At 64.2% G+C, this 57,071-nt stretch carries 52 protein-coding genes and 1 tRNA gene (2 of these 53 only partly in view); 30 read left to right on the plus strand and 23 right to left on the minus strand.

Annotation, left to right across the window (positions count from 1 at the left end):
- On the plus strand, positions 1–304 hold the 3' portion of the coding sequence (locus tag QFZ88_RS01515; RefSeq protein WP_024922225.1) for a DUF924 family protein. 245 nt of this gene lie to the left of the window's left edge; the window shows 304 of its 549 coding nt (coding positions 246–549); its start codon lies off the left edge, out of view; it ends in the stop codon at positions 302–304.
- Between the two features lie 10 nt (positions 305–314).
- Here the strand turns inward: QFZ88_RS01515 and QFZ88_RS01520 are convergent, their stop codons facing one another.
- The 4 genes from QFZ88_RS01520 to folP are packed head-to-tail and all read right to left on the minus strand — an operon-like array spanning position 315 to position 2,231.
- On the minus strand, positions 315–482 hold the full coding sequence (locus tag QFZ88_RS01520; protein ID WP_137900735.1) for a low temperature requirement protein A: 168 nt from the start codon (positions 480–482) through the stop codon (positions 315–317).
- Positions 483–524: 42 nt separating this feature from the next.
- On the minus strand, positions 525–1,037 hold the full coding sequence (gene folK, locus QFZ88_RS01525) for a 2-amino-4-hydroxy-6-hydroxymethyldihydropteridine diphosphokinase (RefSeq protein WP_024922224.1): 513 nt from the start codon (positions 1,035–1,037) through the stop codon (positions 525–527).
- Positions 1,021–1,380 (minus strand): dihydroneopterin aldolase, encoded by a 360-nt coding sequence (gene folB / locus QFZ88_RS01530; protein WP_024922223.1) that lies wholly within the window; start codon positions 1,378–1,380, stop codon positions 1,021–1,023. Before folB ends, folK begins: the two co-directional genes overlap by 17 nt.
- Before the next feature lie 2 nt (positions 1,381–1,382).
- The gene (gene folP / locus QFZ88_RS01535; protein ID WP_024922222.1) at positions 1,383–2,231 is read right to left on the minus strand and encodes a dihydropteroate synthase; all 849 of its coding nucleotides are present in this window, start codon (positions 2,229–2,231) and stop codon (positions 1,383–1,385) included.
- An 85-nt stretch (positions 2,232–2,316) separates the two neighbouring features.
- On the opposite strand from folP, the gene QFZ88_RS01540 reads away from it, so the two are divergent.
- Positions 2,317–2,931 (plus strand): DUF922 domain-containing Zn-dependent protease, encoded by a 615-nt coding sequence (locus QFZ88_RS01540; RefSeq protein WP_024922221.1) that lies wholly within the window; start codon positions 2,317–2,319, stop codon positions 2,929–2,931.
- Positions 2,932–3,227: 296 nt separating this feature from the next.
- Entirely contained in the window at positions 3,228–4,709 is a 1,482-nt protein-coding gene (locus tag QFZ88_RS01545) for an MDR family MFS transporter (RefSeq protein WP_024922220.1), read from the plus strand.
- Between the two features lie 44 nt (positions 4,710–4,753).
- Here QFZ88_RS01545 and QFZ88_RS01550 read toward each other — a convergent pair whose 3' ends face one another.
- A complete protein-coding gene (locus tag QFZ88_RS01550; protein ID WP_024922219.1) occupies positions 4,754–5,074 on the minus strand; it encodes a 2Fe-2S iron-sulfur cluster-binding protein in 321 nt (106 codons plus the stop codon).
- Between the two features lie 150 nt (positions 5,075–5,224).
- Positions 5,225–5,593: an Hpt domain-containing protein gene (locus QFZ88_RS01555; RefSeq protein ID WP_024922218.1), complete on the minus strand. Its 369-nt coding sequence runs from the start codon at positions 5,591–5,593 to the stop codon at positions 5,225–5,227.
- Between the two features lie 282 nt (positions 5,594–5,875).
- Between QFZ88_RS01555 and QFZ88_RS01560 the strand changes: the two genes are divergently transcribed.
- Together QFZ88_RS01560 and QFZ88_RS01565 are read left to right on the plus strand one after the other, a co-directional pair.
- A complete protein-coding gene (locus QFZ88_RS01560; protein WP_024922217.1) occupies positions 5,876–12,616 on the plus strand; it encodes a kinesin in 6,741 nt (2,246 codons plus the stop codon).
- Positions 12,617–12,739: 123 nt separating this feature from the next.
- Positions 12,740–13,150, plus strand: a complete 411-nt coding sequence (locus tag QFZ88_RS01565; protein WP_024922216.1) for a GNAT family N-acetyltransferase — start codon at positions 12,740–12,742, stop codon at positions 13,148–13,150.
- Positions 13,151–13,184: 34 nt separating this feature from the next.
- On the opposite strand, the gene QFZ88_RS01570 is transcribed toward QFZ88_RS01565, so the two are convergent.
- From QFZ88_RS01570 to QFZ88_RS01585, 4 genes are all read right to left on the minus strand, one after another.
- Complete coding sequence (locus tag QFZ88_RS01570) at positions 13,185–13,781, minus strand: ABC-type transport auxiliary lipoprotein family protein (protein WP_024922215.1); 597 nt, start codon at positions 13,779–13,781, stop codon at positions 13,185–13,187.
- A 73-nt stretch (positions 13,782–13,854) separates the two neighbouring features.
- Positions 13,855–15,228 carry an MlaD family protein gene (locus QFZ88_RS01575; RefSeq protein WP_024922214.1) on the minus strand — a complete coding sequence of 458 codons (1,374 nt, stop codon included), beginning with the start codon at positions 15,226–15,228 and terminating at the stop codon, positions 13,855–13,857.
- An 8-nt stretch (positions 15,229–15,236) separates the two neighbouring features.
- The gene (locus QFZ88_RS01580) at positions 15,237–16,097 is read right to left on the minus strand and encodes an ABC transporter ATP-binding protein (RefSeq protein ID WP_139116480.1); all 861 of its coding nucleotides are present in this window, start codon (positions 16,095–16,097) and stop codon (positions 15,237–15,239) included.
- Positions 16,057–17,241, minus strand: coding sequence for an ABC transporter permease (locus QFZ88_RS01585; protein WP_024922212.1), 1,185 nt, complete (start codon positions 17,239–17,241; stop codon positions 16,057–16,059). The genes QFZ88_RS01580 and QFZ88_RS01585 overlap by 41 nt, the downstream gene beginning before the upstream one ends.
- A gap of 78 nt (positions 17,242–17,319) precedes the next feature.
- Between QFZ88_RS01585 and dgcA the strand changes: the two genes are divergently transcribed.
- Entirely contained in the window at positions 17,320–18,300 is a 981-nt protein-coding gene (gene dgcA, locus QFZ88_RS01590; RefSeq protein WP_024922211.1) for an N-acetyl-D-Glu racemase DgcA, read from the plus strand.
- Here the strand turns inward: dgcA and QFZ88_RS01595 are convergent.
- Complete coding sequence (locus QFZ88_RS01595; protein ID WP_024922210.1) at positions 18,271–19,485, minus strand: MFS transporter; 1,215 nt, start codon at positions 19,483–19,485, stop codon at positions 18,271–18,273. The genes dgcA and QFZ88_RS01595 overlap by 30 nt on opposite strands.
- A gap of 141 nt (positions 19,486–19,626) precedes the next feature.
- On the minus strand, positions 19,627–20,463 hold the full coding sequence (locus tag QFZ88_RS01600; protein WP_024922209.1) for a UDP-2,3-diacylglucosamine diphosphatase: 837 nt from the start codon (positions 20,461–20,463) through the stop codon (positions 19,627–19,629).
- A 113-nt stretch (positions 20,464–20,576) separates the two neighbouring features.
- On the opposite strand from QFZ88_RS01600, the gene QFZ88_RS01605 reads away from it, so the two are divergent.
- The 3 genes from QFZ88_RS01605 to QFZ88_RS01615 all read left to right on the plus strand — a co-directional run bounded on the left by QFZ88_RS01605 (position 20,577) and on the right by QFZ88_RS01615 (position 25,038).
- A complete protein-coding gene (locus QFZ88_RS01605) occupies positions 20,577–21,356 on the plus strand; it encodes an SDR family oxidoreductase (RefSeq protein ID WP_024922208.1) in 780 nt (259 codons plus the stop codon).
- Positions 21,357–21,516: 160 nt separating this feature from the next.
- On the plus strand, positions 21,517–23,847 hold the full coding sequence (locus QFZ88_RS01610; protein WP_024922207.1) for an NADP-dependent malic enzyme: 2,331 nt from the start codon (positions 21,517–21,519) through the stop codon (positions 23,845–23,847).
- Between the two features lie 105 nt (positions 23,848–23,952).
- Positions 23,953–25,038, plus strand: coding sequence for a DUF2865 domain-containing protein (locus tag QFZ88_RS01615; protein WP_024922206.1), 1,086 nt, complete (start codon positions 23,953–23,955; stop codon positions 25,036–25,038).
- Here QFZ88_RS01615 and gltX read toward each other — a convergent pair.
- The 5 genes from gltX to QFZ88_RS01640 all read right to left on the minus strand — a co-directional run bounded on the left by gltX (position 24,956) and on the right by QFZ88_RS01640 (position 31,655).
- Complete coding sequence (gltX, locus tag QFZ88_RS01620) at positions 24,956–26,329, minus strand: glutamate--tRNA ligase (protein WP_024922205.1); 1,374 nt, start codon at positions 26,327–26,329, stop codon at positions 24,956–24,958. The two genes, QFZ88_RS01615 and gltX, sit on opposite strands and share 83 nt — an antisense overlap.
- 252 nt (positions 26,330–26,581) lie before the next feature.
- Positions 26,582–28,384, minus strand: coding sequence for an ABC transporter ATP-binding protein (locus QFZ88_RS01625; protein ID WP_024922204.1), 1,803 nt, complete (start codon positions 28,382–28,384; stop codon positions 26,582–26,584).
- 387 nt (positions 28,385–28,771) lie between these two features.
- Positions 28,772–29,173 (minus strand): GNAT family N-acetyltransferase, encoded by a 402-nt coding sequence (locus QFZ88_RS01630; protein WP_024922203.1) that lies wholly within the window; start codon positions 29,171–29,173, stop codon positions 28,772–28,774.
- A gap of 1 nt (position 29,174) precedes the next feature.
- Complete coding sequence (locus QFZ88_RS01635; protein ID WP_024922202.1) at positions 29,175–30,887, minus strand: NAD+ synthase; 1,713 nt, start codon at positions 30,885–30,887, stop codon at positions 29,175–29,177.
- 54 nt (positions 30,888–30,941) lie between these two features.
- On the minus strand, positions 30,942–31,655 hold the full coding sequence (locus QFZ88_RS01640) for a DNA-3-methyladenine glycosylase I (protein ID WP_024922201.1): 714 nt from the start codon (positions 31,653–31,655) through the stop codon (positions 30,942–30,944).
- Between the two features lie 99 nt (positions 31,656–31,754).
- On the opposite strand from QFZ88_RS01640, the gene QFZ88_RS01645 reads away from it, so the two are divergent.
- Together QFZ88_RS01645 and QFZ88_RS01650 are read left to right on the plus strand one after the other, a co-directional pair.
- Positions 31,755–32,333: a DUF1003 domain-containing protein gene (locus tag QFZ88_RS01645; RefSeq protein ID WP_024922200.1), complete on the plus strand. Its 579-nt coding sequence runs from the start codon at positions 31,755–31,757 to the stop codon at positions 32,331–32,333.
- Entirely contained in the window at positions 32,330–32,935 is a 606-nt protein-coding gene (locus tag QFZ88_RS01650) for a DedA family protein (RefSeq protein WP_024922199.1), read from the plus strand. Before QFZ88_RS01645 ends, QFZ88_RS01650 begins: the two co-directional genes overlap by 4 nt.
- Here the strand turns inward: QFZ88_RS01650 and QFZ88_RS01655 are convergent.
- On the minus strand, positions 32,932–33,291 hold the full coding sequence (locus QFZ88_RS01655; RefSeq protein WP_024922198.1) for a diacylglycerol kinase: 360 nt from the start codon (positions 33,289–33,291) through the stop codon (positions 32,932–32,934). The genes QFZ88_RS01650 and QFZ88_RS01655 overlap by 4 nt on opposite strands.
- A gap of 373 nt (positions 33,292–33,664) precedes the next feature.
- Here QFZ88_RS01655 and QFZ88_RS01660 point away from each other — a divergent pair, with 373 nt between their 5' ends.
- The 3 genes from QFZ88_RS01660 (at position 33,665) to QFZ88_RS01670 (ending at position 35,973) form a co-directional block, all read left to right on the plus strand.
- Positions 33,665–34,735, plus strand: coding sequence for a GGDEF domain-containing protein (locus tag QFZ88_RS01660; protein ID WP_024922197.1), 1,071 nt, complete (start codon positions 33,665–33,667; stop codon positions 34,733–34,735).
- A gap of 124 nt (positions 34,736–34,859) precedes the next feature.
- Positions 34,860–35,240, plus strand: a complete 381-nt coding sequence (locus QFZ88_RS01665; RefSeq protein WP_024922196.1) for an MbcA/ParS/Xre antitoxin family protein — start codon at positions 34,860–34,862, stop codon at positions 35,238–35,240.
- Positions 35,200–35,973 carry an RES family NAD+ phosphorylase gene (locus QFZ88_RS01670; RefSeq protein WP_036254732.1) on the plus strand — a complete coding sequence of 258 codons (774 nt, stop codon included), beginning with the start codon at positions 35,200–35,202 and terminating at the stop codon, positions 35,971–35,973. Before QFZ88_RS01665 ends, QFZ88_RS01670 begins: the two co-directional genes overlap by 41 nt.
- Here QFZ88_RS01670 and QFZ88_RS01675 read toward each other — a convergent pair.
- Positions 35,944–36,846: a LysR substrate-binding domain-containing protein gene (locus QFZ88_RS01675; protein WP_036254733.1), complete on the minus strand. Its 903-nt coding sequence runs from the start codon at positions 36,844–36,846 to the stop codon at positions 35,944–35,946. The two genes, QFZ88_RS01670 and QFZ88_RS01675, sit on opposite strands and share 30 nt — an antisense overlap.
- A gap of 108 nt (positions 36,847–36,954) precedes the next feature.
- Here QFZ88_RS01675 and QFZ88_RS01680 point away from each other — a divergent pair, with 108 nt between their 5' ends.
- Entirely contained in the window at positions 36,955–37,251 is a 297-nt protein-coding gene (locus QFZ88_RS01680; RefSeq protein WP_024922193.1) for a hypothetical protein, read from the plus strand.
- A 63-nt stretch (positions 37,252–37,314) separates the two neighbouring features.
- Here QFZ88_RS01680 and QFZ88_RS01685 read toward each other — a convergent pair whose 3' ends face one another.
- On the minus strand, positions 37,315–38,688 hold the full coding sequence (locus tag QFZ88_RS01685; RefSeq protein WP_024922192.1) for a class II 3-deoxy-7-phosphoheptulonate synthase: 1,374 nt from the start codon (positions 38,686–38,688) through the stop codon (positions 37,315–37,317).
- Positions 38,689–39,206: 518 nt separating this feature from the next.
- On the opposite strand from QFZ88_RS01685, the gene QFZ88_RS01690 reads away from it, so the two are divergent.
- The 14 genes from QFZ88_RS01690 to QFZ88_RS01755 all read left to right on the plus strand — a co-directional run bounded on the left by QFZ88_RS01690 (position 39,207) and on the right by QFZ88_RS01755 (position 54,291).
- The gene (locus QFZ88_RS01690; protein WP_024922191.1) at positions 39,207–41,117 is read left to right on the plus strand and encodes an ABC transporter ATP-binding protein/permease; all 1,911 of its coding nucleotides are present in this window, start codon (positions 39,207–39,209) and stop codon (positions 41,115–41,117) included.
- 209 nt (positions 41,118–41,326) lie between these two features.
- Positions 41,327–42,229 carry a hypothetical protein gene (locus QFZ88_RS01695; RefSeq protein WP_051504837.1) on the plus strand — a complete coding sequence of 301 codons (903 nt, stop codon included), beginning with the start codon at positions 41,327–41,329 and terminating at the stop codon, positions 42,227–42,229.
- Between the two features lie 138 nt (positions 42,230–42,367).
- Entirely contained in the window at positions 42,368–43,066 is a 699-nt protein-coding gene (rpiA, locus tag QFZ88_RS01700; RefSeq protein ID WP_024922189.1) for a ribose-5-phosphate isomerase RpiA, read from the plus strand.
- Between the two features lie 20 nt (positions 43,067–43,086).
- The gene (locus tag QFZ88_RS01705) at positions 43,087–43,710 is read left to right on the plus strand and encodes a DUF2059 domain-containing protein (protein ID WP_024922188.1); all 624 of its coding nucleotides are present in this window, start codon (positions 43,087–43,089) and stop codon (positions 43,708–43,710) included.
- 114 nt (positions 43,711–43,824) lie between these two features.
- Positions 43,825–45,216 carry a glutathione-disulfide reductase gene (gor, locus tag QFZ88_RS01710; RefSeq protein ID WP_024922187.1) on the plus strand — a complete coding sequence of 464 codons (1,392 nt, stop codon included), beginning with the start codon at positions 43,825–43,827 and terminating at the stop codon, positions 45,214–45,216.
- A 169-nt stretch (positions 45,217–45,385) separates the two neighbouring features.
- Positions 45,386–46,522: a transporter substrate-binding protein gene (locus QFZ88_RS01715; RefSeq protein ID WP_024922186.1), complete on the plus strand. Its 1,137-nt coding sequence runs from the start codon at positions 45,386–45,388 to the stop codon at positions 46,520–46,522.
- Positions 46,519–47,124 (plus strand): ANTAR domain-containing response regulator, encoded by a 606-nt coding sequence (locus QFZ88_RS01720; RefSeq protein WP_024922185.1) that lies wholly within the window; start codon positions 46,519–46,521, stop codon positions 47,122–47,124. The genes QFZ88_RS01715 and QFZ88_RS01720 overlap by 4 nt, the downstream gene beginning before the upstream one ends.
- Complete coding sequence (locus tag QFZ88_RS01725) at positions 47,102–48,010, plus strand: ABC transporter permease (protein ID WP_024922184.1); 909 nt, start codon at positions 47,102–47,104, stop codon at positions 48,008–48,010. Before QFZ88_RS01720 ends, QFZ88_RS01725 begins: the two co-directional genes overlap by 23 nt.
- Complete coding sequence (locus tag QFZ88_RS01730; RefSeq protein ID WP_024922183.1) at positions 48,007–48,927, plus strand: ABC transporter permease; 921 nt, start codon at positions 48,007–48,009, stop codon at positions 48,925–48,927. Before QFZ88_RS01725 ends, QFZ88_RS01730 begins: the two co-directional genes overlap by 4 nt.
- Positions 48,928–48,964: 37 nt before the next feature.
- Complete coding sequence (locus tag QFZ88_RS01735) at positions 48,965–50,608, plus strand: ABC transporter substrate-binding protein (protein ID WP_024922182.1); 1,644 nt, start codon at positions 48,965–48,967, stop codon at positions 50,606–50,608.
- Complete coding sequence (locus tag QFZ88_RS01740; protein WP_024922181.1) at positions 50,598–51,542, plus strand: acetamidase/formamidase family protein; 945 nt, start codon at positions 50,598–50,600, stop codon at positions 51,540–51,542. The genes QFZ88_RS01735 and QFZ88_RS01740 overlap by 11 nt, the downstream gene beginning before the upstream one ends.
- Positions 51,539–53,347, plus strand: coding sequence for an ABC transporter ATP-binding protein (locus tag QFZ88_RS01745; protein WP_024922180.1), 1,809 nt, complete (start codon positions 51,539–51,541; stop codon positions 53,345–53,347). The genes QFZ88_RS01740 and QFZ88_RS01745 overlap by 4 nt, the downstream gene beginning before the upstream one ends.
- A 77-nt stretch (positions 53,348–53,424) precedes the next feature.
- Positions 53,425–54,105, plus strand: coding sequence for a phosphoglycolate phosphatase (locus tag QFZ88_RS01750; RefSeq protein ID WP_024922179.1), 681 nt, complete (start codon positions 53,425–53,427; stop codon positions 54,103–54,105).
- A gap of 111 nt (positions 54,106–54,216) precedes the next feature.
- A tRNA-Val gene (locus QFZ88_RS01755) sits at positions 54,217–54,291 on the plus strand.
- A 186-nt stretch (positions 54,292–54,477) separates the two neighbouring features.
- On the opposite strand, the gene QFZ88_RS01760 is transcribed toward QFZ88_RS01755, so the two are convergent.
- Positions 54,478–54,870: a thermonuclease family protein gene (locus QFZ88_RS01760; protein ID WP_024922178.1), complete on the minus strand. Its 393-nt coding sequence runs from the start codon at positions 54,868–54,870 to the stop codon at positions 54,478–54,480.
- Positions 54,871–55,131: 261 nt separating this feature from the next.
- Positions 55,132–55,539, minus strand: a complete 408-nt coding sequence (locus QFZ88_RS01765; protein WP_036254738.1) for a hypothetical protein — start codon at positions 55,537–55,539, stop codon at positions 55,132–55,134.
- Between the two features lie 53 nt (positions 55,540–55,592).
- Between QFZ88_RS01765 and QFZ88_RS01770 the strand changes: the two genes are divergently transcribed.
- Positions 55,593–56,969 (plus strand): tyrosine-type recombinase/integrase, encoded by a 1,377-nt coding sequence (locus QFZ88_RS01770; protein WP_024922176.1) that lies wholly within the window; start codon positions 55,593–55,595, stop codon positions 56,967–56,969.
- On the opposite strand, the gene QFZ88_RS01775 is transcribed toward QFZ88_RS01770, so the two are convergent.
- Positions 56,937–57,071 carry the 3' end of an MrcB family domain-containing protein gene (locus QFZ88_RS01775; RefSeq protein ID WP_024922175.1) on the minus strand. 810 nt of this gene lie beyond the right edge of the window, so 135 of the gene's 945 nt are visible here — the last part of the coding sequence; its start codon lies beyond the right edge, outside the window — the gene reads right to left on this strand; the stop codon is at positions 56,937–56,939. The genes QFZ88_RS01770 and QFZ88_RS01775 overlap by 33 nt on opposite strands.

Raw genomic sequence — 57,071 nt, forward strand, 5'->3', positions numbered from 1 at the left:
TGCCACCGACGCGCTTGCCCGCCATTTCGCGTCGAGGGCGATCGCGGTCGGACACGACCTAACGGTCGACAATGACCTGCGCGTCTTCTTCTACCTGCCGTTCGAACACTCCGAGGACCTGGCCGACCAGCACCGCTCCGTCGAACTGACGCAAGCCAACGCCGAGGAATACATCAAATACGCCGTCGAGCACCGCGACATCGTCGAGCGTTTCGGACGCTTTCCGCATCGCAACCCCATGCTTGGGCGCGAGACCACGCCTCAGGAAAAGGCTTATCTCGAGGACGGCGGCTTTTCCGGCTGACAGCTCAGGCTCAATGGCCTTCGGCGCATGGCGATATCTGGGTGACGGCAAAGACGAAGACGAGGTCGAAGAACAATTCGACGAACTCCACCCGCGTCTCGGCGCCGGCGATTCGCTTGCGTTCCAGATTGCGCCGCGCACCGAAGCCAGCGTCGGCCTCAGCCCTCGTTTCCGTCATCGTCAGCCTTGCCCCTCTTACAGCCGCAGGTAGCGGCAGGGGTCAAGCCTGCCACCAATCGCGGCCCGAAGGCAACCGTTCGATGCCCGACACGTCCATGCCGGCCAGGCGTTCCGTCACCGTCTTGTCGGCCAGCACCAGGTCCGGCGCGATTTCGGCCAGCGGCACCATGACGAAAGCGCGTTCCAGCATGCGCGGATGCGGCACGGCAAGCTCGGTTTCGTGGATGGCGCGGGTGCCGAAGACGAGGATGTCGATGTCGATCAGACGCGGTCCCCAGCGCTCCTCGCGCACCCGCTTCAGCCGGCGCTCGATGTCGAGGCAGAATTCCAGCAGCACATGCGGCGACAGCGCGGTCGAAAGCTCGGCCGCGATGTTGAGGAAATCAGGTTGGTCGGTCTTGCCCCAGGGTGGCGTGCGATAGAGCGAGGAGACCGTGACGACCCGGGTTTCGGCATCCTCGTCGAGCAGGTGCAATGCCGCCGCCATCGACTGCACCGGGTCGCCCAGATTGCCGCCCAGGCTGAGGAAAACGCGGCTATTGGGGCCAGACAACGGTGACCTCGACGGTATCGAGCACGCCGGGCACCGGCGCATTGGGCTTGCGCACGGTGATCTCGGCTTCGCGGATCTGCGGGAAACGCGCGGTCAGCGCCTTGGCGACATCGAGCGCCAGTGCCTCGATGAGGAAGCGCCGCTCGCCGGTGATGATCTTCTCGATCACGGTGAAGGCAACGCCATAATCGACCGTGCTGTCGATGGCGTCCTCGTCCAGCCCCTTGGCGGGATCGACGGTCAGCACCGCGTCGACATAAAAGCGCTGTCCCAGCCGCTCTTCCTCGTCATGCACGCCGTGCCTGGCGAAGAAGGCGCAGTTCTTCATACGAATGACGTACATTATCAGGGTTCCTGCCGGATGGGATCGTGCGCCAACATAGCATCCGTCATGGCAAGCGCGTCCACGTTGATTGCGACATCGTGGACGCGAAACAGGTCGGCGCCCTTAAGTCTCAGAATGACGCTGGTGGCGGCGGTGCCAGCCGCGCGCTCGGCCGCTTCGCGGCCGGTGACGGTGCCGATGAAGCGCTTGCGCGAGGTTCCGGCCAGCAATGGAAAGCCGAGCGCGTGCAGTTCGCCGAAGCGCGCCATCAACTCGAGATTTTCCCCGGCCGTCTCCTTGTTGAAGCCGAAGCCGGGGTCGAGCACGATATGGTTGTCGCCGATGCCGGCCCGACGGGCGATTTCCAGCGATTTTTCAAGGAAAAGGCGCTGGTCGGCGATGACGTCGGCGAGCTTTTCGCGGTCGCGTCCGGTGTGCATGATAACCACGCCGGCCCCTGCCCGCGCCGCCACCTCGGCAATCTCCGGCTCGCGCTGCAGGCCCCACACGTCGTTGACGATATGGGCGCCGGCTGCCAGCGCCAGCCGCGCCGTCTCGGCGCGATAGGTATCGATGGAAATCAGCACCCCGCCGCGTTTTGCCAACATCTCGATGATCGGCAGCACCCGCTGCTGTTCCTCGTCGGCGGTGACCGGGGCGGCACCTGGCCGTGTCGATTCCCCGCCAACGTCGATGATGGCCGCACCTTCAGCGACCATGCGCAGCGCTTGTTCCAGCGCGCGATCGGGCGCATCGAACAAGCCGCCATCGGAAAAAGAATTCGGCGTAACGTTGAGAATGCCCATGACGACGGCTTTCTCGCCCAGGTCGAGATGGCGTCCGTGCGCCAATTGCCACCGTCTGTTCATTTTTGCCCGCCAAGCTGCGCTGGCGTCACGGATCTTCGTTGCGCCGGCAAGGGCCGTAACGCAAGGTGGGGCAAGAGGCAATAAAATGAATCGTACCCTGATGACCGCGCTGTTCGTCCTTTTCGCCGCTTCGGCGGCCGACGCAGCCAATCTCGTCAAAACCTACAGCTATTTCTCGATCGGCGGGCGCACGCTCGACCAGATTCAGGCCGAGCTGTCGAAACGCGGCCCGTCGGTGAAATCGACCGGCATGCGCCATCCCGGCGCCACGCGCATGGCCTTCACCAGCCGCATCGGCTACGCCGAGGCTCCGGATTCCTGCCGCATCGTCTCCGCGGCGGTGACGGTCAAGACCGAGGTCATCCTGCCCAAATGGCGTCCGCGCGGCAAAGTGGCGCCCGACGTGCGGCTGTTCTGGAACACGCTGGCCGCCGACATCAAGCGCCACGAAGACCGCCACGTCGAGATCGCCAAGGACTACGGCCGCCGCCTCGAAACGGCGCTGCTGGAAACCCGCAAGGAACCCAATTGCAAGGTGGCCGCCGCCAAGGCCAGGGAAGTCACCGCGCAGGTGCTTGGCCAGCATGACCGGGCACAGGTCGAATTCGACCGTGTCGAAATGATCAATTTCGAAAGCCGCATCATCCGGCTGATGCGCTATCGCATCGAGCAGATCGAGGCCGGCCGGATCCCCGGCTGAGTGTGATCGCCAAGATTTGATTGGCGGTTTCGTCGATCAGGATCGATTGAAGCGGCTCGCTGGTCCTTGAGGCCGGCGGCGAAAGGTGAACGAAGTTCAACAATGGCGAAATGCGCTGATGCGTGCCGCCGGCGGTAACAAATTTCGATCGCCTGTCGAAACCGACGAACTTCGAACGACATAGGTTCGACCGGCGCGGCAGTCCGCCCCGACGGACGAACAGCGCCGCCACACCACAATCCTAGCCGGTTGAAACCGGCTCAGGCAGGTGTGCGGCAAGACAGGTGATGGAATTCATGGACCAGACCGTTTCCAAGCCCGCCACGGCACAAGCCGCCGCGCCACTTTCGGAGGCCGAGAAGAACACCATCATCGCCGGCGTGCTTTTGTCGATGCTGCTGGCCGCCCTCGACCAGACCATCGTCGCGCCGGCCATGCCGACCATCGCCACGGCGCTCGGCCATGCCCAGTACCTGCCCTGGATCGTCACCGCCTACCTTTTGACCGCCACGGCGATGGCGCCGCTCTACGGCAAGATTTCCGACGTCCATGGCCGCCGGCCGACGCTTTATGCGGCAATCCTCATCTTCCTGGCCGGCTCGCTGGTCGCGGCGCTGGCCCCCAACATGCTGATGCTGATCCTCGGCCGCGCTATCCAGGGGATCGGCGGCGGCGGCCTGTTCGCGCTGGCGCAGATCGTCATCGGAGATCTGGTGCCGCCGAAGGAGCGCGCCCGTTATGCGGCGTGGATTTCCGGCACCTGGGCGGTTGCCAGCATCGCCGGCCCCCTGCTCGGCGGCACTTTCGCCGAACATCTGCATTGGTCGCTGATCTTCTGGGTCAACCTGCCGCTAGGCCTGCTGGCCATGGCCATCATCAACAAGCCGCTGAAGAAGCTGCCGATCGCGGCCCACCGCCACAGCATCGACTGGGCAGGTGCTGCACTCCTGGTCACCGCCACCTCGCTGCTGCTTCTGGCGCTGAACTGGGGCGGCGGCACCTATGCCTGGGGCTCGCCGGAAATCCTCGGCCTCGCCGCTGCCTCCACCTTGTTCTGGGCGGTCTTCGCGCTGCGGCTGGCCAAGGCGGCCGAGCCGCTGATCTCGCTCAACGTGCTGCGCAACGCCATCGTGCTTGCCGGCGCGCTGTCGCTTTTCATGTTGCAGGCGGCCAGCATCGGCCTTTCGGTCTATCTGCCGGTCTATCTGCAGACCTATCTCGGCCTGACCGCCTCGGCCTCGGGCATCGCCATGCTCGGCCTGCTGCTCGGCACCGTCGCCGGCGCCGCCACCAGCGGCAAGCTGATACCGCGCTTCGTCCATTACAAGCGCCTGGCGCTCGCCGGTGTGGGCTTCGGCGCCGTTTGCGTGGCGTTGCTCGCTTATGTCGCCGGCAATGCCTCGCTCGCTACGGTGATCATCCTCACCACCTGCGTCGGCATCGGCACGGGCACCACGTTCCCGGTCGCCACGATTTCGGTTCAGAATGCGGTCGAGCACGCCTATCTGGGTGTCGCCACCGGCGTGCTCACCTTCATGCGCTCGCTGGGCGGTGCGCTGGGCGTTGCCCTGCTCGGTGCCGTCGCTGCCGGCTATGGCCTGCCGCTGATCGGCGAAGGCAGCGCCACAAAGGTGCAAATCGCCTCGGCGACGCCGTTCGCGGCGGTGTTCGCGGTCAGCTTCGGCCTGCTTGTCGCCACGCTGGTCGCACTCAGCCTGATGCCGGAAAAGCCGCTGCGCGGACGCATCGAAACCGACGCGCCAGTGCTTGCCGAATAACGGCCCGAAAGCAGAAGGTTATGGGCGGAAGCTGGACCGGGGGATCAGCCCTGGCGCTCGGGAACGCGCACGACCAGGCCGTCCAGTTCGTCGCGCACCTTGATCTGGCAGGACAGTCGCGAATTCGGCTGCACCTCGTAGGCGAAGTCGAGCATATCCTCTTCCATCGCCTCCGGTTCGCCGACCGCGCCGGTCCATGCCTCGTCGACATAGACATGGCAGGTCGCGCAGGCGCAGGCGCCGCCGCATTCGGCTTCGATGCCCGGCACCGAATTGCGGATGGCATTCTCCATGACGGTCGAGCCGTTCTCGGCCTCCACGTCGAAACGGGTGCCGTCATGGGCGATGTAGGTCAATTTTGTCATTCGATCACCTGAGAAGTCACAGCCGAGATAATCACTCGGCGGCACAAGTCAACTGCCGCGCGAAACCGCCCCAAGGTGACGTTTTTTGAAAAGCCGGGCTTCGGCCAGCCCGAACCGATCAGCCATCCACGGATCAGACCACCCGCAGCGCTAGCGATTGACGGCTGCAATGAAGTCGCGCACGTCCTCGATCAGCTTTGCCAATCGGCCTGCCAGGCGCTCGTCTTCGGGACGGCGTTCGAATTCGCTGGCCCAGTCGGCGATCGTGAAGGCGCCCACCCCACGCGCCGAACCCTTGAGGCCGTGTGCCAAAAGGAGACGCCTGCTCTTGTCGGCCGCGGGCAGTTCATCACGCACCGAAAGCGCTTGTTGCACGAACAGCGCCAGCACCTCGCGCTCGAGATCGCGGTCGTCCATCGTCTGCCTGGAGAGGTGCTCCAGATCGACCGGACGGCTGCGCGCCGGGCCGGAGGCATCGCCGCCCGGCATCGAAAAGGCCACGCTGTTTACGCTACGCATCGCACTCAAACTCCATTGCAGCAGCCGTTCCGGGCCCTGCACACTAACGAATTCCGATGGATGCGCGGTTAACAAGGCCTTGTGAAAAAAGTTTGGCGGCGCGCGCTCCGGTCACGCTTGCGTTAACCTTATATTTAAAGTTTTACGTATGCCGCCGAATGCATGTTTTCTTTACCCCCCTGTGTCATTACGATACGAGGGTCCATAATCAGGCCTCAGGCGCGGGGCGATAAAAGACGACAACAACAGCTTCCGCAGCAGCTAGTACAGGGTAGCGTAGGCATGGCGAAGAAAACCACCACCACGAAGAATCTCGATTCCGAGGTTGCCAAGGAGCTCGAAAAGGCTCTCGATCTCGACCTTTCCGGAGGGCCGGGAGATCTCGATATCGCCGCCTCGATGGAGGATCTGGAAGCCCAGATTTCGCAGGCCGCCGACGAGCTGGCACGCGCCGGGCGCGCGGAACGGGCTACCCCTCCCGCAGCCGCCAATCCGGCACCCAGGGCCGCCGCGACCGAACCGAAGCCGGCCGAGCTTCGCCCCATCGAGCCGCGCGGCAACGGCCAGCCCGCTGGTTTTTCGCCCGCCAATGACGATCGCCAGAAAGATTATCGCTCCCTGCTGCACGGCCTGAACCGCCGTGCCTCCAACACCATCTATTGGGTGGTGGCTTTCGTTTCGATCGCCTGGATCGCGGGTGCCGCAGCGCTCGCCAATCTGCTGTTCGGCTCCGATATCTGGAACATCCGCTCGATCGCGCAGATCCTGCAGCGCCCCGAGCTGATGGGTATTGCGGTCGCCGCCATCGTGCCGGTCATCCTGTTCTGGGCCTTCGCGGCGATGATCCGCCGCGCGCAGGACATGCGCATCGCCGCCCAATCGATGACCGAAGTTGCCTTCCGCCTCACCGAGCCGGAGAATATCGCGCAGGACCGCGTGATGATGATCGGCCAGGCGGTGCGCCGCGAGGTTGCCGCGATGGGCGAAGGCATCGAGCGCACGCTGGCGCGTGCCGTCGAGCTCGAAACGCTCGTCCACAGCGAGGTCAGCCAGCTCGAACGCTCCTACTCCGACAATGAGAGCCGTATCCGTTCGCTCGTCGACGGCCTCGGCAGCGAGCGCGAGGCCGTCATCGGCCACGCCGAGCGCGTGCGCGCCTCGATCTCCGGCGCCCATGAGACGCTGCGCGACGAAATCAATTCGGCAAGCGATATCATTCGCGAGAACATCCTTGGCGCCTCGTCCAAGCTGTCGATGACGATCACCTCGTCGGGCGACCAGCTGATCGACCGCATCAACGAAAGCTCGATGTCGATCTTCGATTCCGTCGAGGGCCGTCTGGATACGATCACCGACCGTCTCTCCACGTCCGGCGAAGCCTTCGCCAGCCTGCTCGACACCCGCATCGCCAAGCTGACCGACAGCACCGACGGCCTCACCCGCTCGCTGACCGAACTGCTCGACGACCGCACCCAGGGCATGGTTTCGCTGCTCGGCGGTGCCGCGCGCACGCTGAGCTCGGAATTCGAGGCAAGCCTCACCGGCATCGAACGCACTCTTGCCGAACGCGGTCAGGCACTGATCAGTGAGTTCCAGACCCGCGCCGAGGCGCTCGACACCGGCACGCAGAAGCTCAACGCCGCGCTGGAGGCCCGCGCCCGCCAGATCAACGAAACGCTGGTCGACCGCGCCCGCGACATCGCCAACGCCTTCAACGACGGCAAGGACACGCTGGCCGCCATCATCGACCAGGGCAAGGCGCAGATTGGCGCCGACATGGCCGACATCGTCTCCTCCACCTCGACCATGCTGGAAGCCCGCGCCGGCGACTTTGCCGGCCGCATGGAAGCGGCGCGCCACACCGTGTCGCGTTCCTTCGACGCCGACATTGCCCGCCTGACCGACGCCCGCGCCGGCATCGAGGACGCCGTCGAGAACCACAGCCGCAAGCTGGAGGAAAGCCGCGAGCGCATGGCGCTGGCCATGCAGGCCGATCTGGAGAAGTTCTCCGAGGGCCGTTCCGCCATCGACGACGCGGTCACCTCGCAGGTGCACATGCTGGCCGAAGGCCGCAACCTCATCAGCCGCGCGCTGGAAGAAGACCTGCGCAAGGTCAACGAGTCCCGCGCGGCCATCGACGCTTCGCTCGGCAGCCATCTGGAACGCCTCGAAGAAGGCCGTGCAAGGCTGACACTCGCCTTGAATGAGGACGCCGACAAACTCGTGCAAGCCCGTACGATCATTGACGAAATGGTCTCTGGCCATGTCGGCAAGCTGGCCGAGGGTCGCGGCATCCTGGCCCGCGCGCTCGAAGCCGACATGAACAAACTGAGCGAAAGCCGTTCGGATATTGATAATTTGGTCGCCGGCCAGGTTGCCAAGATCGCCGAGGGCCGCGCCGTTCTGGCCCGTGCGCTCGAAGCCGACGTCGACAGCATCAAGGCCCTGATGGAAAACCATTCGGTGCAGCTCGCCGACGACCGCGACCAGCTCGGCCGTGCCCTCGACGCCGACCTGTCCAGCATCCGCCGCCTCGTCGGCGATCATGCCGGTCAGCTCGCCAATGAGCGCAGCCTGCTGTCGCAGACGCTGGAATCCGATCTTGCCAAGCTGGCCGACAGCCGCGCCTCCATCGACGGTCTCGTCGCCGGCCAGGTCGAGAAGCTGGCCGAGGGCCGCGATATCCTGAAGCGCGCCCTGGAAGCCGACCTCAACACGATAAGCACCGTCATCTCCGATCAGTCGAACAAGCTGACCGGCGACCGCGCCGACTTTGCCCGCGCGCTGGAAGCCGACCTGCAGAGCGTCAGCGCCCTCGTGCGCGGTCACGCCGAGCAGCTGGCGGCCGATCGTTCGCAACTGGCCCGTGCCTTGGAAGACGACCTTGCCAAGCTGGCCGACAGCCGCTCGTCCATCGACGGCCTCGTCGCCGGCCAGGTCGAGAAGCTGTCGGAAGGCCGTGATATCCTCAAGCGCGCCCTTGAGGCCGATCTCAACACGATCAGCGGCGTCATGGCCGACCATTCGCAGAAGCTGGTCGACAACCGGACCCAGTTCTCGAACGCGCTGGATGCCGACTTGCTCAACGTCAACAACCTGGTCGCCGGCCACGGCGAACGCCTTGCCGCCGACCGTTCCCTGCTCGCCAGGGCGCTGGAAGACGACCTCAACAAGCTGGCAGAGAGCCGTTCGTCCATCGACGGCCTCGTCGCCGGCCAGGTGGAGAAGCTGGCCGAAGGCCGCGACATCCTCAAGCGCGCGCTCGAAGCCGACCTCGCCAAGATCGGCGATACCCGTTCGGGCATCGACGAGGCGATCGCCGGCCATGTCGGGCGACTGGCCGAAGGCCGCAGCATGCTGACCCGCGCGCTGGAGGACGACCTCAATAAGCTGGCCGAGAGCCGCTCGTCCATCGACGGCCTTGTCGCCGGTCAGGTCGAGAAGCTGTCGGAAGGCCGCGATATCCTCAAGCGTGCCCTCGAAGCCGATCTCAACACCATCACCGGCGTCATGGCCGACCATTCGCAGCGTCTGGTCGACAACCGCGCCCAATTCTCGCAGGCGCTGGACGCCGACCTGCTCAACGTCAACAATCTCGTTGCCGGGCACAGCGAACGCCTGGTCGCCGACCGTTCCCTGCTCGCCAGGGCATTGGAAGACGATCTCGCCAAGCTGGCCGAAAGCCGCGCTTCCATCGACGGCCTGGTGGCCGCCCAGGTGGAGAAGCTGTCCGAAGGCCGCGACGTGCTCAAGCGCGCGCTGGAAGCCGACCTCTCCTCCATTGGCGGCGTCATGGCCGGCCAGTCGCAGCAGTTGGTCGAGGCCCGCGCCGAGTTCCAGCAGGCGCTGGACAACGAACTGCAGCGGGTCAACGCGATCGTCAGCGGCCACAGCGAACGCCTCGCCGCCGACCGCTCGCTGCTCACCCGCGCATTGGAGGACGATCTCACCAAGCTGGCCGAAAGCCGCGCCTCCATCGACGGGCTGGTCGCCGGTCAGGTCGAGAAGCTGGCCGAGGGCCGCGACATCCTGCGCCGCGCGCTGGATGCCGACCTTGCCAAGATCAACGACAGCCGCGGTGGCATCGATGCCGTCATCGCCGACCATGTCGGCAAGCTGGCCGAGGGCCGCGATCTGTTGACGCGTGCCCTGGAGAGCGATCTGGCCAGCATCGATGGCGCCATGGCGGGCCACGCACAGCGCCTGACCGACAACCGCAACGACTTCGCGCAGGCACTGGAAGGCAACATGCATTCCGTGCATGGCCTGATCGCCGGTCACAGCGACCGGCTGGCCGCCGACCGTTCGGCCCTCACCCAGGCACTGGAGAGCGACCTCGCCAAGCTGGTCGATGCCCGCCGCGACATCGACCGCGCGCTGGCCGGCCACATCGACCAGATCGCGACCTCGTCGTCGAGCATTTCGGATGCCATCGCCGCCGACATCGAGAAGGTCGAGCAGGCGTTCGCCCGCCAGACCGGCGTCATCGAGGAGCGTTCCACCACCATGGAGCGCGCGCTCAACGTTGGTGTCGACAACATCCGCGGCGCGCTGGAAAAGAGCGCGCTGTTCGTTGCCGGCCAGTTGCGCGAGAAGGTGCTGGAAGTCACCAACTCGCTGCATGAGCAAGCAGGCATTGCCTTCACCGACGCCGATCGCAAGATCGCAGAGCGTGCCGAGCAGACCTCGGCCGCGCTGATGGCGCGCGCGGAAGACATTGCTCAGACCTTCGAGACCGCCGACCAGCGGCTGGTGGCGCGTGCCGTCGAGACGGCGCAGACACTTGCCGCCCGCGCCGGCGACATCCTGCGCAACTTCGAGACCGCCGATGAGCGCATGGGCGTCCGCATCGCCGAATCCGCCGATGCGCTGGCGACCCGTGCCTCGGACCTCAGCCGCATCTTCGAAACCCTCGAGGAGCAGCTTACCGCGCGCATCGCGCATGGTTCCGACGCCCTGTCGGCCCGTGCTTCCGAGATCGGCCGCATCTTTGACGACGCCGACAGCCGCATGGTGAGCCGGATCGCCGAGACCTCGTCCTCGATCGGCGGCCACGCCGACCAGATCGTCGGCGCCTTCGCGGAGACGGAACGGCGCGTTGCCGACCGCGCCCGCATGACCGGCGAGGAACTGGCCGGCCATGCCGGCGAGATCGAGCGCGCGCTGAACAGCGCCGACCAGCGGCTGGCCTCAAGTGCCGCCGCCGCGGCCGCTCGCGTCGAAGGCCATATCGCCAGCGCCGAAAGCCGCTTCGCAAACTCGGCCGACGCGATGGGCCAGAAGCTCGACCAGCAGATCACGCAGGCCGAGGGTCAGCTCGCTTCGCGCGCCAACGTCATCGCCGAAACCTTCGCCGCCGTCGGCCAGCATATCGGCCAGAGCACCAACGAAGCGGCCAAGACCATCGGCGCCAACACCCGCGAACTCAACGCCATGCTGGCGAGCCGTTCGGCCGAACTCTCCAAGATCCTGGACGAGACGGCACGCCCGCTGGTCGACAAGTTCTCGCAGGGCGGTGTCGAACTGCAGCGCAGCATGGAGGAGGCAACCGAACGTGCCACCGCCGCACTGCATCGCGAGAACGCGACGCTGGCCGATGCCATTGCCAGCCGCACAGCCGAAACGCTTGCCGCTGTCGACGGCGCCCGCTCGTCGCTGGCCGGCAATGTCGCCGACCTCATCGACCGCATGACGGCCTCGTCCGCCCAGCTCAACAAGCTAATCGCCAAGGCTTCGGAAAACCTCGGCGAAGTCGAGTCCCGCCTCGCAGGCTCGACGCAGAGCTTCGCGGTGACCACGGAGAAGGCAGCGCAAACCTTCGCCTCGTCGGCGCGCCTGGTCGATTCCAACACCACCAGGCTCACTGAACTGTCTTCGTCGACGCTGCGTGAGGTGGCCTCCATCGCCACGCGCTTCGACGAGCACAGCCGGCTGCTTGCCAGTGCCTCGGACCTGCTGGGTTCGGCGCAGAGCAATCTCGAGCACACGCTGGAGCGCCAGTCCTCGCTCGACGATCTCGCCGTCGGCCTGGTCAAGAAGTCGGAAGACCTCGAACGGGTCATGCGCTCATTCGAGACGCTGGTCGGCCAGACCCTGCAGAATGCCGAAGGCAAGACGCTGGAATCGGCCGACAAGATCCGCGTCGCCATCTCGGAAGTGGTCGAAGCCGCCACCAAGCGTTTCGCCGACGCGACCGACGAGATGCGCCGCACCGCTGGCTCCATCAAGAGCGAGCTGGACCTGACCCGCGCCGAGCTGCGCAAGGGCGTCATCGAGATGCCGGAAGAAGCCAAGGAATCGACCACGGCCATCCGCCGCGCCGTTTCCGAGCAGATCAGCGCGCTGAAGGAACTGTCGGAGATCGTGGCCAAGTCCGGCCGCACCGTCGACGTCTCGGAGCCGCGCAACCTGCGGCCGACCCCTGCTCCGCGTCCGGCGGAACCGCCGCTGCGCCGCCCGGCACAGCCTGAACAGCGCGCCCCGCAACCGCCGCTCGCCTCGACCGGCCTGCGTGGCCCGCTGGAGCCCGGCGAAACGGCGCTGCGTCCGCGCGGCGATGCCCGCGCGCCGCAGCAGGGCGGCTGGGTGCGCGACCTGTTGACCGGCGCTTCGGAAGACGATGGCGCCCGACCGGCGCCGGTGCAGCCGCGCGCCACGCCAGTGCAGCGCTCGCCGCTGCATGTCGTGGAATCGCTCAACTCGCTGTCCGTCGACATCGCCCGGGCCATCGACCACGACGCTTCGATCGAACTGTGGAACCGCTACAGGCGCGGCGAGCGCGACGTCTTCACCCGTCGCCTCTACACGCTGAAAGGCCAGCAGACTTTCGACGAGATCCGCCGCAAATATCAGTCGGAGGCCGAGTTCCGCGCCGCTGTCGACCGCTATTGCGACGACTTCGAGAAGTTGCTGAAGGATGTTTCGCGCAACGACCGCGACAACATGATCTCGCAGACCTATCTCACCTCGGACACCGGCAAGGTCTACACCATGCTGGCCCATGCGAGCGGCCGTTTGCGCTAAAGAGGCCTTGGCTGAAAAACCGAGAGGCGGCGGCAACGCCGCCTCTTTTCATTTACGGGCGGCCGGGACGCCGCGAGTGGTCGAGCGCGCCCGCTTCCGACGGAGGGCATTCCAATCGCTGACGTGACCGAAGCCACAACACCGACGCTGGAATGGCGCGGCGCCTTCACCAATGCCGAACTCAACGCATTGCACGCCGAATGCTTCGAGCATCGCCTTCTCGATGACGACTGGTGGGGTCAGGTCAACCGCCACAGCCTGGGTTGGGTGTGCATGCGCCACAATGGGTTGCTCACCGGCTTCGTCAACGTCGCCTGGGATGGCGGTGTCCACGCATTCCTGCTCGACACGATGGTGACTGGCGCATTGCGGCGCCACGGCCTTGCGACAAGGCTGGTCAGGGAAGCGGCACAGCAGACGCGCCAGTCGGCGTGCGAATGGCTGCACGTCGATTTCGACCCACATCTCAAGGATTTTTACTTCAACGCTTGCGGTTTTACGCCGACGGACGCCGGCCTGATCCGACTGCGCTGAACCCGGCGTGGTGTGCCGGGCACCCCGGGGCTGATCAGATAGACGTGTCCGCCCAGCGCACGATCTGCTGCGCGGCCTCGCCGAAGGCACGGTCGAGGGCTGCGACATAAGCCTTGTTGCCGCCGCCGGATACCGGCGCGCTGGCGCTGAAGGCGCGGGATGCGCGCACTTCGCCGTTGCGGTCGTTCAAGATGCGCACGAACAGTTCGACATGCGCCTGTTCGCCCTTTTCGGCGCGCACTTCGAAGGCGCGGATTTCGGTGATGATCTGATAGTCGATCGCCAGCCCCTCGCCCGGCTTGCCGACGCCGGCAAAGCGGCCGGTGCGCTGGAAAGCCTCCGCGAGACGCGCCTGCACGATCACCGGCAGCCGGTCGGCCCATTGCGCGCCCTTGAGATACTGGATCGAGCGATCGCCGGTCTTGATGACAATGTTCTGGCTGTCCAGCGCCTTCAGCGCCGCCGGCTGGGTGATCAGGATCTGGCCACGGCCGCGGCCGGCGGCCGACACTGTCGGCGTCGTCAGGTCAAACGTGTCGAGCGGCGCCGGGCCGCCGCCCGGCAGCGCCGCGCACCCTGTCAGGCCAAGCGCGAGCAGCAACGCGCCCGCATACGCTCCAATCGATCTCACGCGACGTCCCCACTGACCGAATCCGTCCGGTCCCCTTCCGAACGCTGTTTATCGACTTGACCGTGCGACGCCGTCAACGCCGCGTCCGCCCATCATACTGGCGCACCTCGCCATCGCCTCCCGACAGGATGCGCTGTGGATTGCGCTGGATGTCGGAAACGGCCGACTCGATGCGATTGATCGAACGGCGGCTGTCCTGCACGAGCGCTTCGACATTCTGCAGGCCCTGGCCGGAGAAACGCTGCAGATTGTCGGCGATGGTGCCGATATGCTGGTTGAGCGTATCGGCCACCTGCTTGAACGACTTCAGCGTGTCGGTGGCCTGCGCCACCAGCCCCTTGGTGTCGCCGGACCCCAGCATTCCGTCCACCTTGGCCAGGATGCCGTCGACGCGCACGGAGGCGTTGTTGAGGCGCGCGGCGAGCTGTTGGGCGTCCTTGATGGTCTGGTCGATATCGCCGGCCCGCTCGCTGAACTTCTCCGTCACCTTGGCGATGTCGGCGGAAGCCTTGTCGGCATTGGCGCTGGCTTCCTTGATATTGGCAAGTGCTGCGCGCACATCGGCCGGGTCGACGCTGTCGAGGACGCCATTCACCTTGTCCAGCGTGACCTGCGTCTTCTGGGCGAATGTGTTGACCGAACCGACCGCCTGCTTGACTTCGGCGATGGTGGAATCGAACTGGTCGCTGGTCTGCTTCAGGTTCTGCGTGATGGTGTCGACATTGGCGACGATCTGGCGAACCTTGTCCTTGTCAACGGCGTTGAGCAGGCCCTCGGCCGCCTTCAGCGCGCCATCCAGCTTGCCAGACACGCCCTGCAGTTCGGTCGACAAGGCGCTGACGGAAGCGAGGAACTTGTCGACACCGTCGGAATTCCTGGCCAGCGCATCGGAGAACTTCTGGGCATTCTGCGCGGTCTGGGTCAGCGGGCCGCGCACGTCCTGCGTGAAGCCTTCGAGCTGCGACAGCACCTTGTCGGCGCGCCCGAAAATGTCCTGCGCGGTCTGCAGGAGATTGGTCACGGCGGACGGCTTGGCGATGATCACCGCCACGCGCCCATCCTTCTCGGCCTCGTCCAGCAGCTTGGGTTCCTGCGGATTGGCGCCGGTCAGTTCGATATTGGCCTGGCCCGTCAGGCCGGCGAGGCCGATATCGGCCTGCGTCGAACGGGTGATCGGCGTCTTGCGGTCGATCTCGGTGTCGGCAACCGCGATGGTCGGGTTGTCGACGTCGATATAGACACGGCGCACGTCGCCCACCTTCACGCCGTTGAACAGGACCTGGCTGCCGCGGCCGAGGCCCGAGGCCGAACCCGGAATGCGCACACGCAGCGTCGTCGTCTCGCCCCGGTCGCCGATCGCCGCGGTCCAGTAGACAAAAGCGAAGGCCGCCAGAATAGCCACCAGCGTAAAAATGCCGACGATAACGTAGTTGGCTCTGGTTTCCATTGCTTCACTTATGGCTGCGCGCGCGTGGCAAGATCAAGCTGCCGCGCCCGTTTTCCGCGGAAATAGGCCTTCACCCAGGGTTCCTCGCTCTTCAACATGTCGTCGACAGTGCCTTCCACCAGCACCCGCTTCTTGCCGAGCACGGCGATTCGGTCGCAAGCGGTGAACAGCGAATCAAGGTCGTGCGTGACCATGTAGACGGTGAGACCCATCGTGTCGCGCAGCTTCACCACCAGCTCATCGAACTCCGCCGCGCTGATCGGATCGAGGCCTGAGGTCGGCTCGTCGAGGAAGACGATGTCCGGATCGAGCGCCAGCGCGCGGGCGAGCGCGGCGCGCTTGATCATGCCGCCCGAAAGCTCGGAGGGGTATTTGCGCGCAGCTTCCGGCGGCAGCCCCACCAGCTCCACCTTGAGCATAGCCAGTTCGTCCATCAGCTTGCCGGGCAGATCGAGATATTCGCGCATCGGCACCTGCACGTTTTCCATCACCGTCAGCGCCGAAAACAGCGCGCCCTGCTGGAACAGCACGCCAAGCCGCATGTCGATGCGCAGCCGCTCCGCATCGCTGGCCTCGGAGACATCGGTGCCGAACAGCTTGATGGTGCCGCCCTGTTTCGGCACCAGTTCCAGAACCGCGCGCAAAAGCACCGACTTGCCGGCGCCCGAGGCGCCGACGAAACCGAGGATCTCGCCGCGATGGATATCCAGAGACAGCCCGTCGAGGACGACCTGATCTCCGAACGCCACCTTGATGTCGCGCGCCGACAGCACGATCTCGTCACGGTCTTCGGCGGTTGGCGGGGCCTGTTCCTGGACGCTCTGCATCTCAGAAACTGATCGACGCGTAGAAGATGGCGAAAAGGCCATCGAGAATGATGACCACGAAAATGGATTTCACCACCGACTGGGTCACGTGCAGGCCAAGCGATTCGGCGCTGCCGCCGACCTTCAAGCCTTCCACCGAGGCAATCGTACCGATGATCATGGCCATGAACGGCGCCTTGATCAGGCCGGCGAAGATGGTCGACAGATCAATGGCAACCCGCAGCCGCTCGATGAAGGCGGCCGGCGGAATGCCTGAATAGAGCCAGGCAGCGGCGATGCCGCCGCCGAGTGCGGCGAAATTGGCCAGGATGGTCAGGCAAGGCAGTCCGATCACCAGTGCCACCAGGCGCGGGAACACCAGCACGCCGATGGGATTGAGGCCGATCACTTTGAGTGCGTCCACCTCCTCGCGCATCTTCATCGAACCGATCTCGGCGGTGATCGCGCTGCCCGAGCGGCCGGCGATCATGATAGCCGTCATCAGCACGCCAAGCTCGCGCAACACCAGCACGCCGACGAGATCGACGACGAAGATGTCGGCACCGAAGTAACGCAGCTGGTAGGCGCCCTGCTGGGCGACGATGGCGCCGACGATGGTGGACATCAACAGCACCACCGGAACGGCGCCGACGCCCATGCGGTCGAGCTGGTTGAAGATCGCGGCCGGGTTGACGGCGTGGCCGCGCCCCAGCTTCATCTGCGCGCCGCGAATGGTAGCGCCCAGGATGTTCATGCCGGCGAGGAAATCGTCGCGCATCTCATAGACACGCATGCCGATCAGCTCGAGCGCACGGATGATGATGTTGGGGCGTGGTATCGCCTGCGCTTCGCCCGCCCGCCGCACCGCCTCGCCCACCGCGTTGAGCAGGGTGGCGGCGGTTTCGCTCTGGCCCTGCAGTCTGATCTCGACACCGCGCGCTTCGTTGGTGTTGACCAGCCGCTGGATCAGCCAGGCGCCGGCGGTATCCATGCGCCCGATCTTGGAAAGATCGAGCGCCAGCGTCTTGAAGCCGTTGCGCTTTTCGACCTTGCGCATTTCGGCGTCGACCTCGCCGACCCGCCGCGTCGTCCAGTTGCCGGAAAAGACGCAGGCCAGCACGCCGTCGCGCTCGGCAACGGCGATCTGCGGCTGGCTTGCATCGGCGCCGGCCTTGTCGCTTGCGTCGCGTTTGCGGATCGTCAACATGCGCTCCTGTTTAGCTCGACGGGACAGGCCTGTCGATTTGTCGGCGGCATTACGTCAGCATTACCGGAGCAGAAAAACATGGCGCGTGTCATTTCGGTCGAAGCCGAGCGTTTTCCGATAGCCGGCGTCTTCACCATCGCCCGTGGCTCCAAGACCGAGGCGGAAGTCATAACCTGCACGATCGGCGACGGCGGCCATGCGGGACGCGGCGAATGCGTCCCCTACAAACGCTATGGCGAGACGATGGACAGCGTGCTGGCGCAGATCGAGGCGATGCGGGCAGCACTTGAGGCCGGCATGGGGCGCGCCGAATTGCAGGCGGCGATGCCGGCGGGCGCGGCGCGCAACGCAATCGACTGCGCGCTGTGGGACCTCGAAGCCAAAACCGCAACAGCCTCGGTCGCAGCCCTACTGGGCATCGCCCCCGGGCCGCTGGAAACCGCCTACACGCTGTCGCTGGCCGAACCGGAGACCATGGCCGCCCAGGCGCGCGCCAATGCGGGACGGCCGCTGCTCAAGGTCAAGCTAGGCGGCGAAAACGATGCCGCGCGTATCCGTGCGGTCCGCGATGCGGCACCGGACAGCCGGCTGATTCTCGACGCCAATGAGGGCTGGACCGACGACAACGTCGCCGAAAACATCGCAGCTGCCGCAGCACTTGGCATAGCATTGATCGAGCAGCCGCTGCCGGCCGGCCGCGACGGCAAGCTACGCCATATTGCAAGGCCGGTCCCGATCTGCGCCGACGAAAGCGTGCACGCCACCAACGACATCGAGGCGCTGGTCGGCCTCTACGATGCCGTCAACATCAAGCTGGACAAGGCCGGCGGGCTGACCGAAGCGCTGCTGCTACGCGACAAGGCCCGCCAATGCGGCCTGTCCATCATGGTCGGCTGCATGGTCGGCACGTCGCTCGCCATGGCACCGGCCGTGCTTTTGGCGCAGGGCGCCGACTATGTCGACCTCGATGGCCCCTTGCTACTTGCCCGCGACCGCGACCCCGGCCTGCATTACCAGGGATCGCTGGTTTCACCGCCTCAAGCGGCGCTGTGGGGCTGAACGCGCGGCGAGCACGATCAAGGCAAGGCCGAGCAACGCCACCGGCACCATGGCGAAGAAACCCTCGACGCCGAAACGCTGATAGAGCGGCCCCGAAGCCAGCGTGACGGCGGCCATGGAAAACCCGTTGGCGAAGAAGGCGATGCCTTGCGCCGCGCCCGTCCGCTCCTCCGACACCGTTTCGCCGATCATCTTCTGCAGGCTGATCAGCACCAGTGCCGTCGAGATCGCATGCAGCGCCTGGATGCCGAAGAAGCCGGTCACGCCAAGGCCGAGCGGCCAGATCAGCGGAAAGGCGATCCAGCGCACGACGGCGCCGATGGCGGCGAAGACCATGACGCGCACGACCGGCACGCGGCTGAACAGCCGGTTGAAGGCCATGAACATGCCAACTTCGCAGACCACGCCGAAGGCCCACAGGAAGCCGACGACGGAATCGCTGATGCCCAGCGATTTCCAATAGATGGACGAGAATCCGTAGAGAAAGCCGTGGCTGCCGACGATGACGCCGGCACCAGCGGCGAAGTAGAGGAAATAGGGGTTGAGCAGGCTGGGCACCGCCTGCTGCAGGTCGGTCGCCGACAGCGGCGACGCCCGCCTTGGCCGACCAAGCCGTGGCGCCATCAGCCCGATCGCCACGATGGCGCAAAACGACACGAACAGCATGATCGGCACCGCGCCCGCCCCGGTCGAGGTCAGGATGAAGCCGCCGACAAGATTGGCGCAGAGATAGGAGATCGAACCCCAGATACGCATGCGCGGATAGTTGGCGCCGAAGCGGCGCACGCCCGACAGCGCCAGCGAATCGGCGATCGGCGAATGCGGTGTCCAGACGACCGCCAGAACCAGCGAGACAATCAACACGCTGGCATAGCTGGGCGACAGGAAATAACCGGCCGAGACCACCACCGACGCCATCGCCAGTGCCAGGTAGACATTCACGCGGTCGCTCGCCTTGTCGGCCAGCGACGTGAACAGCGGCGTCGTCGCCACGCGCAGGAACATCGGCGCCGAAAGGATGACGGCGATCTTTTCCGGGCTGAAACCGTGTTCTTCCAGCCAGAGCGGGAAATAGGGCAGATAGATGCCGCTCGGCACCAGTACGGTGAAGAACAGCAGCGCCATGCGCAACTCATAGCGGCGCGGCTTGATCAGCTGTTCGGGGGAAAGCGGTGGCAGGGACATGAAAGGCAATCGGCAAATGCCGCCGGCAAAATGGCCGATCAGGCGTGCCCTGCTCTATCACGCCGCTCAAAACCAAGAAACCGTTTGGCCTAATCGATTAACGCCAAATTTCGAGCGCCCGCCAGTGTCGGCGGCGAACGGTCAGGCCGCCTCCGCGGCCCGCGCCTTTTGCGGCAACATGTCGATTGCCACCGGCACCAGCGCCGGTTCGACCTGCGGGGTCTCGGGCATGACATGGGCCCAATGCAGGATTTCGAACCGTCCGTCGAAATGCTCGACCACGGCCGTGCAGCTTTCGACCCAGTCGCCGGTGTTGACATAACGGACGTCGTCGAAATCCTCGATTGCCGCATGGTGGATGTGGCCGCAGATGACGCCGTCCACTTGCGAGCGGCGCGCCTCTTCCGCCAGCACCTGCTGGAAGGAGCCGATGAAATTCACCGCCTTCTTCACCTTGACCTTGGCCCAGGACGAGAACGACCAGTAGGGCATGCCGAAGAGGTGGCGGAACCGGCTGATCGCGCGGTTGATGACCATCGCCGCGTCATAGGCATAGTCGCCGAAATAGGCGAGCCAGCGGGCATTGTGAACGACCGTGTCGAACTGGTCGCCATGGATGACCAGCATGCGGCGCCCGTCCGCCGTCTCGTGGATGGCGCGGTCGGCCACGACGATGCCACCGAAATGCACGCCCTGGAACTGGCGGGCGAATTCGTCATGGTTGCCGGCTATGTAGGTGATCGAAGTGCCTTTGCGCGCCTTGCGCAGTAATTTCTGCACCACGTCGTTGTGGGCCTGCGGCCAGTGCCAGGAGCGCCGCAGCCGCCAGCCATCGACGATGTCGCCGACCAGGAAGATGATATCGGCGTCGTGATGGCGCAGGAAATCGATCAGGAACTCGGCCTTGGCCGCCTTCGATCCCAGATGCACATCCGAGATGAAAATGGAGCGGAACATACGTGGTTTGGCGCCGGACATCGCGATCTCACCTTTCGCGCTGGCTATGCATCGATTCATGCAACAACCGTATGACGGTTGCGATTAGGCCAGCCCTTTGGTTAGCCTTGGCGGACAAATCGGAGGTATTCGGCATGGATCTCGGTATTCGCGGCAAGAAGGCGATCGTCTGCGCATCGAGCAAGGGGCTGGGGCGCGGCTGCGCCGTCGCGCTTGCCGAAGCCGGCTGCGATCTGGTGCTGAACGGCCGCGACGCGGCGTTGCTGGCTAGGACGGCGGCCGACATTCGCCAGCGTTTCGGCGTCGACGTCATCGAAGTGCCGGGCGACGTCTCGAAACCCGACGTGCAGAAGGCGCTGCTTGCCGCCTGCCCCTCGTCGGACATCCTCGTCAACAACAATGGCGGGCCGCCCTATCGCGATTTCCGCGAACTCGACCGCGAAAAGATCCTCGAGGGCGTCACCAACAACATGGTCACGCCGATCGAACTGGTGAAAGCCGTCATCGATGGCATGGCGACGCGCGGTTTCGGCCGCATCGTCAACATCACCTCTTTGTCGGTCTATATGCCGATCCCCGGCCTCGACCTGTCTTCCGGGGCGCGCGCCGGCTTGACTTCGTTCCTGGCGGGCGTCGCCCGCACGGTGATCGACCGCAATGTCACCATCAACAGCCTGTTGCCCGGCAAGCTCGACACCGACCGGCTACGCGGTCCACATGAACCGGGTTCGGTGGAGACGCCGGAAGCGGCCGCGGCGCGCAAGGCACGGCTGGGTGCCGACATTCCGGCCAAACGCCTGGGCACGCCGGAAGAGTTCGGCCAGATCTGTGCTTTCCTGTGCTCGGTGCACGCCGGCTATCTCACCGGCCAGAACATCCCGGTGGACGGTGGGCTCTATGTGAGCGCGTTCTGAACGCGGACGCTGACGGTATTTTCGTCAGCATTTCTGTATAAAATTTTGATTCTGTTTCGCTTTTTCGCGAACGACAAAATGCGTCCGTTCGCCGTGCATCCCGCCTCGAAAAACCGTCGCCGCATGCTACAAGGGGGACGAAACAGGGAGAAGGGAAGGCATGGCGAACGACAAGGGCAAGGCGACGCGCTCGGATCTCGACGAGGCTGCCCTCTTCTTCCACAAATATCCGGTTCCCGGAAAGCTGGAGATTCAGGCGACCAAGCCGCTCGGCAACCAGCGCGACCTGGCGCTTGCCTATTCGCCCGGCGTCGCCGCGCCCTGCCTCGCCATCAAGGAGGACCCAGCCACCGCCGCCGACTACACGGCGCGCGCCAATCTGGTCGCCGTCATCTCCAACGGTTCGGCCGTGCTCGGCCTCGGCAATATCGGCCCGCTTGCCTCCAAGCCGGTGATGGAAGGCAAGGCCGTTCTGTTCAAGAAGTTCGCGGGCATCGACGTCTTCGACATCGAGATCGACGCGCCCGAGATCGACCGCATGGTGGAGACCGTTGCCGCGCTCGAACCCACTTTCGGCGGCATCAACCTCGAGGACATCAAGGCGCCCGAATGTTTCGAGGTCGAGGAGCGGCTAAAGGCCCGCATGGGCATTCCGGTCTTCCATGACGACCAGCATGGTACAGCGATCATCGTGGCCGCCGCCGTGCTCAATGGACTGGAACTGGCCGGCAAGAAGATCAAGGACGTCAAGATCGTCACATCAGGCGCCGGTGCTGCGGCACTTGCCTGCCTCAACCTGCTCGTCTCGCTCGGCGCCAGCATCGAAAACATCTGGGTGACCGACCGTTTCGGCGTTGCGCATAAAGGCCGCGTCGAGGAGATGGACCGCTGGAAGGACCCCTACGTCAAGGACACGGAGGCGCGCACGCTGGCCGACGTCATCCCGGGCGCCGACGTCTTCCTCGGCCTTTCCGCCGCCGGCGTGCTGAAGCCGGAACTCTTGAAGGGCATGGCCGAAAAGCCGCTGATCCTGGCGCTGGCCAACCCGACGCCGGAGATCATGCCGGAAGTGGCGCGCGCAGCACGGCCCGACGCCATGATCTGCACCGGCCGCTCGGACTTCCCCAACCAGGTCAACAACGTCATCTGCTTCCCCTACATCTTCCGGGGCGCGCTGGATTGCGGCGCCAGCGCCATCAACGAGGAGATGAAGATGGCGGCGGTTCGGGCCATCGCCGCCCTTGCCCGCGAAGAACCGTCCGATGTCGCCGCCCGCGCCTATTCCGGCGAAACGCCGATCTTCGGGCCCGACTTCCTCATCCCCTCGCCCTTCGACCCGCGCCTGATCCTGCGCATCGCGCCCGCCGTCGCCAAGGCCGCCTGCGACACCGGTGTTGCCACGCGCCCGATCGGCGACATGGGCGCCTATCTCGACAAGCTGAACCGCTTCGTCTTCCGCTCCGGCCTGGTCATGAAGCCGGTCTTCTCCACGGCCCGCAGCGCCGCCGCCAAGCGCGTCATCTATGCCGATGGCGAAGACGAGCGCGTGCTGCGCGCCGCCCAGGTGGTGCTGGAGGAAGGCATCGCCGAACCGATCCTCATCGGTCGCCCGCATGTCATCGACGTGCGCCTGAAGCGCTACGGCTTGCGCATCAAGCCGAATGTCGATTTTGGGCTGATCAACCCGGAAGAAGACCCGCGCTATCGCCATTATGTCGACCTGTTGATCGAACTCGGCGGCCGCCGCGGCGTCACGCCGGAAGCAGCCCGCACCATGGTGCGCACCGACAATACGGTGATCGCCGCACTCGCCGTGAAACGCGGCGACGCGGATGCCATGATCTGCGGCCTGGAGGGCCGTTTCGCCCGCCATCTGCGCAATGTCACGCTGATCATCGGCGCGCGCGCCGGCATCAGCGACCACGACCTGTCGACACTGTCCATGCTGATCTCGCAGCGCGGCGTGCTGTTTCTCACCGACACCTACGTCTCGGTGGACCCGACCGCCGAGGAGATCGCCGAGATGACGATCCTGGCAGCCGAGGAAATCCGCCGCTTCGGCATCGAGCCGAAGGCCGCATTGCTGTCGCTTTCGGATTTCGGTTCGCGCGATGCGCCAAGCGCACTGAAGATGCGTAAGGCAGCCGATATCTTGGCGCGCCTCGTGCCCGAACTGGAATGCGACGGCGAAATGCACGCCGATTCGGCGCTGTCGGAACATCTGCGCCAGCGCGTCTATCCGCATTCGCGCCTGAAGGGCGAGGCAAACCTTCTGGTGTTCCCGAGCCTCGACGCAGCCAACATCACGCTGACGGCACTGCGCACCATGCTGGACGCGCTGCATGTCGGGCCGATCCTGCTCGGCACCGACAAGCCCGCGCATATCCTGACGCCCTCGGTCACCTCGCGCGGTGTGGTCAACATGACGGCGCTTGCCGTCGTCGAGGCCTCGCAGAAGGCGCAAGCCGCGCTCAACGCGCCGCGCGGCTGAACCGCCAGGCTAAACGCGCGGTTAACCGCCTCGACGCTACCCTTGGCGCGCGAAAAATGCGGGCGAAGGGTTATGACTGGGGCGCACCGAGGGCCGCGATTTGCCTTGACGCTTCTGTGCGGCGTCCTGCTTGCGCTCGTTCTCGTCACCCAGGCTGAAGCCGCCTCCCGCATCTGCCGCCAGTTGAAGGCCGAACTCGCCGCGCTGCACAAGGGCGGCGGCGCCTCCGAGCAACGGCGTTATGACGCCGCCATCGCCAGGCAGAACGGCGAACTCGCCAAGGCCCGCGCGCAAGCCCGCGACGCCGGCTGCGGTTTCTCGTTTTTCGGCTCCGGGATCAGTCAGTGCGCTGCGCTGAACGCCGCCATAGACCGGATGAATGCCAATCTGGACACGCTTCAGCGGAAACGCGCGCGGATGGCGGGCGCTTCACCACGCCGCGATCGCGGCCGGATTACCGCCGCGCTGGAAGCAAATGACTGCAATGGCACACAGGCCGCTGAAAAGCGCGACAGCGGCGACGATGCGTCGGACGAGGAAGAGGCGGATTCCGGTGCACCCGGGCTTGAAGCAGTGCTCGATCCGGGCTTTGTTGCGGCGCCGCGCGGCGAAGTCCGCACTTTATGCGTACGCACCTGCGACGGCTATTTCTTCCCGATGTCGAATGCCGCCACCGCTAGCGACTTCCAGCGCGACCAAAGCCGTTGCGAAGCAAGTTGCCCGGGCACGCAGATCCAGGTCTTCTATACGCGCGGGGTCGGCGATGACGCCGCCGTCATGACCTCGTCTGCGACCGGACGCCCCTATTCGGAATTGCCGACCGCCTTCCTCTACAAGAAGCCGGGCCAACCCATCCCGCAGGGCTGCGGCTGCAATGCCGCCCAGAACTTCAACATCGTCGCCGGCAATCCGCCGGCTGGCGCGCCGGCAACTGGAGCTCAGGCCAGTTCGCCTTTCCTGCCGGTTCCGGCCGCCAAGCCCGATCCCGCGGACGACCCCGAAACGCTGGCCAACGCGGCCGGCGGCCTCGATGTCGAAACCATGCGCCAACTCGTGAAGAAGCCTGATCCCTCGCCGGTCTCAGCCTTGCCGCCGGAACAGCGCAAGGTCAGGGTCGTCGGGCCAACGTTCCTTCCCGACCCAGGAGCGGCAATAGATCTGCGAGCTCCGGCCCGGAAACCAGCCCCGTAAGCGCCAGCCTCAACGGCAGGAACAGCGCCTTGCCCTTGCGGCCGGTGGCTTCCTTGACCCGCCCGGTCCATTCCTTCCACACCGTCGCCGTCCACGGCTCTTCCGGCAGAAGGTCGAAAGCTTCGCTCAGGAACTGCCGTTCCTCGAGCTCGAATTCGGGCTTTTCCAACGGCCCTTCCTGCACGATGCGCCACCAGGTTGAAGCATCGCTCAGCCGGTCGAGATTACCGCGCACGGCGTTCCAGAACGGTTCAGCCTTGTCGCCGGAAACGCCGAGCACGGCCAGCCGGTCGCGCGCATCGGCGAACGACAGCGTGTGCATCAGCCCGCGGTTCAGCACCACCAGTTCTTCCGGGTCGAACTTGGCAGCGGATTTCGACGTCGCCGCCGGATCGAAATGCGTGGCGAGTTCGGCCATCGTCGGCATCGGCTGCACGTTTTCCGACGTGCCGATCAGAACGGCCAGCGAAGCCACCGCCATCGGCTCGATGCCGTCGGAACGCAGCCCCTCAATCGACAACGAGCCGGTGCGCTTGGAAAGCCCCTCGCCCGTCGTCGTGGTCAAAAGGTTGTGGTGGCCGAATGTCGGGACAACCGCACCCAGCGCCTTGAACAGCGCGATCTGCACGCCGGTGTTGGTGACATGGTCGTCGCCGCGGATCACATGGCTGATGCCCATCTCGATATCGTCCACCACCGAAGGCAGCGTGTAGAGATAGGTGCCGTCCTCTCGCACCAGCACCGGATCGGAAACCGAGGCGAGATCGACGGTCTCCTCGCCGCGCACCAGATCGTTCCAGTGGATATCGGTGCGTTCCGGTTCCTGCGGATCGACCCTGAAATTGGGCAGCAGGAAGCGCCAGTGCGGACGCCGCCCATCGGCTTCGAAATCGGCGACCTGCTTGGCGCTCAGCGTCAGGGCCTCGCGGCCATAGACCGGCGGCATGCCGCGCGTGCGGCGCACCTTGCGCTTGAGGTCGAGTTCTTCCGGCGTTTCAAAGCAGGGATAGAGCACGCCGGCCTGTTTCAGCCGTTCGACGGCAGCGTCGTAGATCGGCACGCGACGCGACTGGTAGTCGGTGGCGTCTGGGAAAATGCCCAGCCAATGCAGGTCGTAGAGGATGGAATCGGCATATTCCTGCTTCGAACGCACCGTGTCGGTATCGTCGAAACGCTGGATGAAACGGCCTCTGTTCTTCTGCGCGAACAGCCAGTTGAACAGCGCTGTGCGCGCGTTGCCGATGTGGATACGCCCCGTGGGCGACGGTGCAAAACGGACGGTAACTGTCATGGAATCGGGCGTAGCCGATGAGTTGGGCCTTGGCAAGGCAGGCGCCGACGCCGCCGGCTAAAGCAATTCCAGCAAAAGTGCGCAGCGGTTTTGCGTCCGGAATTGCGTAAAAACAAAGAGCTAGAGCATTGGAGCCGATCCTGGATTCGCCGAAAATGCTCTAGTCAACTTCAGACCAGATCCGCGCGGTCGAAAAGCGGCGGGCCGCACCTTGCGATGCGGCCCGCCATTTTCGTTTCGCAACGATCCGGATCAGACCAGGCCCTTGGTCAGTTCCAGCGCCTGCCGCTCGAACAGGCGGCGATAGATGCCACCGCTCAGCCGGATCAGCTCTTCATGCGAGCCCTCTTCGACAATCTTGCCGCGGTCGAAGACCAGCAGCCGGTCGAGCGCCCTGACCGTCGACAGGCGGTGGGCGATGACCAGCGTGGTGCGGCCGACCATAAGCCGCTCCATCGCCTGTTGGATCAGCACCTCCGATTCCGAATCGAGGCTCGACGTCGCCTCGTCCAGGATCAGGATCGGCGCATCCGCGAGGAAGGCGCGCGCGATGGCCACACGCTGGCGCTCACCGCCCGAGAGCTTGACGCCGCGCTCGCCGACGAGCGTGCCGTAGCCTTTGGGCAACCGGGCGATGAAGTCATGCGCGCTGGCAAGGCGCGCAGCCTCCTCGATCTCGGCCTGCGTGGCGTCAGGCCGGGCATAGGCGATGTTCTCCGCCAGCGAACGGTGGAACAGGATCGGCTCCTGCTGCACGATCGCGATCTGCTGGCGAAGCGACGACTGCGTGACCTCGGAAATATCCTGACCGTCGATCAGGATGCGACCGCCGCTGAGGTCGTAGAGCCGCTGTATCAGCTTGACGAAGGTCGTCTTGCCCGAACCCGAATGGCCGACCAGGCCGACCCGCTCACCGGGCTCGATCACCACCGAGAAATCGCGATAAAGCGGCTCGCGATGGCTGCCATAGTGGAAGGTGACATGGTCGAAGAGGATGCCGCCGTCGACGATGCGGGCATGCTCGGCGTCCGGAGCATCCTCGATGCCAAGCGGCTGCGCCTGGAAATCGACCAGTTCTTCCATGTCATTGATCGAGCGTTGCATGTTGCGGATGTGCATGCCGATGTCGCGCAGGTAGCCCTGCAGCACGAAGAACGATGTCAGCACGAAGGCGACGTCGCCCGCGCTGGCCTGCCCCCGCAACCACAGGAGCAGCACGACGCCGATAACCGCCGTCCTCAGCGCAAGCAGCATGATGCCCTGCACCGTGCCGTTGACGGTACCGCGAATCCAGGTGCGCCCGGTGCGGTTGCGCCACTTGGCGACCACGCCGGCAAGACGCCCTTCCTCACGCGCTTCCGCGCCAAAACCCTTGACGACCGCGTTGCAGCTCACCGCGTCGGCCAGCGAACCGCCGAGGCGCGTGTCCCATGCGTTGGCCAGCCTGGCCGCCGGCGCGACATAGGCGAGCGACAGCACGGCGGTGACGCCGATGAAGATCAGTGAGCCGAGCGCCACCACCAGCCCCATCAGCGGCCAGTACCAGCCGAGCAGCACGGTCGAGCCCACCAGCATGACCACCGACGGGAACAGCGCCACCAGCACCGTGTCGTTGAGGAGGTCGAGCGCCCACATGCCACGCGTAACCTTGCGCACGGTCGAGCCGGCAAAGGAATTGGCGTGCCAGTCGGTCGAGAAACGCTGGACGCGGTAAAACGCGTCGCCGCAGATGTCCGACATCATCTTCAGCGTCAGTTCGACGATGGCGAGGAAGCCGAAGTTGCGGAAGACGACGGAGGACAGCGCCAATCCGATCAGCGCGATAAATGCCGCGACCGCAGCATCCCAGGCCTCCTGGCTCGATGCGGCGCCTGAAGCGACGGCATCGACCAGACGGCCGGAATAGAGCGGCGTCAGCACATCGGCCAACGTCGAAAGCAAAATCATGAGCAGAATGAACAGCACCCTGATCGGCTGCCGCCGCCAGTGTGCCAGGGTGAAGCCAAAAACGCTGCCGAATGCGCCAGCGCGCAAGTCGATCTTGAAACGAGTCATGGTACCTGCAGGCACAAACGTGCCTGATCCCGAAAAAGTGTAAAAGAAACACCGCTTTGAAGGGCAATCTTGCGCCCGGTCGCGGATACGATGGTGGAGCGGCCAGCCCTAGGCGGGGTGGCGGTCGAGGCAATCTGAAGCCGATCTCGCGGCGACGTGTTCCCGCAGGAACGGCGCCGAAGAGTTAAGCTTCGCGACCTCGCATACTGTTCTCAAATTCCATCATTCGTATCCTCCCGGAAGGGAATCGCGGATGCTGACCTTATAGGAGAGGCATTTTGCCACGCCAACCCCGCGCCTGTCACAAAAGCGTCGTGGCATAAAAGGTGAGGCTATGCTGCAACACCGGCTCGGTCTGGGTCGATCGAAGCAACCCGTCGACGGCCTTCAGCGCCGCCGGCGCATCCAGAAGCCGTCATTGGAAACCTCGAAGCCGAAGCCGGCATAGAGCGAGTGCGCGTCGGTGGTGCGCAGGCTCCAGGACCCGACCTGCGCAAGATCTGGATGATCGAGCAGCGCGCCGACCAACTTCTTGCCGATGCCGACGCCGCGCCGTTCCGGCCAGACGATGACGTCGCAAAGATAGGCGAAGCAGGCATGGTCGGTGACCGCGCGCGCGAAACCGACCTGTTCGCCGTCGATGAATGCGGAAACGCAGAGCGAATTGTCGAAGGCGCAGCGGTGGATTTCATCGCTGCGCTGCGCGCCCCAGTAGCTCGCCTTGATGATCGCCGAAGTGGCTGCGAAATCGATGCGGTCGCGATCGAAGGAAATTTCGACTTCGCTCACATCAGCCCCGGTCACGGAAGCGGTTGGTGATGGGATAGCGACGGTCGCGGCCAAAGTTCTTCTTGGTGATCTTGACGCCCGGCGCGGCCTGGCGGCGCTTGTATTCGGCGATGTAGAGCAGGTTCTCCATCCGCGCCACCGTCGCCCGGTCGTGGCCGCGCTTGACGATCTCGTCGACGCCCATCTCGTTCTCGACCAGGCATTCGAGAATGTCGTCGAGCACCGGATAGGGCGGCAGCGAATCCTGGTCTGTCTGGTTTTCGCGCAACTCCGCCGACGGCGCCTTGTCGATGATGTTGTGCGGGATCACCTCGCCGGAAGGTCCGAGCGCACCCGGCGGCACATGGCTATTGCGCCAGCGCGACAACGCATAGACCTGCATCTTGTAGAGGTCCTTGATCGGATTGAAGCCGCCATTCATGTCGCCGTAAAGCGTGGCGTAGCCGACCGACATCTCCGACTTGTTGCCGGTGGTGACGACCATGGAGCCGAATTTGTTGGAGATCGCCATCAGGATGGTGCCGCGCGCACGGCTTTGCAGGTTTTCCTCGGTGATGCCTTCCTTGGTGCCTTCAAACAGCTGCGTCAGCGCGTGCGAAAAGCCCTCGACCGGCTCGGCGATCGGCACGATGTCGTAGCGGCAGCCGAGAGCACGGGCGCAGTCCTCAGCGTCCTTCAGCGAATCCTTCGAGGTGTAGCGATAGGGCATCATCACGCAGCGGACCCGCTCCTCGCCCAGCGCATCGACGGCAAGGGCGGCACAGATCGCCGAATCGATGCCGCCGGAAAGACCGAGCACGACATTCTTGAAGCCGTTCTTGTTGACGTAGTCGCGCAGGCCAAGCAGGCAGGCGCGGTAGTCGGCCTCCTCCCGGTCCGGTATCCGCGACATCGGCCCTTCCGAGCAGGTCCAGCCCCTGCCCCCACCATTTTGCGCGCTCTCGGCGTCGCGGTTGCGTTTCCAGGTGGTGACGGCGACCGTCTCCTCGAACTGGCTCATCTGGAAGGCGAGCGACTTGTCCGCGTTGATGGCGAAGGACGCACCGTCGAAGACCAGTTCGTCCTGCCCGCCAAGCTGGTTGGCATAGATCATCGGCAGGCCGGTCTCGATGACCTGCTTGATCACCACCTGATGGCGCACGTCGATCTTGGTGCGGTAATAGGGCGAGCCGTTGGGGACCAGAAGGATTTCGGCGCCGCTTTCGGCCAGTGTCTCGCACACGCCGAGTTCGCCCCAGATGTCCTCGCAGATCGGCACGCCGACGCGGATGCCACGAAAATTGAACGGTCCGGCGATCTCAGGACCAGCCTGGAACACGCGCTTTTCGTCGAACTCGCCATAGTTCGGCAGGTCCACCTTGTAGCGCTCGCCGAGCACCTTGCCGCCGTCGGCGAAGAGGATCGAATTGTGGGTGCCGCTCTTGCGCTTCAGCGGCGTGCCGATGATGACGGCAGGCCCGCCATCGGCGGTGTCCTTGGCCAGTTCATTGGCGGCGCGTTCGCAAGCCGCCAGGAACGCCGGCTTCAGCACCAGATCCTCCGGCGGATAGCCGGAAATGAACAGTTCGGTGAACAGGACGAGATCCGCCCCCTGGCGGGCGGCGTCCGCTCTCGCCGCGCGCGCCTTGGCTAGGTTGCCGACGACGTCGCCGACAGTCGGGTTCAGCTGGGCAACGGCGATGCGGAGCGTGTCGGGAGCGGTCTTGCTGGTCATGCCTGCGGGTGTAGCGCGCCCGTGGTCAAGCGGCAACGGCGATCGGATGGGCCACTACTCGCCGCTGTATTGCTGAAGCACTTCCGCCGGGCGGTTTTCGCCGATCGACATCGAAAGAATGCGCGAGATGTGCTTGCGCGACAGGCCGGTTGTTTCCACCCAAGCGTTGATCTGCACCTGGATCTTGTCGAGGTCGCGTTTCGACGTCGGGTTTTCGGCTATGTCCAGCCCGGCATCGCGCAATGCCGCCGACATGTCCCTGGAGATGATAAAAGTATCCCAGTCGAGCCACCGCAACAGATATTGCCCGGTGGCGCCGCCAAGCCGGCTGCCATGCTTGGCGAGATAGGCGGTCAGCCCGACCTGGTCGGCGGCGGGCCATTGCGCCAGGAATTTGCCGAACGAGCCATGTTCCTTCGAAACTTGTTCGACAAAAGCGGCGTTGTCGCGCACCGACCGTATCTTTTGCGGATTGCGCACGATGCGTTTGTCCGAGGCAAGATCGTGCCAGAAATCGTCCGGTTGGAACAGCAGGCGCTTTGGCTCGAAACCCAGGAAGGCAGCCTCGAAACCCGGCCATTTCTGCTCGATCACGCTCCACACGAAACCGGCCGAGAACACCCTCTCGGCCATCGCCGAAAGCACGCGGTCGTCCGACACCTTCGCCACGAGCCTGTTGTCCGGGGCAGCGCCAAGCAATGAGACCAGAACCGCATCGCCGCCTTTGCGCTTTGCGGCGCGGGCACGAATCTGCTGAAAACTGAGCACGCTTGGCCTCCACCACAGCCGCGGCGCAAATGCCGCGATACCGTTGCGTTTATCTTCTATGGTTCGACCAAGGCGTGCAAGCAAAGCCGGGAGGAACCCATGCAACACAAGACCATGGCGGAACTGGCCAGTCGCTGGCTGTCGCGCAACGCCGAAGCCTTGACCGAAGGCGAGAGACGCGTGCTGCAAAGCGCCATCGAACGCAAGACCGTAGCGCGCGATACCACCAGACCGCACAAGGAAGCGGCGCGTCTCGGCGACCGGGTCGCTGATGCTGTCGCGCGGATAGGCGGCTCCTGGAACTTCATCATCGGGTTCCTCGTCTTCCTCGCAGCGTGGACGGCGCTGAACTCCCTTCTTCTTTTGAGCGGCGCCTTCGACCCCTACCCCTATATTTTTCTCAATCTCATCCTGTCGATGCTGGCGGCCATACAGGCGCCGGTCATCATGATGTCGCAGAACCGGCAGGCCGAACGCGACAGGATCGACGCGGCGCACGATTACGAGGTCAATCTCAAGGCCGAGATCGAGATCATGGCGCTGCACGAGAAGCTGGACGAACTGCGCCACAGCCAGATCGTGGGCATGTGCGACGACATCGCCCGTATTTCCAGCCAGGTTCGGCGTCTCGACGAGACGCTTGCCCTCCACCTCAAGAACGACAAAACGCGCAAATGAGCGAGACCGTCCACAGGCTGATCGAGCAATATGGGCTGCTGGCGGTCTTTCTCGGCTGCCTGGCTGAGGGCGAGACCGCCGCCATCCTTGGCGGCTTCTTCGCTCACCAGCATGTGTTCGCGCTCTGGCAGACCTTTGTCGCCGTCTTCACCGGCGCCTTCCTCGGCGACACCGCCTTCTTCGTGCTGGGGCGTCACTTCGCGCAGACACGGCTGGTGCGGCGCTTTCGTCGCAAGCCCGGCTTCAGTCGCGCCTACCGGCTGGTCACCGACCACCCCAACATCTACGTGCTGTCGAACCGCTATATTTACGGCATGCGCGTTCTGGGCGGCATCGTTGCCGGCCTTTCCGGCATCGCACCAGCGCGCTTTGTCGTGTTGAACGCGATCTCGGCCGCCGTCTGGGCAGCTTTGTTTAGCGGTCTGGGTTATGTCTTCGGCGCCGGCGCCCAACAGATCATCGGCCGCGCCCTGCTCCATCACGAGCGGGTGCTGGTCGCACTCGCCATCGGCCTCGTGATCTTCGCCATTGCCTTTGCGGTGGCGCGAACCTTGATCCGACGCGAGCGGGTCAGGGAAAGCAGCGCTGCGAGCAGCGGCTAAACCGGAATGCCGTAGATGCGCTCGAAAATCGCGAACAGCCAGATGCCGCCCGCCAGCACGATCGAGATCAGTACGGCCAGCGAGCCGCAATCCTTGGCAAGCTGGATGTCGATGTTGAACTCGCGGCTGATGGCATCGCAGGTCGCCTCGATGCCAGTGTTCAGCACTTCGACCATGATCAGCATCAGCACGGCGCCGATCAGCAGCGCATAGCCGCTCCAGCTCGTCGCCACGAACCAGCCGAGCGGTATCGCCAGCACCAGCAGCATCAACTCCTGCTGGAAAGCCGCTTCGCTCGCGGCAAGTCGGCGAAACGCGCGTACCGAATTGTAGAAGGCGTCGATCAGCCGCTTCATGGACCCTTTTTCCTTTTCCGGCGGCCGGCGTCGCACTGTTTCGCCCGCTCGATGGAACGGCGCGCTTATCCGACATCCTTTTGTCATCCGCAACCGGCAAGGCGGTTGCCTTCTCCCAAGTTTTCGGCAAGAAGACGGCCAGATGCGAACAAAAAGCATTTGCCCGTACTTGCGGGAACGACACAGCTTCAAGTAGAAAAAGCCGCCGGAAACGCGGCAGGTTAAGAAAACTTTAGCGCTGACACATCTAAGGTTCGATCGCGAAATACGCGGGCGGGACGTTTTTCGCGCGGAATTGGCTTTGGAACGTTCTGCAACCGGCAGCTTAGGAGCTTCGCGCTCGAGCCGGATCGCTTGGGGGAATTGAGTTTAAATGCAGCCTGCTGCCGTGACGCCCGAAAGAAGCTCCGACATCGCAACGACGGTCGTTGCAACGATGCGGCAGCTGGGCGTTGTCGCCATGCCGCGCAATTACGAAATCTTCTATGAGGCGCTGACGGGCTCCAATCCTGAGCTCAGCCTCGCCGTGCTGGACCTCAGCAAACGGCCGACGCAGGAAGATCTCGACAAGATCGGCCGCAAGTTCTTCTCACAGAACCACAGTACCGGCATTGTCGATCATGTCCGTGGCGTGCTTGCGCGTGAATTGGAAGACATTGCCTCGCTCCTGCGCAGTGAGCGCACGCACATCGAAAAATACGGCAAGATTCTCGATGAGACGTCCGACGGGCTCGCCAATCGCGGCGTCATCTCCAAGGAATTGCTGGAAAAGATCGTAGGCGCCGTCTCGACAGCGACCGCCTCGACGATCGACCACGGCAAGCAGGTCGCCAGCACGCTCGGCGACAAGTCGGCCGAACTGGAAAGCGTGAAGTCGAAGCTCGAGGAATACAAGCGCCTCGCCGACACCGATCCGCTGACCCAGGTTTGGAACCGTCGCGCCTTCGACAACGAGATTGCGCGCATCTACAACAGCAACAAGGGCATCCTGTTCAACGCCCTGATCCTTGCCGACATCGATCGTTTCAAGGACATCAATGACCGCTACGGCCACCCGGTCGGCGACAAGATCCTCAAGGACATCGCCGATATCTTCCAGACCAGCGTTGCCGGCGGCATGTTCGTGGCCCGCACCGGCGGCGAGGAATTCGCCCTCATCGTCGAGGGCACCAGCGAGGAAACAACCTTCGATATCGCCGAGCGCATCCGCGTCCTGATCGAGCAGACGCCTTTCGTCAGCAGCCAGAATGGCGCCAGCTACGGCACCGTGACGGTTTCGATGGGCATCTGCATGGCTTCCGAGGCGATCGGACCGGAGGAACTCTATTCAAAGGCCGACCGCGCGCTCTACCGCTCCAAGGTGGATGGCCGCAACCGCGTCACCCGGCATTCGGTGATGGCCGGCCGCGCCAGCAAGAACTGGCTGATCTACAAGAAAGACTGACGCCACCCACCCCTGGGTCTGGCGCGATGCGGGCCATCCGCAAGGCCAGTTGTCGATTCTTGCCGGCCCCACCTCTTTCCTGATGAACTTTCTTGCACTATATTTGCTGCAGAAAGGATCAATCATGTCGACCAGGATCGCCATAACGCCGAGAACCGAAGAAAACGCCGTCATCACCAAGGCGACGTTGCGTGCCGCCGAGCGGCTCGATGTCACCGCGCGCGCGCTGTCCTCGATCATCGGCGTCTCCGAGGCCACGGTCTCGCGCATGCGCAAGAACGACTTCCTGCTCGACAAGGGTTCCAAGCCGTTCGAACTGGCCGTGCTGTTCGTTCGCCTGTTCCGCTCGCTGGACGCCATTACCGGGGGCGACGAGACGGTGGCGCGGTCCTGGTTGCGCAACACCAACACCGCGCTTGGCGGCAAGCCGCTGGAAAAAATGCTCACCATTGCCGGGCTTGTCGATGTCATCGCCTATCTGGACGCCCGCCGCGCTCTCGTCTGAGGCAGTCAGCCTCAAAGGCCAGTGCTGGCGCATGGTCGAGGCGCAGCACCACGTCTCGACCCTGAAACTCGTCGACACACTGGACGAGCAGGCGCTGCTGGAAGAGTTGATCGAGGATACCAAGCCGCATATCCCGCTGGAATGCCGGCACCTGCACTACCTGCTCGCCACACCATTCCGCTACGGCTCGGTCTACCCCTACGGGTCGCGCTTCCGCCGCGCCGGCAGGACGCTGGGCGTCTATTATGCCGCCGAGACCATCGCCACGGCGGTGGCGGAAATGTCGTTCTACCGGCTGCTGTTCTTCGCCGAATCGCTCGACACGCCATGGCCGCGCGACGCCGCCGAATACACGGCCTTCTCCATAAGCTACGCCACTGGCAAGGCCATCGACCTCACCCGCCCGCCGCTCGACCGGGACGAAGCCGCCTGGACCCACCCGACCGACTACGCGCCTTGCCAAGCACTGGCCGAGGCCGCGCGGGAGGCCGGCGCCGAGGCGATCCGCTACCGGTCGGTGCGTGATCCGGAAGGCGTCAATGTCGCGCTGCTTGGCTGCCGCGTCTTCACACGATCGCAGCCGCAGGAATGGCAGACCTGGCGCGTGCGCATCGGCGCGTCCGGCGTGCAGGCGCTCTGCGAATTCCCGCCGCGCCGCATCGGTTTCGACCGGGCGGCCTTTTCAGGCGACCCCCGGCTCGGTTCACTGATTTGGGATCGCGGCAAAGGCTGATCGCGTCGCTTCCGCCTCGGCGATGACCCAATCGCGGAACAGCCGGATCTTGCGCGACCGGTGACGCGATTTCGGATAGACGAGGCTGTAGCTGCGGTCGTCGCGTCCGACATACTGGAAAGGCCGTATCAGGCGGCCGCTTTTCATTTCATCGGCGAAGAATATTGGCATCACCATGGCGACGCCTTGTCCCTGCAAGGTCAGGGCGACATCGATGGTCTGGACGCCAACCACCAGATCCATGCGATTGTCGTCGCCGGTCTGTACGCCGGCTCCCGCAAGCCAGGACGCCCACCAGCTCTGTGCGCCGAACCGGCGTATTTTCAGCAGATCGGCAGGGTTCACGATTGAATGCCGTTCCCGGAAGTCGGCGGTGCAGACCGGCGCATATTCCATCGGAAACAACGCGAAAACCTCATGCTCGGGCAGCACATTGTCGCTGCCCCGGATCATGATGTCGATGTCTTCCCTGGCGAAGTCGACGAGGTCGTTCGAGGTATGCACCTTGATCCTGATCTCGGGATTGGCGGCCTGGAAAGAGGACAGCCGAGGAACAAGCCAGGTGGATGCGACTGTCGGCAGAACCGATATGATCAGATGAAGATCAGGCTTCTCAACCACTTCGACGAAAGCCGAGCCAAGCAGGTCGAGAGCCTCGGTAACCTTCGGCGACAGCTTGCGGCCGGCCGCCGTCAATGTGACCTGTCTGGGCTCACGCACGAACAGCGGAACGCCGATACGCTCTTCCAGCAGCTTTATCTGATAGCTGACCGCCGCCTGCGTCATGCCGAGTTCCTCGGCCGCGCGCGTGAAACTCTGATGCCTGGCGGCAGCCTCAAAGGCCCGAATGGCGGCAATAGGCGGCAGCTTCATGCCGATACATAAGCATTCTTTATCGCAGATAGCGATATTTCGCTTTGTCAGACCAGCCCGCGCTCACCATCTTGCCCTCGTAGGATTTACCCAATCTCGAGGCCTGGCATGAAAGCGCTGTTGAGGACTTTGCTCGCGTGGTTCGGGCTTTCGCGGCGCCGCAATGCGCTCGGCATCCGCCAGATCGATCGTTCGGGAGCGTTCCACGGGATGAGCGCCGCGCAGTTGCGCGACATCGGCCTGTGGCGAGACGACGAGCATTCTTATCTCAGGCTGCGCGAGCCGCCCGCCCTCGACGTCCTGTTCCCGCGATCCGGCGGAACCCCGCCTGGCGGCGGCTCCAACTCGCGCTCGGGTCCGACGCGGCCGCGCATCAGCGTGAACGAAGACGTGTCTGCCGGTTGACCGCACAAAAAAGGCGCCGATCCAGCCGGCGCCTTTTTCTCGTCTCCAATCAACCCTGCTTGCCTACTCGGCGGCCTGCGTATGCGGCTGGCGGACATGGCTCTTCTTGAGCAGTTCCGAGACCAGGAAGGCCAGTTCGACCGACTGATCGGCGTTGAGGCGCGGATCGCAATGGGTGTGGTAGCGGTCCTGCAGGTCTTCCGCCGTAATGGCGCGGGCACCGCCCGTGCATTCGGTGACATTCTTGCCGGTCATCTCGATGTGGATGCCACCAGCATGGGTGCCTTCGGCCTGGTGCACGTCGAAGAAGGTCTGCACTTCCTTCAGAATGCGCTCGAACGGCCGCGTCTTGTAGCCGGCGGCGGTGATGGTGTTGCCGTGCATCGGGTCGCATGACCAGACGACGCTGCGGCCTTCGCTCTTCACCGCGCGCACCAGCTTCGGCAGATGCTCGGCCGCCTTGTCGGAGCCGAAACGCGCGATCAGCGTCAGCCGGCCCGGCTCGTTTTCCGGGTTGAGCAGGTCGATCAATTCGAGCAGCCCTTCCGGCGTCAGCGACGGGCCGCATTTCAGGCCAAGCGGGTTCTTGATGCCGCGGCAATATTCGATATGGGCGTGATCGGGCTGGCGCGTGCGATCGCCGATCCAGATCATGTGGCCGGAGGTGGCATACCAGTCGCCCGAGGTGGAATCGACGCGGGTCAACGCTTCCTCGTAGCCGAGCAGCAGGGCTTCATGGCTGGTGTAGAAGTCTGTTTCGCGCAGCGCGAAGTTGCTTTCCGAGGTGATGCCTACGGCGCGCATGAAATCCATCGTCTCGGTGATGCGATTGGCCAGCGCTTCGTATTTCTCGGCCTGCGGGCTGTCGGCGACGAAGCCGAGCATCCAGCGATGCACGTTCTCGAGGCTCGCATAGCCGCCCTGCGCGAAAGCGCGCAAAAGGTTCAGGGTCGCTGCCGACTGACGATAGGCCATTTCCTGGCGGGCGGGGTCCGGCACGCGCGACTTCTCGTCGAACTCGATGCCGTTGATGATGTCGCCGCGATAGCTCGGCCAGGTCACGTCGCCCTTGGTTTCGTTGTCGGACGAGCGCGGCTTGGCGAATTGGCCGGCAACGCGGCCGATCTTTACCACCGGCTGCGAGCCGGCGAAGGTCAACACCACGGCCATCTGCAGGAACACGCGGAAGAAGTCGCGGATGTTGTCGGCGCCGTGCTCGGCGAAGCTTTCGGCGCAGTCGCCGCCCTGCAAAAGGAAGGCCTCGCCATTGGCGACGGCGGCCAGCTGCTTCTTCAGCTTGCGCGCTTCACCCGCGAAGACGAGCGGCGGAAAGGTAGCAAGGCGGGCTTCGGTCTCCTTCAGCGCGGCAAGGTCCGGATACGCCGGCACCTGCTGGATCGGCTTGCTTCTCCAGGAATTCGGGGACCATTTCGTCATTGTCTTACCCAACACGCTTTCATGCGGGGAACGGATCGCCCGCGCCTTGCCCCATATAGGGATGCGGCTCCATACAGGAAGCCGGTTTTCTATTCTAGACCATTTCCCGCCTTGATTGGAACGTTCTTGCCGAGCCGGCCGAGGACCACGCTAGCGGCCCCAAACACCGGCCGCGGCGATGGTGAGAGCAAACCAGAGCCGGCTTCAATTCGCCCTGCCCGAAATTTCCGACCGGTGGACCCGGACAAGATTGATCGCCGACCCAATTCGCAGCCGGGACAATGCCTTACCAATGGGCAACTGTGGCACATGCGCCACGCAAGTGAAACCAATCACAGACCGCAGGTGATAAACGGGAGATAATTTTAACGAAAAATGATCAATTGCTGTTACGCTCTGTAACAGAACTGAAGAGGTTTGGGCGGGAAGTGATTCGGGTCGATAGACCGAGCCATTCAATGCTGAGACGGCGGCGCCGCGGTGCGGATACGTCGCCAACCCGGACGCCGGTCTCCTCCATGCGCGGATTCTGGGGCCTTATGCGAGCCTACTGGTTCTCCAACCGGTGGCGGGAAGCCTGGGCACTGGCCGCGGTCATCGCGCTTTTAACGGCTCTTTCCAGCAAGGCGGGTGTGTGGTTTGCCGAAGCGTCCGGCGAACTGGTCAATTCGATTGCCTTCTTCCACGATGCCGCGAACACAAGCCCCCTCACCACGCTCCTGACCAATGCCGGCTGGCTGGTCCTGCTTGTCGTGATCAAGGACGCCGTCATCACCGGCGCCCGCACGCTGGTTTCAGCGACATTGCACCGCAAATGGCGCGGCTGGCTGAACAGCCGCTTCAACGAAGCGCTGCTCGACCCCAATCATACGCATTTCCATGCCCAGCACAGCTCGGATGCCGGCGCACCGGACAATATCGACCAGCGCGTGCAGGAATCGATCAAGGACATGACCGGCGGCGCCATCGGCCTCGCCATGGGCGTGCTGGCGGTTGCCACCTCCCTGTTCTTCGTCGGCCAGAAGCTGATCGCCGACTCCACCGAAGTCGCCGGGCTCGAATTCCTCGGCGACTATGGCAGCGCGGTTCTGGCGCTGGTCGTCGTCGCCGCCTATGTGCCGGCCAACACCTGGATCGCCATGAAGCTCGGCGGCATGCTCGAGCGCCTGTCGGTCAGGATGCAGCAGGCAGAAGGCAGCTATCGCGGCGAATTGACGACGCTGCTGCGCCGTTCCTTCCATGTCGCTGCCTCGCGCGGCGAGAACGTGCAGAAAGCCATGCACGACCGGCTCTACAGCGACATCGACCAGACATGGTCGCGCCTCAACCGCGTCAATGCCGGCTATTCGTCCTTCGAACTGGTCTACAATTTCGTCGGCGCGCGCATCATCGCCTATACGCCGGGTCTGGTGCCGTTCATCCACAACCGGATCGACCTCAAGGGCTACATCACCGGCGCCGAACTGGTGAATTCGCTGATCAGCCAATGTTCCTGGTTCATCCACGTCATGCCGGCCATCGCCACGCTGCGCGCCAACAGCCGCCGTGTCATCGAACTGGCCGAGGCGATCGAGAATGTGCGGCAGCCGGCTGAATTCTACCGCCAGACCGGCCAGTCCGACTTCCGCTACACGCAGCAGAACCCGGTGTTCGGCCTGACCATCCAGCATCTGGAACTGATGCAGAAAGGCGCCGATGCCGCGCCGTTCCTGACCACCGAACGCCTGCGCTTCCGGCGCGGTGAATGGACCTTCCTCAAGGGCGAATCCGGCAGCGGCAAGACCTCGCTGATCAAGGCGATCAACGGGCTCTGGGCCTATGGCCGCGGCACCGTCGTTTTCCCCGAGGGCGTGAAAACCTTCTACGCAGCCCAGGAAGTCAAGCTGCCGCCGGTGTCGTTGAAGGAACTCGTCTGCCTGCCCGACACGCCCGACGATCATTCCGACACCAAGGCCGCAGCCGCCCTGCATCACGCGGGCCTGGGTGAATTCATCGAGCATCTGGCCGAAGGCAGCCGCGAAGGCCATAGCTGGGATCAGATCCTGTCCGGCGGGCAAAAGCAGAAACTGATCGTCGCCCGCATCCTGTTGCAGCAGCCAGGCCTGCTGTTCCTCGACGAGGCGACCGCCGCGCTCGACCCCGATGGCAAGACCGCATTCCATCAGGCGATCAAGGACAATTGTCCCGACGCCATCGTCATCAGCGTCATGCACGAGGCGATCGCGCCGCGCTCGGCGACCGGCTCAGAGTTTTATCACAGCGTGCTGACGATCGCCGACGGCATCGCCACCAAGAAGCCGCTGGTGCCGACACTGCCGGCCGAACTCACCACAATCCTGGCAAACCCGCCCGTGCGGTCCATCGCCAAGACACCACCGCAGGAAGATGGCTGGCTGCGCATCACGCGCATGCGGCTGAGGCAGAAATAACGCCATCCGCCGATCCGTCAGTTCCCGGCTTAATACAAACCCGGAACGACACGCCGCTGAACGTCAAGCGCCTTTGCAAATCCGGCCTAACCGCGCGCCATCTTGACTTTGACGTTCACGTCAATGGTAGCGTGCCGCTTTCAGCATGGAAGGCGAGACCGATGGCCTCTTCCCTGGCGCAGCCCTCCCACCCTGCCGCGGCTCAGTCTCTGGACAACCGCCAAGACGCGGACGTCAGACGGCGCGACGTCGCTTTCGTCGCCGACGACGGCTTTCCACTCACCGGCACTCTTTTTGAAGGTGACGGCGACAAGCCGCTGGTGCTGATCTCCTCGGCCACCGCCGTACCACGCGGCTTTTATTCCGCTTTCGCAGCGGCAGCGGTCAAAGCCGGCGCACGCGCCGCCTTGATCTACGACTATCGCGGAACCGGCGATTCCGCCCGTCCGAAAAACTGGTCGAAGCGCATCGGCATGGCCGACTGGCCGTTGCTGGACATGCCGGCGGCGGCCAGAACGCTCGACGCCGTCGCGCCCGGCCACACCATGGTCGGCGTCGGTCAATCCTACGGTGGCCAGGCGCTAGGCCTCGGCGGCATTTCCGCTCGCTTCACGCGCTACGGCATGGTTGCGGTGATGTCGGGTTACCATCGTGGCCTCGACGACCGCTGGGCCGGTCCGCGCATGTTCCTGGTCGGCGTGCCCCTCTCCTATCTGTTTCGCGACATGCCGAAATGGATGCGGCTCGGCGAACCGATCCCGGCGACCGTCTTTCGCGACTGGGCGCGCTGGTGTGCGATGCCGGACTATTTCTTCGACGACCCCGGCCTGCCCGAGACCGCGCGTTTCGCCGAGGTGCGCACGCCGATCCTGTCGCTGCGCATGACCGACGATCCGTGGGGGACGGAGCGGGCCGTTGTCTCGTTCATGCGTCATTTCAGTGGCGCGCCGATCGAGCGGCGCTGGATATCGCCAGGCGATGCCGGCGGTGCCGTTGGCCATCTCGGCTTCTTCCGCTCGCGCTTCGCGCAGACATTGTGGCCGCCCTTTCTCGGCTGGCTGCTCGACGGCACCACCTTCACCGCCGGAAGCCCGCCACCGGTAAGCGGCTAGCGCCTTTCGCGCCCTGTATCCAGCCGTTGCGGGAATGGAATGTGGGACAAGGTCGGGTATGGCCGCCATGCCCTTTGAACTGACGGACAAAAGTGCTAGGAGCCCGGCAACGAAGGCGCGGAGCGACGAATTCCGACCATGGATGCCAGGCAGTTGAAGATCGAAGCCGCGCGTGCCGCGCTCGCCCATGTCACGGACGGCATGCGGCTGGGCATTGGCACCGGCTCGACCGCGGAAGAATTCGTGCGATTGCTGGCCGAGAAGGTTGCGACCGGCATGACCGTCATCGGCGTGCCGACCTCCGAACGAACCGCGGCGCTGTGCAGCGAGCTTGGCGTGCCGCTGACGACGCTGGACGAAACGCCGGAACTCGACCTCACCATCGATGGCGCCGACGAGATCGACCCGGAGCTGACCCTGATCAAGGGCGGCGGCGGCGCGCTGCTGCGCGAGAAGATCGTTGCGGCGGCCTCGGCGCGCATGATCGTCATCGCCGACCGCTCCAAGCTGGTCGAAACGCTTGGCGCCTTTCCGCTGCCCATCGAAGTCAATCGTTTCGGCCGGCGCGCCACCGAAATCGCCGTCGCGGCCGCGGCTGCTGAACTCGGCCTTTCGGGGCCGATTACATTGAGGATGACGGGAGGCCAGCCTTTTGTTACAGACGGCGGTCATTTCATTCTCGATGCATCTTTTGGCCGCATTCCGAATACAAGAGCGCTATCCAATGCCCTTCACGCCATTCCCGGCGTGGTTGAGCACGGTCTTTTCATCGGGCTGGCGTCAGTGGCGGTGGTTGCGGGTGCCAATGGCATCGAAACCGTCCACGCACCCCGATAAACAAGGGAGTCTTACCGATCATGATGTTGCATAAACGGGTCCGCCGCCTTTCCGTCATGCTGGCGGCCACGGCCATCGTCGCTTTTTCCGCGCCGTCCTTCGCGCAGGAAGTTTCCGAATCGCACATGAAGGCAGCCCGCGCCGCGGTCGCCGCCATCCACGCGACCGACCCGTTCGACAACATCCTGCCGCAGGCGGCAGCCGCGCTGCAGGCGCAGCTCATCCAGAAGAACCCCGACCTGCAGGAACTGATCACCAACACGGTGAACGCCAAGGCACTGGCGCTGGCCTCGCGCCGCGCCGACCTCGAGAAGGAAGCCGCGATCGCCTACGCCAAGGTGTTTTCCGAACAGGACCTGAACAGCATCGCCACCTTCTACCAGTCGGAGAGCGGCAAGAAGCTGCTCGACAGCGGCCCGATCGTCACGCGCGAACTGATGAAGGCCGCCGACATCTGGCAGAACGGCGTCGCCCGTGACCTCGCCATGCAGGTTGGCGAAGCGCTTCAGGCGGCCGCTGGTGCCAAGGCGCCGGCGCCTGCTCCGGCCGACAACAATGCCGCCGCCCCGGCTGACGGCGCCGCACCCGCCGATGGTGCTGCTCCGGCCGATGGCGCGGCACCCGCGGATGGCAGCGCCAACTGATCGCGCCGTCTTCGACAATCGATTGGATCAAGAGCCCGGCGACAGCCGGGCTTTTCTTTTGGCGATTCGACGCCTACCTCTGAGACCGCTTTCTGTAACGGACCGGAACCAGCCATGAGCGCTTACGACTACGACCTCTTCGTCATCGGCGGCGGTTCCGGCGGGGTGCGCGCGGCCCGCGTCGCGGCGGCCCTCGGCAAGAAGGTCGGCATCGCCGAGGAATACCGTTTCGGCGGCACCTGCGTCATCCGCGGCTGCGTTCCCAAGAAGCTGTTCGTCTACGCCTCGCAGTTTCCCGAACATTTCGAGGACGCGGCTGGCTATGGCTGGACCGTGCCGCAGGCAAGCTTCGACTGGCCGACCCTGATCGCCAACAAGGATCGCGAGATCGCCAGGCTCGAAGGTCTCTACCGCAAGAATGTGCAGGGCGCCGGCGGCGAAACCCTGCAGACGCGTGCCACGCTGATCGACCGCCACACGATCCGGCTTGAGGCGGAGAACCGCACCGTCACCGCCGACCAGATCCTGATCGCCACCGGCGGCCGCCCGACCGAGCACCGCGCACTGCCCGGCCACGAACATTGCATCACCTCCAACGAGGCCTTTCACCTGGCGGAACTGCCGAAGGCGATCGCCATCGGCGGCGGCGGCTACATCGCCGTCGAATTCGCCAACATCTTCCACGGCCTTGGCGTCGAGACGACGCTGATCTATCGCGGCGCCGAGATCCTCAGCCGCTTCGACATGGATCTGCGGCGCGCCCTGCACGAAACCATGGAGGCGAAGGGTATCCGCATTCTCACCCACGCGGTTTCCGAAGGAGTGGAACGGCGACCAGACGGCCGGCTCGACGTGCGCGTGACCGGCGGCGAAGTACTGACCGTCGACCAGTTCATGCTCGCGATCGGCCGCCAGCCCAACACCGAAAATCTCGGCCTGGAGGCGGCGGGCGTGAAAACGGCGAAGAACGGCGCCATCGTCGTCGACCGCTATTCGCGCACCAATGTCGACAACATCTGGGCGGTTGGCGATGTCACCGACCGCGTCCAGCTGACACCCGTCGCCATCCACGAAGCCATGTGTTTCGTCGAGACCGCCTTCAAGAACAACCCGACCGCGCCCGACCACGAGACGATTGCCACCGCCGTGTTCTCGCAGCCCGAGATCGGCACGGTCGGCCTGTCCGAGGATGAGGCAGCCAAGCGGTTTGCCGAACTGGAGATTTACCGCGCCTCGTTCCGGCCGATGCGCCACACGCTTTCCGGGCGTCAGGAGAAGATGCTGATGAAGCTGGTGGTGGACGCTGCGAGCCGCAAGGTGCTCGGCGCCCATATCCTCGGCCCCGACGCCGGCGAGATGGCGCAGCTTCTCGGCATCCCGATCAAGGCCGGGCTGACCAAGGACGATTTCGACCGCACCATGGCCGTACATCCGACGGCGGCCGAGGAGCTGGTCACGATGTACAAGCCGACCTATCGCGTCAAAGACTGCGTGAGGCTCGATTAGCCTTCCGAAAGCCGTTCCATTGGGATTGCGCGCTTTCGCGCTTGACTGCCGGCCGGCACAGGATAGTTTAGGGACAAAATACCGGCCTCGTTAGCCGGACGGCAAGCGTGCCTCGTATGCCCCGCCCGATCGCGGTGGCTGCGGGGCATTTTCGTTTTGGGGGGAAGCATTGGCGAAGCGCCGCGTCGAGATCGGCATTCTTTATTCCCGTTCCGGGAATTACCGTCTCGTTTCCGAAGCCTGCCATCGCGGCGCGATGCAGGCGGTTGCGGCGATCAATGCCGATCCGTCCTCTCCGATCGAATTCATCGCCATCGAACGCGACCCGCAAGGCAATGCCGACCGCTATGCGACACTGGCCGAAGACATCCTGCGCAACAGCGACGCCCGCCACATCATCGGCGGCGTCACCTCCTGGAGCCGCAAGGAGATCATTCCGGCTCTGGAAAAAGCCGACGGCATACTCTGGTACGCCTGCCCCTATGAAGGGTTCGAGGCCAACGAGCATGTCGTCTACATGCATGCCTGCCCGAACCAGCATCTGGTGCCGCTGCTCGGCCATGTCGTGCCGCTGTTCGGCGCCAACGGCTTCCTGACCGGCTCCAACTACATCTGGGGCTGGGAGACCAACCGGGTCGCGCGTGACCTGATCGCCGATGCCGGCGGTCGCGTTCTGGGCGAACGTTACCTGCCGCTCGGCGAGACCGATGTGGCGCGGCTCATCGAGGAAATCCGCGCGACGCGGCCGAATTTCATCCTCAACAATCTGATCGGCCCTTCCTCCTACGCCTTCTTCCAGGCCTATGCGGAACTGTTGCGGCAGGATGACTATTTCACGCCGCAGCACTGCCCGATCATCTCCTGCAACCTGACCGAATGCGAATTGCCGGCAATCGGCGCGGCCGGCAACGGCCATCTCTCCGCCGGCCCCTATTTCCACGACGCCTCGGTCAGGGAGCCGTGGCTGATGTCGCAGGGACAAGATGCTGTAACACGGCCCTCGTCGTTCCAGGCTTCGGCCTATGCCTCGGTCAAGGTCCTTGCCGCAATCCTGGCGTCCGAGAACGGCAACGGCGGGAGCGACCTGGCCGCCGCCTTCACGCGCCGCAGCTTCGAAACGCCGTTCGGCGCGATCAGCATCGATCCGCAGACCCAGCATGCCACCCTGCCCGTCGAGATCGGCCGCATCGCCGGCGACGGTTTTGAAAAAGTCAGCACCACTAAGGCAGTCGCGCCCGATCCTTACCTGTCGCGTTACGACCGTGCCAAGGTCTTCGGCGGCCGCAAGCTGAAGGTGGTGTCATGAAACGCGCCGCCCGCATTCCCATTCTCGGCGGCGCCAAGGCCTTCGTGTTGCATCGGCCGCATGCAAACCTGACCGCCATCATGCGCCAGCTTTCCGCCATCGGCCTGGCCGCCACCGATTGCTGGCCGGAACTGCCGCCGGAGGCGCTCGGCGCCGACTTCGTCTTCTTCGACGTCGACCTCGGTTTCGACGAGCAGTTCCCATGGGCGCCCGGCGAAGCGCCGATGCCGATCATCGCGCTGATCGGCTCCGAAGCGCCGGGCCGCATCGAATGGGCATTGTCGCACAATGCCGACGCCCAGCTTCTGAAGCCCGTCGGCAATTCGGGCGTCTATTCAGCGCTGTTGATCGCGCGCCAGAGTTTCGCCGCGCGGCGCCAGCTCGCCGATGAGATCGCCACGTTGCAAGCCCGCGTCGCCGAGCGCCAGACCATCGTGCGCGCCGTCGCCGCACTGACCAGCCAGGGCATCGACGACGAGCGTGCCTATGCGCAGCTGCGTTCGCTCGCCATGAGCTGGCAGGTTACCCTTGAAGAAGCTGCCCGGCGCGTTGTCGCCATGACCGAACAGGAGGGCGGCGTTGACCAGTCCCATCGCGCCTGACGCGCCGCTCGCCGCGCCCGTGATTGCAAAACGTCGCGCCGGCGTGCTCGGCCGGCTGTTGAAGCGGCCGCTCGCCGTCATCGGCCTCATCATCATCGCCCTCACCGTCGCCGGCGCTGTCTTCGCGCCGTGGCTGACCGCCTATAATCCCAACGAACAGCTGTTCGACGGCCTGACGCTGGAAGGCTCACCGCTGCCGCCCAACGCCGCTTTCTGGCTGGGCACGGACCTGCTCGGCCGCGACCTGTTGACCCGTATCCTCTACGGCGCGCGCACCTCGCTCATCATCGGCGTCGTCGCCAATGGCGCGGCCTTGATCATCGGCACGCTGGTCGGGGTTACCGCCGGCTATTTCCGCGGCTGGATCGGCGGCGCGCTGATGCGTTTCACCGACCTGATGATGGCTTTCCCCGCACTTCTGCTCGCCATCTGCCTGGCCGCCGTCTTCCAGCCCAGCCTGTGGATCGTCGCCATGGTGATCGCGCTGGTGAACTGGGTGCAGACGGCGCGTGTCGTCTTCACCGAAACCAGTTCTCTGGCCGAGCGCGAATTCATCGACGCCGAGCGCACCATCGGCGCCAGCACGCCGCGCATCCTGTTCCGCCACATCCTGCCGCATCTTCTGCCCACCATCATCGTCTGGGGCACGCTCGGCATCTCGACCACCGTGCTTCTGGAAGCCACGCTGTCTTATCTCGGCATCGGCGTGCAGCCGCCCACGGCCTCGTGGGGCAACATCATCTTCGAGAACCAGACCTACTTCCAGGCCGCTCCCTGGCTGGTCTTCTTCCCGGGCGCGGCGATCCTGGCGCTGGCGCTCGCTTTCAACCTGGTCGGCGACGCACTGCGCGACATTCTCGACCCCACCCAGAGGGGGCGGGCATGATCGCCTATCTCACCCGCCGCCTGATGCAGGCTGTCCTCATCCTGCTTGGCGTTTCCATCATCACCTTCGCCCTGCTCTACCTGTTGCCGGCCGATCCCGTGCGGCAGATCGCCGGGCGCAGCGCCACGCCGCAGACGGTGGAAAGCATCCGCCAGCAGCTCGGCCTCGACCAGCCTTTCGTCGTGCAATACTGGCGCTACCTCACCAATCTCGTCTCCGGCGATCTCGGCCGCTCCTATATTCAGCGCTCGGAGGTCACCGAACTGATCGTCGCGCGGCTGCCGGCCAGCCTGCTTTTGATGGTCGGCGCCATCCTGTGCGAAGTGGCGCTCGGACTGACCATGGGCCTGATCGCCGCAGTGAAGCGCGGCAGCGTCACCGACCAGACGCTGATGGTCGGCTCCTTCATCGGCGTATCGGCGCCGCAGTTCGTGGTCGGCCTGTTGCTGCTTTATGTCTTCGCCGTCCAGCTCGGCTGGTTCCCGATCGGCGGTTACGGCACCTGGCGGCATATGGTGCTGCCATCGCTGACGCTCGGCATACTCGGCGCTGGCTGGTATTCGCGCATGATGCGCTCATCGATGATCGACGTGCTGCGCCAGGATTATATCCGCACCGCCCGCGCCAAGGGCCTGGCCCGCGGCGCCATCCTGTTCCGCCATGCGCTGCCCAATGCCATCCTGCCGGTCGTCGCCATGATCGGCATCGACATCGGCCTGTTCATGAGCGGCATCGTCGTGGTGGAGAGCGTGTTCGGCTGGCCCGGCATCGGCCAGCTCGCCTGGCAGGCGATCCAGCGCGTCGACATCCCGATCATCATGGGTGTGACGCTGGTTTCAGCCTGCGCCATCGTGCTCGGCAATCTGCTCGCCGACATCGTCGCCCCATTCATCGATCCGCGCATCAAATTGCGCTGACCTTAGCAACCCACAACCAAGAAGAAGGGAACCTCACATGAGAAAATACCTGGCCTCAACCGTAGCAGCGTCGGCGCTGGCGCTGATGCTCGGCCTTGCGCCGGCCTCCGCCGAGGAGAAGCTCGACCCGAACGCCAAGCAGGGCGGCGCCATCACCATCACCTACAAGGACGATGTCGCCACGCTCGACCCGGCCATCGGCTACGACTGGCAGAACTGGTCGATGATCAAGAGCCTGTTCGACGGGCTGATGGACTACGAGCCCGGCACCACCAAGCTGCGGCCGGAGCTCGCCGAGAGCTACGAGATCTCGCCGGACGGCACCACCTTCACCTTCAAGCTGCGCAAGGGCGTGAAATTCCACAATGGCCGCGAAATGACGGCCGACGACGTGAAATATTCGCTCGACCGTGTCACCAACCCGAAGACCCAGAGCCCGGGTGCCGGCTTCTTCGCCTCGATCAAGGGTTACGAGGATGTCGCCGCCGGCAAGGCGACCGGCCTGGCGGGTGTTACCGTCGTCGATCCTTCGACCGTCAAGATCGAGCTGTCGCGGCCCGATGCCACCTTCCTGCATGTGATGGCGATCAATTTCAGCCATGTCGTGCCGAAGGAAGAGGTGGAGAAATACGGCGCCGATTTCGGCAAGCATCCTGTCGGCACCGGTGCCTACAAGCTCGCCGAATGGACGCTCGGCCAGCGCCTCGTCTTCGAGCGCAACCCCGACTACTGGCACAAGGGCCTGCCTTATCTCGACAAGATCACCTTCGAAATCGGCCAGGAGCCGATCGTGGCGCTGCTGCGCCTGCAGAAGGGCGAGGTCGACGTGCCCGGCGACGGCATCCCGCCGGCCAAGTTCCAGGAAGTGATGGCAGACCCCGCCCAGAAGGCACGCGTCGTCGAAGGCGGCCAGTTGCAGACCGGCTACGTCACCATGAACACCACCATGGCTCCCTTCGACAATGTGAAGGTGCGCCAGGCCGTCAACATGGCCATCAACAAGGAACGCGTCGTCAAGATCATCAACAACCGCGCGGTGCCGGCCAACCAGCCATTGCCGCCGTCGATGCCGGGCTACGACAAGAGTTTCGCCGGTTATAAATACGATGTCGCCAAGGCCAAGGCGCTGCTCGCCGAAGCCGGCCACCCGGACGGTTTCGAAACGCAGCTCTTCGTCATGAACACCGACCCGAACCCGCGCATCGCCCAGGCGATCCAGCAGGATCTGGCCGCCATCGGCATCAAGGCTTCGATCCAGTCGCTGGCGCAGGCCAATGTCATCGCCGCCGGTGGCGACAAGGCCGGCGCGCCGATGATCTGGTCGGGCGGCATGGCGTGGATCGCCGACTTCCCCGATCCGTCGAACTTCTACGGCCCGATCCTCGGCTGCGGCGGCGCCGTCGCCGGCGGCTGGAACTGGGCCTGGTATTGCAACAAGGACCTCGACGCCAAGGCGGCGAAAGCCGATTCCATCGTCGATCCGGCCAAGGCCGACGAGCGCTACAAGCTGTGGGGCGAAATCTACTCCAAGGTCATGGAAGACGCGCCCTGGGCGCCGGTCTTCAACGAGCAGCGCTTCACCATGCGCTCCCCGCGCATGGGCGGCGACGACAAGCTCTATGTCGACCCGGTCCATATCCCGATCAACTACGACTATGTGTATGTAAACGATGTGCAATAACTGCAACTACACCATCCACGGGCGCCATCATCACTTCGGCTGGGACAATTCGTTTGTCCCGGCCGAGCGGGTGAAGCCGGGCACGACCATCGAGTTCAACTGCCTGGATTCGTCCGGCGGCCAGTTGCAGCCCGACAGCACGGTCGCCGACATCGCCAAGCTCGACTTCGGCAAGATCAACCCGGTGACCGGGCCGATCTATGTCGACGGCGCCGAGCCTGGCGACGCGCTGAAGATCACCATCGAGCAGTTCAAACCGTCCGGCTTCGGCTGGACGGCGAACATTCCAGGCTTCGGCCTGCTCGCGGATGACTTCAAGGAGCCGGCGCTCGCCATCTGGAAATACGACCCGACATCGCTGGAACCGGCGTTGTTCGGCAAGAACGGTCGGGTGCCGCTCAAGCCGTTCGCCGGAACGATCGGCAACGCCCCGGCGGAAAAGGGTCTGCATTCGGTGGTGCCGCCGCGCCGCGTCGGCGGCAATCTCGACATCCGCGACCTTGCCGCCGGCACCACGCTCTACCTCCCGGTGGAAGTGGCGGGCGCGCTGTTCTCGGTCGGTGACACTCACGCCGCCCAGGGCGACGGCGAGGTCTGCGGCACGGCGATCGAAAGCCCGATGGATGTCGTGCTCACGCTCGATCTGGTCAAGGACGCGCGGCTGAAGACGCCGCGCTTCACCACGCCGGGCCCGGTGACACGCCATCTCGATGCCAAGGGCTATGAGGTGACGACCGGCATCGGCCCGGACCTGATGACCGGCGCCAAGGAAGCCGTCGCCCAGATGGTCGACCTGCTTGCCGCGCGCTACCAGATGGATCCGGTCGACGCCTACATGCTGGTTTCGGTCTGCGGCGACCTCAGGATCAGCGAGATCGTCGACATGCCGAACTGGGTGGTGTCGTTCTACTTCCCGCGCTGCGTGTTCGAATGACCGCAGCTGCCGGCACAAAGCCAGGCGCGGCCCCGGCCGCGCCTCAGCCGGACACAGGCGGACCGGTGCTAACCGTTTCCGGCCTGACCGTCTCGGTGCGCGGTGACGATGGCGAGCGGGCCGTCGTCGCCGATCTTTCTTTCTCGCTCGCTCGCGGCGAGACGCTGTGCATCGCCGGCGAATCCGGCTCCGGCAAGTCGATGACCTCGCTTGCCGTGATGGGGTTGTTGCCGCAGCCGCAGGCGCGTGTCTCGGCCGGCTCGATCCGCCTCGGCGACCTTGAGCTCACCACCTTGGGCGAAAGGCGCATGCAGGCCATTCGCGGCAACCGCGTCGCCATGATCTTCCAGGAGCCGATGACCTCGCTCAACCCGGTCCTCTCGATCGGGCGCCAGCTGATCGAGGCAATCGAAGCGCATACCGATTTGAGCGGCAGCGAAGCCCGCGCCAGCGCCATCGAGGCGCTGAAGGCGGTACGCATCCCCGAGGCCGAGAGCCGGCTGAAGCAGTTCCCGCACGAACTGTCCGGCGGCATGCGCCAGCGCGTGATGATCGCCATGGCGCTGGCACTCAAACCCGACGTGCTGATCGCCGACGAGCCGACCACCGCGCTCGATGTCACCGTGCAGGGCGAGGTTCTGGAGCTTTTGCGCGACCTGCAGCGCGAACAAGGCACCGCCGTCATCTTGATCACCCACGACATGGGCGTCGTCGCCGAAATGGCCAACCGGGTCATCATCATGCGCAACGGCCGTATGGTCGAGCAAGGCAGCGTCGCCGATATCTTCGAGCGCCCCCAGGTCGATTATACACGCGAACTGCTCGCCGCCGTGCCGAAGATGGGCACCGGGCGCGCCAATGCGGCTGCCAAGCCGGCCGAACCGGCGAAACCTGCTGCTGTCGCCCAAGTGCGCGACCTGCATGTGCGCTTCGACCTGCATGGCGGCTTCTTCGGGCGCGTCACCCGCCGCGTCCATGCCGTGGAAGGCGTCTCCTTCTCGATCGCTCCGAACGAGACGCTGTCGCTGGTCGGCGAATCCGGCTGCGGCAAGTCCACCACCGCCAAGGCGCTGGCCGGCCTCCTGCCCTATAGCGGCGACATCGCCGTCGGCGAACGCAATCTCGCCGGCCTCGGCCGCGACGAACGCAAGGCGGTGCGCCGCGACATCCAGATGATCTTCCAGGATCCCTACGCTTCGCTCGACCCGCGTATGCGCGTCGGCGAACTGGTGGCGGAACCGCTGCTCATCCATAACATCGGCACGCCGAAAGAGCGCACGGACCGCGTCGCCGCCCTGTTCGAGCGCGTCGGCCTGTCCGCCGACCAGATGGAGCGTTATCCGCACGAATTTTCGGGCGGCCAGCGCCAGCGCATCTGCATCGCGCGCGCCTTGGCGCTGCGGCCGAAGCTGATCATCGCCGACGAAAGCGTCTCGGCGCTCGACGTTTCGGTGCAGGCGCGTGTGCTGCAATTGCTGAAGGAACTGCAGAACGAGTTCGGCGTCGCCTATCTGTTCATTTCCCACGACATGGCGGTTGTCGAAAACATCTCCGATCGCGTGGCGGTGATGTATCTCGGCCAGATCGTCGAGATGGGCACGCGCGACCAGATTTTCGCCAATCCGCGCCATCCTTACACGAGGCGGCTGATCGAGGCGGTTCCGGTGCCCGATCCGGCGCGCCGTCGTCCCCGTTTCGCCAGGCTGCACAGCGAGATCGCCAGTCCGGTGCGCCGGGTCGGCGATCCGCCGGCGAAACTCGACCTGCGGGATATCGGCGACGGCCATCTGGTCGCGGCCCACTAGCGCGGACAAGGCCACGCGGCTTGCCTCGAACCGGCCGAACGGTTAGGCCGTTGGCGCAAACAGCCACGGAACGGATCATGAAGCGCCCTATCATCGTGTTCGACCTCGACGGCACGCTCGTCGACACCGCTCCGGACCTGCTCGACAGCCTGAACCACAGCCTGGTGGCGGGCGCGATGGCGAGCGTCGATTATGCCGGCTTCAAGCGCTTCGTCGGCCAGGGCGGGCGCGTCATGATCGAACGGGCCTATGCCGCGCAGCAAAAGGCGCTGAAGTCCGAAGAGCTCGACCGCCTGCTCGGCCTGTTCATGACCCACTACACCGGGAACATCCCCGGCAAGTCCCTGCCCTATCCCGGCGTCGTCGAGGCGATCGACCGGCTGGAGAGCGCAGGTTACGCGCTTGCCGTCTGCACCAACAAATACGAGGCGAATTCGCTGGCGCTGATCGAAGCGCTGGGCCTCAAGCGGCATTTTTCGGCCATCGCCGGCCAGGACACCTTCGCCTTCCGCAAGCCGGACCCACGCCATCTGCTCGAAACCATCGCCATGGCCGGCGGCGATCCCGAGCGCGCCGTCATGGTCGGCGATTCGCAGACCGACATCGACACCGCCAAGGCGGCGGGCATTCCCGTCGTGGCCGTCGACTTCGGTTACACCGACCGCCATGTCCGCGAATTCGAGCCTTCGGCGATCATCTCGCACTTCGATGAACTGACGCTGGGCCTCGTTGAAAAACTGATCGCGGCGGCGCGCTGAAAAATCTTTTGCCGCATCATGCTTTCCTGCCGTGGAAGCATGGTTGGGACGGTTGACTTCCGACCACGGCCTCCCTTATATCGCGGCGCGCTTGGCCTTCGGGCACGGAGCGGGCGATTAGCTCAGCGGGAGAGCACACCCTTCACACGGGTGGGGTCGTAGGTTCAATCCCTACATCGCCCACCATTCCGCTCGCGCTTTTTCCCCATGGTTTTCTTGGTTTTGCAGCGCGCAACTTCACTTGGCATCAATTCAGAATGCTTTGAAAGCCGGTTGAAGGCCCGTTCTGTAGCGCGCAACTTCACTTGGCAGGATCGCGCAACTTCATTTGGCATCAATTCGGAATGTGTTGAAAGCGGATTGAAAGCCCGTTCAAGGTGCAGGGCACCAATGTTCCTTGCGTCCCTGCCAACGGCGCGCCAGTCCAGCTGCTATCAAAGTCTCGCCAACACTTTTGTTGTCGATCTTTACGATCACCAACCGCCGCCCGTAGCGATCGAACCGGCCTGTAGGCTCGACGGCGAAGTCATTCGCCAGCAGATCCTTCAACTTCGATGTTGCTTCTGCCGCCAGCCGCCTCTCGGCCTCGCAGGATGCATCCGTCTCGGGCGCATCGATATCGGCGATGCGGTACTTCTTGCCGCGCCACCAGAATGTATCGCCGTCCACGACGCAATTGACCCGATGCCCTCCAGAACAAACGGGCATGGACGCCGCTGGCGCTACGCTCGCCCATGCTATGACCAACACCCAAAGCGTCTTCACGCGGAGTTCCTGTTCGGTTCAATCCCCGGCCGACACTAAGGCAGCCAAGGCACTGTGTTGAGCGCAGCCGATCGCCGCCATCGCAACACCTCATGTCGAACCCACGGCATAGGCCAGAAGCATGGCGGTGACGATGATGGCGCCGACAATGCCTGCATAACCGCGCGCGATGAGCCGAACTCCAAAGATCGAGATTTCAAAGCGGTTCATTTTTGCCTCCTGTTGCTGGAGACATTGTCACCGGCCAGCGCTGGGTGTGGATCAGACAGCTGACTCTTGCTGCCAATCAGGCCTTCGTTGGATCTGGGCGCTGAACCGCGCCAACCCGTGGAAGGCCGAATACTCGTCTTCTGCCCTGATTTCAGAGTAGTCCGGCGCCCAGGTGACGAATTCGTAGCCGTCAACCGTCGGCGGTTCGACGAAGGCGGATTGGATTTTCTTGAGCAGTTTTCTGGTGGATGCGTCGCCCGAACGATCCCAGAAGTGGACGGTGGCCAGCAAACTGACGCTGCCGCCATCCTCGTCGGCAGCGGTGACACCGATCGAAGCATAGGGAAATTCCCTCGGCTCCTCGCGCGGCCTCGCCTCTGCAACCGCAACCGGCATCATGTCCAACGCCCTCAACCGGGCCACCATTACCGCATGCAGTGCATCAGACGGGCTCGTCATATTGTCACCCTACAATGCCATTGTCCGACCACGATAGGCGCTGGGATGCGAGCATGGCTGGAAAAACCGTCTTCGGCTTTGATCTGTCGGACGTCGAACTGCGTCAATCTTTACGCGGGCGTTACGCACCCTATTGGCAGACTTTGGAGTATGGCCGCGCCGTCGGCTACCAAAAATATCGCTCCGGCGCGACCCATTGGGTCGCCAAGATCAGACTGAAGGATGCAAGCTATCAACAACACCGGCTTGCCTTCACCGAAGACAATCCGGACATTGGCGACCAAGGGCTTTCGTTCGAAGCCGCTTGCGAGGCTGCCCAGGAATGGTTCGCGGCGAACCCCTTCAAACACCTGGCCACCGACGCCAGGCCAATCGGCTCCATCGACTTTCTGAAAGCCTCTCCGATCGGCGATGTCTACACAATAGGACGTGCCTTGAGCGACTACATCGAGTGGAAGCGCGTGGTTGCCGCGCGCTCGCATTTTGTCGCCCTTGTCACCCTGATCAACCTCCACTTCGTGCCGCGGCTGTTTTCTCTTCCCGCGAAAGACATGAATTCCGAACGACTGCGGTTTTTCATCAAGGATGTTCTCGAGACACCGCCTAAAAGGGGAAACCAGCCGCTCAAGCCACGGCGACCGATCGAGGCCATGTCGGAGGAGGAACTTAGGAAACGCAGGAAGACGACCAACACGCTGATCGGAGTGCTGCGTATGGCGCTGCTGATGGCTTGGGAAAACAGCTATATAGAATCGGATCGTCCCTGGCGTTGCATACGCCGGCTGAACAATGTCGACCGACCGCGCATGTTGCATCTCAGCCGACCGGAATGCTTCCGGCTGCTCGAACACTGCGCGCCGGATTTGCGAACCCTGGTTCTGGGTGCGCTCTACACCGGGTGCCGCATCAAGGAATTGCTCAACATGCAGGCATCGCATTTCGGTCGCGACGGTGCAGGCGTCTATGTCACACCTGTCAAATGCTACCGCCCGCGGGTGGTGATGTTGCCCGATGAGGGGCTCGCCTTCTTCCAAAAATTAGCGGCCGGCAAGAAACCCAACGACCTGCTATTCGTGCGAAAAGACGGCAGGCAATGGTACACCAACCATCGTCCAGGCTTCAAACGCGCTGTCTTTGACGCTGAATTGCCGGAGGATTTCTGTTTCCATGGCTTGCGCCACACCTATGCTAGCCAACTTGTCCAGGACGGCACGCCGCTGATCGTCGTTGCCGAACAGCTCGGCCACGCTAACATCGACACGGTCAGCCGTACCTATGGCCATCTTGCACCAGACATCCGCAAAGCAGAGATCCGCGACAAATTCGCTTCGCTGGTGCAGAAATCGACGAGAGTACCCGTCTCCAAAAGTTCAAATGATGGAACAAGGAGCTCACGCTCAAGCCTTGTTGGTTTGAAGAGCAGCGCGTAACCCATTGATGTCGGCTATATCCTTCATTCGATGAACCATCCTGTGGCAATTGGCGCAAAGAACAGCGAAGTCGGCGACGGGATCTAAGGGAATGGCGTTCCC

It is taken from the genome of Mesorhizobium sp. YL-MeA3-2017 (assembly GCF_030814575.1).
GTDB lineage: Bacteria > Pseudomonadota > Alphaproteobacteria > Rhizobiales > Rhizobiaceae > Mesorhizobium > Mesorhizobium terrae.

Coding starts and splice junctions, on each gene's coding strand:
- QFZ88_RS01520 (WP_137900735.1), bottom strand. CDS start 482: ATGACGGAAACGAGGGCTGAGGCCGACGCTGGCTTCGGTGCGCGGCGC.
- folB (WP_024922223.1), bottom strand. CDS start 1,380: ATGTACGTCATTCGTATGAAGAACTGCGCCTTCTTCGCCAGGCACGGC.
- folP (WP_024922222.1), bottom strand. CDS start 2,231: ATGAACAGACGGTGGCAATTGGCGCACGGACGCCATCTCGACCTGGGC.
- QFZ88_RS01540 (WP_024922221.1), top strand. CDS start 2,317: ATGAATCGTACCCTGATGACCGCGCTGTTCGTCCTTTTCGCCGCTTCG.
- QFZ88_RS01545 (WP_024922220.1), top strand. CDS start 3,228: ATGGACCAGACCGTTTCCAAGCCCGCCACGGCACAAGCCGCCGCGCCA.
- QFZ88_RS01550 (WP_024922219.1), bottom strand. CDS start 5,074: ATGACAAAATTGACCTACATCGCCCATGACGGCACCCGTTTCGACGTG.
- QFZ88_RS01555 (WP_024922218.1), bottom strand. CDS start 5,593: ATGCGTAGCGTAAACAGCGTGGCCTTTTCGATGCCGGGCGGCGATGCC.
- QFZ88_RS01560 (WP_024922217.1), top strand. CDS start 5,876: ATGGCGAAGAAAACCACCACCACGAAGAATCTCGATTCCGAGGTTGCC.
- QFZ88_RS01575 (WP_024922214.1), bottom strand. CDS start 15,228: ATGGAAACCAGAGCCAACTACGTTATCGTCGGCATTTTTACGCTGGTG.
- QFZ88_RS01580 (WP_139116480.1), bottom strand. CDS start 16,097: ATGGCCTTTTCGCCATCTTCTACGCGTCGATCAGTTTCTGAGATGCAG.
- QFZ88_RS01585 (WP_024922212.1), bottom strand. CDS start 17,241: ATGTTGACGATCCGCAAACGCGACGCAAGCGACAAGGCCGGCGCCGAT.
- dgcA (WP_024922211.1), top strand. CDS start 17,320: ATGGCGCGTGTCATTTCGGTCGAAGCCGAGCGTTTTCCGATAGCCGGC.
- QFZ88_RS01595 (WP_024922210.1), bottom strand. CDS start 19,485: ATGTCCCTGCCACCGCTTTCCCCCGAACAGCTGATCAAGCCGCGCCGC.
- QFZ88_RS01600 (WP_024922209.1), bottom strand. CDS start 20,463: ATGTCCGGCGCCAAACCACGTATGTTCCGCTCCATTTTCATCTCGGAT.
- QFZ88_RS01605 (WP_024922208.1), top strand. CDS start 20,577: ATGGATCTCGGTATTCGCGGCAAGAAGGCGATCGTCTGCGCATCGAGC.
- QFZ88_RS01610 (WP_024922207.1), top strand. CDS start 21,517: ATGGCGAACGACAAGGGCAAGGCGACGCGCTCGGATCTCGACGAGGCT.
- gltX (WP_024922205.1), bottom strand. CDS start 26,329: ATGACAGTTACCGTCCGTTTTGCACCGTCGCCCACGGGGCGTATCCAC.
- QFZ88_RS01625 (WP_024922204.1), bottom strand. CDS start 28,384: ATGACTCGTTTCAAGATCGACTTGCGCGCTGGCGCATTCGGCAGCGTT.
- QFZ88_RS01635 (WP_024922202.1), bottom strand. CDS start 30,887: ATGACCAGCAAGACCGCTCCCGACACGCTCCGCATCGCCGTTGCCCAG.
- QFZ88_RS01645 (WP_024922200.1), top strand. CDS start 31,755: ATGCAACACAAGACCATGGCGGAACTGGCCAGTCGCTGGCTGTCGCGC.
- QFZ88_RS01650 (WP_024922199.1), top strand. CDS start 32,330: ATGAGCGAGACCGTCCACAGGCTGATCGAGCAATATGGGCTGCTGGCG.
- QFZ88_RS01655 (WP_024922198.1), bottom strand. CDS start 33,291: ATGAAGCGGCTGATCGACGCCTTCTACAATTCGGTACGCGCGTTTCGC.
- QFZ88_RS01660 (WP_024922197.1), top strand. CDS start 33,665: ATGCAGCCTGCTGCCGTGACGCCCGAAAGAAGCTCCGACATCGCAACG.
- QFZ88_RS01665 (WP_024922196.1), top strand. CDS start 34,860: ATGTCGACCAGGATCGCCATAACGCCGAGAACCGAAGAAAACGCCGTC.
- QFZ88_RS01670 (WP_036254732.1), top strand. CDS start 35,200: ATGTCATCGCCTATCTGGACGCCCGCCGCGCTCTCGTCTGAGGCAGTC.
- QFZ88_RS01675 (WP_036254733.1), bottom strand. CDS start 36,846: ATGAAGCTGCCGCCTATTGCCGCCATTCGGGCCTTTGAGGCTGCCGCC.
- QFZ88_RS01680 (WP_024922193.1), top strand. CDS start 36,955: ATGAAAGCGCTGTTGAGGACTTTGCTCGCGTGGTTCGGGCTTTCGCGG.
- QFZ88_RS01685 (WP_024922192.1), bottom strand. CDS start 38,688: ATGACGAAATGGTCCCCGAATTCCTGGAGAAGCAAGCCGATCCAGCAG.
- QFZ88_RS01690 (WP_024922191.1), top strand. CDS start 39,207: ATGCGCGGATTCTGGGGCCTTATGCGAGCCTACTGGTTCTCCAACCGG.
- rpiA (WP_024922189.1), top strand. CDS start 42,368: ATGGATGCCAGGCAGTTGAAGATCGAAGCCGCGCGTGCCGCGCTCGCC.
- QFZ88_RS01705 (WP_024922188.1), top strand. CDS start 43,087: ATGATGTTGCATAAACGGGTCCGCCGCCTTTCCGTCATGCTGGCGGCC.
- gor (WP_024922187.1), top strand. CDS start 43,825: ATGAGCGCTTACGACTACGACCTCTTCGTCATCGGCGGCGGTTCCGGC.
- QFZ88_RS01720 (WP_024922185.1), top strand. CDS start 46,519: ATGAAACGCGCCGCCCGCATTCCCATTCTCGGCGGCGCCAAGGCCTTC.
- QFZ88_RS01730 (WP_024922183.1), top strand. CDS start 48,007: ATGATCGCCTATCTCACCCGCCGCCTGATGCAGGCTGTCCTCATCCTG.
- QFZ88_RS01735 (WP_024922182.1), top strand. CDS start 48,965: ATGAGAAAATACCTGGCCTCAACCGTAGCAGCGTCGGCGCTGGCGCTG.
- QFZ88_RS01740 (WP_024922181.1), top strand. CDS start 50,598: ATGTGCAATAACTGCAACTACACCATCCACGGGCGCCATCATCACTTC.
- QFZ88_RS01745 (WP_024922180.1), top strand. CDS start 51,539: ATGACCGCAGCTGCCGGCACAAAGCCAGGCGCGGCCCCGGCCGCGCCT.
- QFZ88_RS01750 (WP_024922179.1), top strand. CDS start 53,425: ATGAAGCGCCCTATCATCGTGTTCGACCTCGACGGCACGCTCGTCGAC.
- QFZ88_RS01765 (WP_036254738.1), bottom strand. CDS start 55,539: ATGACGAGCCCGTCTGATGCACTGCATGCGGTAATGGTGGCCCGGTTG.
- QFZ88_RS01770 (WP_024922176.1), top strand. CDS start 55,593: ATGGCTGGAAAAACCGTCTTCGGCTTTGATCTGTCGGACGTCGAACTG.